This window comes from Jejuia sp. G7-7, assembly GCF_055808955.1.
The window spans coordinates 1787815-1845485 of the sequence record NZ_JBVVSZ010000002.1 but is presented as its reverse complement, the minus strand read 5'-3'; the positions used below and the strand labels follow the sequence as shown (position 1 = coordinate 1845485).

Sequence of the window (57671 nt, the reverse complement as noted above, 5' to 3'; positions counted from 1 at the left end):
CAAAAGTAAAAGTGGTAAAAAGCTAGCTCAAAATATTCATAATTCGTTTAAACGGAAATATGCCAAACACCAACCTAATAGAACATACTCAGGCTCTGTAAGCCCAAGAGGTTTGTATGTGATTAAAAACACGCTACCTGCAATGGTATATATTGAATTGGGTAATATTAAAAATAAAAAAGACCAAAAACGGATTCTTAATTATGAAAATAGAGATGCTTTAGCAAATTGGATTTATAGTGGGTTGTTGATGGATTTTGGGGAGAACTAAGTTTTCTAAAATTTATTTTAATAATATTTTTCAGTCATTAAAAAAGGATATTTATACCGAAGTTGTTGTTTCTCATTTATAAATTCTTCTTTATTTGTGTATCTTAAATTTTCTTTATCAAACTTCAGTTTAACTTTACTGTTTTCTTCTCTTAAAGTATCTATTACAGCTAAATGAGTTGATAAAACAGTTATATAATCTTGGTATTTAGTATTGGAATTGAACTCATATTGAAATATAGTATTCTTATTAATATTACTTTCAAAACTTTCAACTAATTGATGCTTTGAAGTCATAACATCATTAATAAATAAAGTTTTCCCAATTCGCACTTTTAAAGTATCATTGGAGGTATTATTTTTCTCTAGTTTAAAGAAACGCGTTTTTCTGATATGGAAGCCATGTAGAATATCAAATTCTTGATAACCTCTATCTTTCAATTTAATTTTAATTCCATTGTTTGAAAATCGAGTAGCATTTAAATCTTCTTCAAATGTTGCCCAAATCACATAGTTTATTTCAGCTTTCTTTATTTGATCTTCAACCAATTTAATTGTTTCCATTTTGGCATCTCTATTTGCTGATACTCTAATAGCCATTTTTGCTTGATATGGCTCATATAGGTCGCTCTTATCTTCAATAAAATCTAGATAACTATTATTTAAATCGTTTTCATAATAACCAAATGAAAGTTTTAATTTTTCTTCTTCTTTTAAATATACATCGCTGTAATAATAAAAAGAATTGACATTGTTATAATAAGATGTTGGCAATTCAATTAAAGGCTTAAACTTTAATTGATTATTATCTATATGCTTATAATTAATAAGTTCAAAATTAGATAAACCATAAGAAAAAGTTACAAATAGTATAAAATGTACTATCATTATTTTAAACCGCCTCCTTCTAATAACCAAACTAAGCGTTTTCCATATTTCAAGATATAGTACTATTACAAGAATTATCATAAAACAGATAAATTCAGGCAGAAAGTTAAAATCTGTAAAAGACATTGAAAAAATCCCAAAGATGTAGCATATCTTCAAAAACCAAAAGGAGAAAGATGAGTTTAAAAACAATTGATCATTTATTATTCTTCTACTTTTAATCTGTTTTTTTCCAAAGTAATGATTTGTACCTCCGAGAATAATACTTATTGCAATTGAATTTCCAAAAATTAACGACAATGCGGCAAAAAACCAATTATAAATGCTTCTTTCATTTTCACTTAAAATATTAGGCAAGTGTCCAAAACCACTAGACATTAGCCTAATTGACTCTCTAATTAAATAAGCAAATCCATATATTGCTAATGCATATGCCAAACCTATTAAAACACCTAAGATTAATCGCTCAAAAGCTATATCACTTAGATTTATAGATGAATCATAAAAACGTCTCTTTAGCTTCATTAGTTTGGATTACTTACAATTATAAGTATTATTTTTTTCATTGAGTTACAGAAATAGGAAATATTTTCCTGTTTTCTTATTGAAATCTTAAAAATATATTCTTCATTTCATCGCTAATTCCAACTATTTTTAGGAGCTTTACAACTTAACATAGGGTAGTACTCAAAATTTATGATTTCAAAGAAAATCGACAAACATAGTTTAATTCTCAAAAGACGACTTCGTCAACAAAACACATTAAAAGAATTAACTGAAATAGACAACAAAACACTACAACACATAGTTCAGGCTTTTAAAACTGTAAAAAACAGTTCTTATTCAAAAGAAGATATTGATACTTTTTCAAGGTGTGAAACTTACAGAAATTGTCTTCTTAATGATATGAGAGTAATTAGTTATGAAGTTTTTGGATTAAACCAAACTGCTCTAGTTAAAGACATATGTAAAAAAGCTGCCTCTACACCTAAATGGTGTGAGTTTTTGTATATGATTATAAAAGGTTTTGATGCGCCACAAGTTTTAGAAATAGGAACAAACTTAGGGATTTCTGGTTCTTATATTTTGGAAGCTATAAAAAACAAGAATGGTTATTTTGTAACAATGGAAGGCTTGCCTAAACTATGCGAAATAGCTTCGCAACAGTTTAAAACCATAACTCCAACATCTAATTTTGAGGTTGTTGAAGGCTTGTATGATACTACGTTTCCAAAAATTATAAAAAAAGATATTCTTTTTAACGTATTGTTTATTGATGGTAACCATAAAAAAGCACCAACACTAGACTATTTTAATACGCTAAAATCAACTATAAGTTCTCCAACTCTTTTTGTATTTGATGATATTTACTGGAGTAAAGAAATGAAAGAAGCGTGGCAAATTATTATGAATGACAAGGATGTCAATTATTCTATAGACTTATATGAACAAGGTTTAGTAATCATAGATAAAAAAGCGACTTTAGATAAAAAACATTTTAACTTACACCTTTCATACTAATCAGCATCTAACGGATTAAACCTTTAACAGCACCAAAATCCAAACCGCCATAATTACCAGAACTCATTAATAACAAGGCTTTGTTATCAAAATTCTGAGAGAACAGAAAATCTTTAAAATCGTCTGGATTGGTATAAATAATTAAATCTTCACGCTCAAAAGCTTCGGCGATTTGTTCGTGGGTTACTTTATCTAGTTTTTTAATTTCTACAGCATGTGGAGAATAAAAAACTACAGCAACATCGGCTGCATCGAGTGCCCCTTTGTATTCTTTTAAAAATTCGGCGTTTAAACTGCTATAGGTGTGCAATTCTAAACATGCCACTAAAGTTCTGTCTTGGTATTGCTCTTTTACGGCATTTGTTGTGGCTTCAACTTTACTTGGCGAATGTGCAAAATCTTTATAGGCAACACTTGTTGTGCTTTCGGCAATTTTTTCTAAACGTTTGCTTGCGCCTTTAAAAGTTGAAATAGCTTCATAAAAATCGTCTTCGTCTATACCCATGTGTTGGCAAATCCATTTTGCGCCAGCCAAATTATTTAAGTTGTGTTTTCCAAAAACTTCTATTGGTAAATCGCCTTCGGGAGTTTCTAAAAGTGTTTGTCCGTTTTCAACGGTGTATTCTGGAGTTTTATAGGCAATTTTTCTAATGGTATTTTCGCTTGCTTCTACTACCCGCTTTACTTCAGGGTCTTCTTCGTTGTAATTGATATTTCCGCCGTTAACGATTGAATCCACAAAAATGCTAAACTGCTCAACGTAATTTTCATAGGTTGGAAATACATTTATATGATCCCAAGCAATGCCACTTAACAACGCAATATTTGGTTTGTATAAATGAAATTTTGGACGTCTATCTATCGGAGAACTTAAATACTCATCGCCTTCTAGAACTATAAAATCGTTGTCCTCTGTTAGTTTTACCATCACATCAAAACCTTCTAATTGTGCGCCTACCATATAATCTACATCTCTGTCGTGATAATGCATAACATGTAGAATCATAGAAGTAATGGTTGTTTTTCCGTGACTTCCTCCAATTACAACTCTGGTTTTGTGTTTAGATTGTTCGTATAAAAATTCTGGGTAACTGTAAATTTTAAGTCCTAATTCTTGGGCTTTTAATAGCTCTGGATTATCTGCTTTAGCATGCATACCTAAAACGATGGCATCTAAATTTTTAGTGATTTTTTCTGGATACCAACCAAAGGTTTCTGGTAGTAAGCCTTTTGCTTCTAATCTAGATTTTGAAGGATCGAAAATAGTATCGTCGCTACCTGTTACTTTGTATCCTTTATTGTGGAGTGCTAATGCTAAATTGTGCATTGCTGCACCACCAATGGCTATAAAATGTACGTTCATAAAACAAATATCAAATTACATGAGGCAAATTCCAAATTATTTGTGGATTAGTTGTTTCTTCAAGGTTTACTGAAATTGTTTTTGTCGCGCAAAGGGGTTAAGATGCAAAGTTTAAAAATTATTGTTTCACGGAGATGCGCGGAGTATGCGCAGAAAAATACTTAATCACTTTAATAATTTGAATGAACATTACAAATTCTAATCTTTAGTTAAAAACTCTCTGAGCGTCTCCGTGGTTCTCAGCGCAACTCTACGTTATAAACAGAACTAAATCTTCAAAATTCGCTCCTTTTGTACTCGAAACGGTTTGATTTTTGGAAGTTCGGTAATGGCAGTATTGATGTGTTTTAGCGCCATTTTCTTATCGCTTTTGTAAGTGTAAATTTGCGCCAAACGGTAGTGTGCCCATGCCTTTGGAACACCATCCTCGGCAGAATAATTATCTAAATAAATTTGCAGACATTTTTTGCCTTTCTCTAACTCTAAATTGTATTCTGCGGCCACTTTACCTATTTGGTAATGTAATGCATTTCTGTGGTGGTGTTTTTTTGCTTCCTCTAAATTTGCGATAGCTTTTTGAGGTTGCTTTTTATTTTCGTAGAATTTGGTAAGCTTATCAAAACAGGTTAATGAACCGCCTTCTTTAATAGCCATTTTATAATATTTCTCAGCTAATTCGGGTTCGTCGTCATACTCATACACATAGCCTTTTGCAAGGTAACCATCAACCTTAGAAAGCTGTTCCAGTTCCTCAGCATACTTTAACGATTTGCTTTTACTACCGCCAATAATCCCCGGAAGTTGCATATACAATTCCACCAATGCCCAACGTGCATTGATGTGATTTTTATCCAGTTGGGCAGCTTTAATAAATGCATTTTTTACATCGCCTATAAAACCTAGGGCCTTAAATTTATTTTCGAGTGCTTTCATGCCCAAAACTCCGCCATATTTATAATGATAGTTGGCTGTTTCGGGTTTTGCTTCTACTAATTTTTCGTATTCGTCAATGGCATCATTCCATTTTTTTTGATGTCCGTAAGCATCTCCTAAAAGCTCGATTGCTTCTAAATTATCAGGATGTTTTTCTAAATATTTTTTAACTATAGTTTCAGCTTTTTTGAACTGGTTTTGCTTAAAAAGTGATTCTACCTCATCCAAATTACTCTGAGAAAAGCTTAAAATAGGTAGTAAAAAAAGGAGCAACATGTTTTTCATAACATCACAAAAATAACTTTTTTTAGACGAGTTTATTTTCTGATTAAGATAATCTTAAGATTTAGCATTTCATTAATACTTGAGACGACTATTTTACCCACAAAATGATTAACTTCCCTCACTCAACGCCACCATTTACCCATTTATTGTTTTTTGGAATGGCTTTTGAATGTAGTTTGGAGACAATATTAAACCCATACTGAAATGAATTCAGCATATATAAAACAGTCACTTTTATTAGTTATGATACTATTATTTTCAACCTTTTCTAACGCGCAAAACTCTAATTATGAGGATTTATGGAGCGAAGTAGAAAAATTGGAGAATGAGGGTTTACCAAAATCTGCTTTGAAAATTGTAGAGCGTATTGAAACGCAAGCTAATACTGATAAAAACCATCCACAACTTATTAAAACCATGCTATTTAAAAGCAAATATGCTTTGGTTATTGAGGAAGATGCGCAATTAAATATTATCAATGATTTTAAAACTTCGATTAACGACAATGAATTCCCAGTAAAAAATGTTTTAGAAAGTATTTTGGCGAATTTGTATTGGCAATATTTTCAGCAAAACAGATGGAAATTTTATAACCGTACCAAAACTTCTGAAAAAGTAGATACTGATGATTTTAGAACATGGGATTTACAAACGCTTTTTGATGAAATTCATAAGCATTATCAAAAATCTTTAGATAATGGTTTACTCCTGCAATTAGAACCTTTGAATAAATATGATGCGCTTTTAAATACACAAAAAGATTCTAAAATTTACAGACCAACGTTGTTTGATTTTTTAAGTCATACGGCTTTAGAATTTTACAAAACCAATGAAACACATATTACCAAGCCTGCTTATAAGTTTGAAATCGATAATCCTGAGTTTTTAACAGATGCTGAAACATTTTCGGTTTTAAACATTGAATCGAAAGACGAAACTTCGCTGCAATTAAACGCTTTAAAGATTTACAAAAATTTAATTAGGTTTCATTTAAAAGATGCATCGCCTTTTGCTTTAGCTGATGTTAATATTGAGCGTTTGAAGTTTATAAATCAACATGCTACGTTTAATGATAAACAAGACATCTATTTAAAGAGTTTACAAACCGAAAGTAATCGCTTAAAAACGCATGAAGTTTCTGGTTTATATGATTTTGAAATAGCTTCAACTTACTATCAACAAAGCTCTCAATACAATGCAAGAACAAATGAGGTGAACCGTTGGAAAGCTAAAGATGCTATTGAAATCTGTAACAGCGTTATCTCAAAATTCACTAAAAGCAAAGGGGCAGAAAATTGTGTAGTTTTAAAATCTCAAATTGAACAAGAAACCCTTCAAATTACTTCAGAGTCCTTTTTACCAATTCAAAAGCCTGCACGCATATTAGTCAGCTATAAAAATTTAGATTTTATTTCGTTTAAAGCTTATAAATTATCTGAAAAGCAATTTAAGAAATTCAATAAAACGTATAGAAAAGATGAGCAATGGGCGTTCATTCAAAAAATGGATGCTTCTGAAACATGGGATAACACGCTTAAAAACGAAAACGATTTTCAGAGGCATACTACTGAGGTTTTAATGCCAAAATTAAACAATGGTAAGTATTTAATTGTGGCTTCAACCAAAAAGAGCAACGCCAATAATTTTGCATTTGCCCATGTTCAAGTCACAAATTTGGCATTGGTTGAAAATGAAACACCTCAGCATAAAATATTTCAAATTATTAACAGAAATAATGGTACACCAATTGCGAATGCTGATGTTATTATGTCCTATTTCCCCAGAGGTTCAAAGATTAAACAAATTAAAGATTACCGCTCAAATACTTTAGGAGAAATTAAAATTGAAAAAAGTAATAGTTGGTACAGAAACGTAAATTTAAAAGTTAGAAACGGTAATGATGTTGCTTATTTTGGGGATTATTATTTGAATCAATATTTTAAAGACCAAAAACAAAGCATAAGTTATACATCATTTTTATTTACAGACAGAAGTATATACAGGCCAGCACAAACGGTTTATTTTAAAGCCATTGCTATGAAAACTGAAGATGGTAAATCTGAGGTTTTAGAAAATGAAGATATCATTATTAGCCTCTTAAATGTAAATCGTGAAGAAGTTTCTAAATTACAGTTAAAAACTGGCGAGTTTGGTTCGATAGCTGGAAGTTTTATTCTTCCAAATAACACCTTAACTGGTGAATTTAGTATCGAGATAACATCAAAATCTAATAAATTTAGAATGTTTAAATATTTTTCAGTCGAAGAATACAAACGTCCAAAGTTTGAAACCAAATTCACCCCCATTACTGAAACCTTTAAAATTAATGATTCTATTACCATAAAAGGAAATGCTTTGGCATACGCTGGCAGTAACATTACCGACGCTAAAGTGGTGTACCGCGTGCATAGAAAAGTACAATACCCGCGTTGGTATTTTTGGCACAGACCTTATATAAATAGTGAACCTCAAGAAATTACTCATGGCGAAAGCATCACAAATGACAAAGGCGAATTTGAAATTACATTTAAAGCCATTCCAGATCAAAGCGTTGACAAAAGCAGTCTCCCAATTTTTAAATATGAAGTTACTGCCGATATTACCGATTTAAATGGCGAAACCAGAAGCGCAACAACTGTTGTAAATGTTGGTTATCATGCGTTGACTGCTAATTTAAGTATCGATGAGCGTTTAGATAAAACTAAAAAAGACCACAGCATTACCATTGACACCAAAAACTTAAATGGCGAATTTGTACCTGCAAAAGGAACAATTAAAATTTATAAGTTAGAAGCACCCAATTCGGTATTACGACCTCGTCCATGGGTTGCGCCAGATTATCAAGAGATTTCTAAAGAAAACTTTAAAAAATTATTCCCTCATGATGCTTATACTAACGAACATAATAGTAACAATTGGAAAAAAGGCGCATTGGTTTTAGAGGAATCATTTGACACTAAAACCTCTAAAGCTGTTAAACTGGGAAAACTCAAAAAATGGACTTCAGGTCAATACCTTATTACCCTTGAAAGCAAAGATAAGTTTGGGCAATTGGTTAAAGATGAAGTTAAAACAACTCTTTTTAGTACTGCTGACAAAACCTTAGCAGACCATCAACTATTCAGTATTACAACAGATAAATCATCATACAATGCTAGAGATACAGCACACATAACTTTAGCGTCTTGTGCTAACAATTTAGTTGTCACGATTTCAGTAGAAAAGGATAAAAAGATTATTAAAACTGAAATTATCACTTTAAATAATTCTAAAAAAACATTTCAGTTCCAGTTAACACAAATGATCTGGGCGGTTTTGTAATTCATTACAGTTTTGCTTTTGCAAATAGTTTCCAGTCAGGTTCTGAGTTGATAGCTGTGCCTTATCCAAAAACCAATTTAGAGATTGAAACTTTAACGTTTAGAGATAAGTTACAACCTGGAACTGATGAATCCTGGCAATTTAAAATTAAAGGCCCTTATGGCGATAAAGTAAGTGCTGAATTATTGGCTAGCATGTATGATGCCTCTTTAGACCAATTTAAATCGCATGCTTGGAATTTTAATCCCATAAACAATCCAACCTATTACGCTCACAGAAATTCAAGAGCAAATCAAAGTTTTGGGAATAAGAATTTTAGAATTTATCAAGATAGATTTCGTGCCAATTATACTAATCAAACTTATGACCAATTGAATTGGTTAGGGTTGTATTTTGGGAATGAAAGACAAAATAGGTTAGCTAGAGCTGTTTATGGTTTTACATCTGGCTCTCCTGGAGCAGTAGACAACGTAATTGTAACTAGAAAAGCTTCAAGTAAAGAGGCTACGGAAATGTTTAAATCAGATTCTAAATTAGAACAAGTTATTGTTTTAAACGAATCTGATGATAAAGCGATAGTTTATAGTTCTGAAACCGAACAAGGAGAAGGAACAGTTATAGGAAAAATTTTAAAAGAAAAAGAAGAAAAACCAAACTTCGACAACATCAAAATCCGTAAAAACCTTCAAGAAACTGCCTTTTTCTTTCCGCAGTTAAAAACAGATCCTGAAGGCAACATAAGTTTCAGTTTTACAACACCAGAAGCCTTAACCCAATGGAAACTGCAATTATTGGCACATACCAAAACTTTAGAAAGTGCTACTAAAACTTTAACCACAGTTACCCAAAAAGAATTGATGGTAATTCCCAACGCACCACGATTTTTACGAGAAGGAGATAATATTACTATCAGCGCAAAAATTGCAAACCTCACAGAAAACCAACTTTCAGGACACGCAAAATTAATTTTAACCGATGCTATTTCTGGAAAAGACATTACCCAGAATTTGCTAAGTTCTCCCCTTCCGGGGAGATGTCCGAAGGACAGAGGGGGACGGGGGCTTCTTCTTTTTCTGTCGCTCCTTCAGGTAATACTAGCGTATCATGGCAATTGAATATTCCAGATAACGTGCAAGCAGTACAATATAAAGTGATTGCAAAATCAGGCGACTTTAGTGATGGCGAGCAAAATGCATTACCTGTATTATCAAACAGAATGTTGGTTACCGAAACTTTACCGATGTGGATAAGAAGTAACCAAACAAAAATATTCACTTTAGATAAATTAAAAACCAATACCTCAACAACGCTAAAACATCATAAGTTGACTTTGGAAATGACTTCCAATCCTGCGTGGTATGCAGTCCAAGCATTGCCTTATTTAATGGAATATCCTTATGAGTGTAATGAGCAAACATTTTCGAGATATTACGCTAATGCTTTGGCTAGCCATATTGCAAATTCAAATCCAAGAATTCAGGCCGTTTTTAAGCAATGGAGAAATACAGATGCTTTGCTTTCTAATTTAGAAAAGAATGAAGAACTAAAGTCCATTTTAATACAAGAAACACCTTGGTTGCGTGATGCACAAAGTGAAACAGAACAGAAAAAACGAATTGCTTTATTATTCGATTTGAATAAAATGAATAATGAATTGCAATCTGCCATGAACAAACTAAAAAGCAATCAAATGGCTTCTGGTGGCTGGTCTTGGTTTAAAGGCGGTTACGAAAACCGATACATTACCCAACATATTATTGCTGGTTTCGGACACTTAAATAAATTGAATGCCATTTCAACAGAGCAAGGGGCAAACGATGAGAAATCTCATTATCAAATGATTTCAAAAGCCATTAACTATCTTGATACGCAATTCATAAAAGAATACAAAGACATTAGAAAATACGATGCAAAAGTAGACTTAAATAAAGACCATTTAAGCCATACGCAATTACATTATTTATACATGCGAAGCTTTTTTCCAGGGATAAAAAAATCAAAAGAAGTTGAAACAATTATAAATTACTATCAAACGCAAATCCAAAATTATTGGTTATCGCGCTCTTTATATTCAAAAGGTTTAATGGCTTTAATTTCGCATAGGGCTAATGATGCTAAAACTGCTTCTAAAATTTTAAAATCTCTAAAAGAAATAAGCATCACTTCCGAAGAATTAGGCATGTACTGGAAAGCAAACATAAACTCATGGTATTGGTATCAAGCACCTATAGAAACGCAAGCCTTATTAATTGAAGCTTTTGGAGAAATTGAAAACGACACTAAAACTATAGACAACTTAAAAATCTGGTTACTTAAAAACAAACAAACTAACCAATGGAAAACAACCAAAGCCACTACTGAAGCTGTTTATGCTTTATTGCTTCAAGGAAGCGATTGGTTGTCTGTAACAGATATGGTTGATGTAGTTTTAGGCGGACAGCAAATAGAACCTTCAAAACTAGAAGATGTTAAAGTTGAAGCTGGAACTGGCTATTATAAAACATCTTGGAATTCATCTGATATTAAACCTGAAATGGGAGAAGTAAAAATTACTAAAAAAGGAAAAGGTATTGCTTGGGGTGCTTTGTATTGGCAATATTTTGAGGATTTGGATAAAATTACTTCAGCAGAGACACCGCTGAAATTAAATAAAAAATTATTCCTTAAAACCAATACAGATAAAGGCGAAGAAATTTCAGAAATCACTTCTGAAACCGATTTAAAAGTGGGAGATTTGGTAAGAGTTCGTATTGAATTACGTAGCGACAGAAATATGGAATTTTTACATATGAAAGACATGAGAGCTTCTGGATTAGAACCCGTAAACGTGATTTCTAAATACAAATGGCAAGATGGCTTGGGGTATTATGAAAGTACAAAAGATGCTAGCACAAACTTTTTCTTTGATTATTTACCTAAAGGTATTTATGTTTTTGAATACGACTTAAGAGTGAATAATGCAGGTAATATGAGTAATGGTATAACCACCATTCAGAGTATGTATGCACCTGAATTTAGTAGCCATAGTGATGGTATTAGAATTAATATTGAATAATGTATTTGTTAGTTTGAGTGTTTCGGCCCGACAAAGCCCAAGATAGTTTTATTTATAATTAACTATCTTTCAAAGTACTAACTAATACATATAGCATTATGAATTCAAAAGTTTTTATGGTTCTAAGAATACTTCTTGGACTGTTCGTTTTAGTGTTTGGGCTAAACAAATTTTTCCATTTTATTCCTATGGAAGAAATGTCTGCTGATGCAGGAGCTTATTTTGGCGCATTGGTAAATACAAAAACATTAACATTAGTTGCAATTGTAGAAATTGTTGCAGGTTTAGCTCTAATCTTTAACAAATTTGGAGCATTATTAGCGTTAATTTTAATGAGTATTTCTGTTAATGCAGTCTTATTTCACGCCACACTAGCACCAGAGAGTATCCCAGGGGCTTTGGTGTTATTGATTTTAAATATTTTAGTCCTTTACGGATATAAAGATAAGTACAAGGGCTTACTGAGTTAACCCTGATTACAACATTAAAAAAGAGGTATTAAATGCCTCTTTTTTAATTTTCTTAACTTTGCATAGTTCTAATAAAAAGCAACATGTATTACTACCGCCCCAAAATTGGTAATTACATAAAAACTCTAATCCTACTAATATTAGTTTTTAGTACAATTTCTTGTGCTTCAAAAACAACCGTTATAGATGGTATTGATTTAGACAAAAAACCTAGGCTTTTATTTATCAATTATACACTTTCTAAAGCAAAGTCTGAAACAACTAAAGTAGACTACATCAACCACTCTGTTGTTGATGGAAAACTAAAGCATAGAAGTAATAAGTTTATTGCGAAACCATCAATTGGAGATTTAAAATGTACTCAGTTAGATAAAAAATCTTCCCCTCTATATTCAGTATTTATTAAAAACCCTTTTATCAAATTTATTGAAGTTGTTGATGACTCCCTTAACTTTAAAATGAGACAAGTAAGACAAAATAATGTCCCATTGTCTTTGAGATTACAATTACACCCCAACACAAAGTATATTGAAATAAGTAAAGTTTTAGATACTTTAGAGCACACAAAAAAACTCATTAAAACAACTTTAGAATAACATGAAATATTTTATAGTTTTAATATGTATTTTGGCTACAACGTTAGTTAAAGCTCAAGTTTTCCCAACCGAGACACTTCTGTTATCAGGCGAAAAAAGCAAACGTATTAATCTTGTTATTCTGAGTGAAGGTTACCAATCTACTGAATTAGATCAATTTATTATTGATGCTAATAAATTTGTAACTGAAATGTTTGGACAAGCTCCATTTAACGCATACAAAGATTATTTTAATGTCTACGCGGTTAGGGTGCCATCTAGCCAAAGTGGTGCTGACCATCCTGCTAATGCTACTGATGTTGATGAGTCTGGAGCAACTCCCGTTTTTGTAAACACCTATTTTAATGCCACTTATGATTCTTTTGGTAATCATAGAAGATTATATTATGAAATAGATGGTAATAATACCAACAATACAGAACTAATAATAAACTCAGTTTTAGCATCAAATTTGCCAGAATATGACCAAGCAATCATTATTGTAAATTCAAGTGAATACGGAGGTAGTGGAGGCGATTTTCCTATGGCATACAATGGGTATTGGGGAGCGGCTGTAACTATTCATGAAGTTGGTCACTCTATGTTTGATTTAAAAGATGAATATTACCCAGGAGATGTGTTAGCTGGAGAAGCCATTAATATGACTCAAGAGACAAATACTAGTTCTGTAAGGTGGAAAAATTGGATAAACTCAAATAACATTGGTATTTATCAACATGAAGACTTTGATGGTAATTTAAAGGATTGGTATAGGCCACATCAAAATTGTATCATGAGGGATATTACTAAATCATTTTGCCCTGTTTGTACAGAAGGAATTATTGAAAAAATTCATGATTTAATATCTCCAATAGATTCGTATTTACCTAATAATGTTACAGTTGACAACCCTACTTTTCCTTTAAATTTTGAATTGAATCTTATTAAAACCGTTCCTAATACTTTAAAAAGTGAATGGACATTAAATGGCGCTAACGTTGGAACTGATGTAGACGATATATCGATTTTAGAAGCTGATTTAAATGAAGGTGCCAACACATTAACGGCTGTTGTTTATGATGACAGCCCTATGCTGAAAGTTGACAACCACAACACAACCCATGTTTACACAGTTACTTGGACTATTAATTACTCTGCATTAAGTATCGATGATATTAGTGTAAAAGAAAATAATTATAATATTTCGTTGTATCCAAATCCAACTAACGATATTATGAATTTCAAAATAGAAAGTAATAATACTATTGCAGTAAAAGTTGATATTACTAGTTTGGATGGTAAAACAATAAAATCACTAAACATCTCAAATTACGAAAATATAACAGTAGATATTAGCAATTTAAGTTCAGGTATTTATGTAGCAAACTTTTACTCTAATTCTACTTTAATTGCCAGTAAAAGGTTGGTTAAAAATTAATAGATTTCTGCCTTCTCAGGAATAACAAATAGTGCTACGTCTTAATTACTTTTTAGGAGGATATTTCTTGAATATTTTTTCCACAATAGCATTAAGTCGTGCTTCGCGTTTTTCTGGTGTTGCTCTTGGGTTGAAACTAGACTCGCTTACAGCTTGCCAAAACAATCCTTTACCTTTTTCATCTACAAAATCGATGGTAATTTGTCGGTTTATTTCTGCTTGCCCTATGGGTAACCCTATGGAAATTCCACCTCCAACGTTTCCGCCACCGCCTCCTACTCCAACACCAACAGTTTGTCGTTGCGGGCCTTGAAACTCGGTACTTTTTATATCTATCAGGAAATCTGGATTTTCAGAAACAGTAAATCCGTTTGCCTTCATTTTAACATCTATTGCATCTAATAAACGTTTTGTATCCAATTGGCTTAAGCCTGTTTCTAAATCTCCAAAATACTGATACGTTTTATATTTTGAAAAATCTACAGCTTTATCATAATCGTAGTTTACATAAATTGGAGCACAGGACACAAAAAACACCAATAAAGTAATACCTAGAAATCGTTTCATAGTTTTAATTTTTGAATAAATTTAATCAAAAATTATTCCACAATGCTTTACTTAAAACATTTAGTGTAGAAAACTTAATGCTCTTCTATTTTCTTATCCACAGATTTTGTAAGTGCTGAAGAAATAATCCCTGTGGGTATAGCTACAATACCTAAACCAATCATAAGAATAATAAATGTAAAGACCTTCCCGCCTACTGTAATGGGATACACATCGCCGTAACCTACAGTTGTCAAAGTAATTATTGCCCACCATAGACTATCAAATATTGAAGAGAAATGCTCTGGCTGTGCTTCATTTTCAAAATAATAAATACCAACAGCCGAGAAATATATTAAGATTAATGTGATAAATATGAATAAGAAAATTTCTTCTTTTGCTGATTTTATAGCCGATGTAAAATGATTCATGGCTCTATTGTAGCGCACCAATTTTAAAATTCTAAACAGACGCAAAAAACGTAATGCTCTTAGTGAACGTAAGTCCACACCAAAAGACAAGTAAAAAGGTAAAATGGCAAGAAAATCAATTATTCCAAAAAAGCTAAAAATGAATTTTGGTTTACTATCAGCAACATAAATTCTTAACACATATTCTAAAGAAAAAATGATGACACTAAACCATTCAATAGACTGAAGTATAACTTTGGTTTGAGGTTTTAAATCTGGAATAGTCTCAATTGAAAATGTAATGACAGATATTAAAATTAAGCCTTGTATAAAAAAAGCGAAGTATCTACTTTTTTTATTATCATTAATCTCTACAATACTTTTGATATACTGTTTCATATGGAAACCTGATTATACTGTAAAAAAACAAAAAAATAATTGAATACATTTAATCATTCAAAATACTCCAAAGTTTATCCTTCAACTCTGTAATACCTTGTTGCGCAACCGAAGAAATAAATAAGTAAGGAATAGGAAGTTCGTTATCCAACTCTATTTTTAATTCAGCTTTAAGTTCTTCATCCAACATATCACTTTTAGAAATTGCGATAATACGCTCCTTATCAAGCATTTCTGGATTATAACGTTTCAATTCATCTAAAAGAATATCGTATTGTTTTTTAATATCATCAGCATCGGCTGGGATTAAAAATAATAATACCGAGTTACGTTCTATGTGACGTAAAAAATAATGTCCCAAGCCTTTACCTTCTGCAGCACCCTCGATTATCCCCGGAATATCTGCCATCACAAAAGTTTTAAAATCTCGGTATTCTACAATTCCTAAATTGGGCTTTAAGGTTGTAAACTCGTAATCAGCAATTTTAGGTTTCGCTGAAGTTACCACCGAAAGCAATGTAGATTTTCCTGCATTAGGAAAACCTACCAAACCAACATCGGCAAGCACTTTCAATTCCATGGTAATGTACTTCTCTTCAACCGGCATACCAGGTTGAGCGTATCTTGGAGTTTGATTTGTTGAAGATTTAAAATGCCAGTTTCCTAAACCTCCTTTACCACCTTCAACTACAATTTTTTCTTCGCCATCTTTAGTTATTTCGAAGAGAATCTCATTAGTTTCTGTATCTCTAATAACAGTTCCAAGAGGCACATCAACATAAACATCTTCTCCATCGGCTCCTGAACTTCTACTTTTACTCCCATGCTCGCCATGACCTGCACGACTATGTTTTTTAAACTTTAAATGAAGTAATGTCCAAAGGTCTGATTTTCCTCTAACAATAACATGACCACCACGACCACCATCACCACCATCGGGTCCTCCTTTAGTAATATACTTTTCACGATGTAGATGTGCAGACCCTTGTCCTCCTTTTCCAGAAGAGACAAACATTTTTACATAATCGACAAAATTTCCTTCAGTCATGATTCAAGTTAAAAGTTACAAGTTAACAGTTAAGAGTTTTGCTACTCTTACTTTTAAAATATAAAAACTATAACTTCAATTAAAAGTTATAGTTTTTATTGCTAGATTTCTGCTTTAGCAAAAATTTACAAATTATTAATAACAGTACTTAATCGTACCGTTATATCTTTAATACTGCCAACACCATCAACACCAAAATATTTATCTTGAGCTGTATAGTAATCTTTTAAAATGGCAGTTTCATTATAATATACTTTAATTCTGTTTCTAATCACAGATTCATCAGCATCATCAGCACGTCCGCTTGTTTTTCCTCTTTCTAACAAACGTTTTACTAAAACTTCATCATCAACTTCTAAAGCAATCATCGCGTTAATTTGAGAATCTTTGCTGTCCATTAATTTATCTAAAGCATCTGCTTGAGCATTTGTACGTGGAAATCCATCAAAAATAAAACCATTAGCATCAGCATTTTTTTCAACCTCAGCATTCAACATATCTATAGTAACTTGGTCTGGAACTAATGCACCTTTATCAATATATGATTTGGCTAACATACCTAAAGCCGTTTCATTTTTAATATTGAATCTAAAAACATCTCCTGTTGAAATATGCACCAAATTATATTTCTCTTTTAAAAATTCTGCTTGCGTTCCTTTCCCTGCTCCTGGAGGGCCAAATAGCACTAAGTTTGTCATGTGTTGTGTTTCTTTAATTTGATATACTTCAGGTAAATCCCTACCTAAATTATCATAGTCTAATCCGTAACCAACTATGAATTTATTAGGAATTTTTATACCTATATAATGTAATTTAAAATCTTTTTTGTAGGCTTCAGGTTTATAAAAAAGCGTAGCAATTTTAAGCGATTTTACATTTTCATTTTTAAAAATACGATGTACTTCTGCTAAAGTTTTTCCTGTATCAATAATATCTTCTAAAATGATTACTGTACGTCCTGTTAAATCTTGCGTTAATCCAATCAATCTTTGAATATCTTCGCTCGACTTTACACCTTCATATGAAGCTAATTTAACAAATGTAACTTCGCATGGTTTAGGATATTTCTTCACAAAATCGCTGGTTAACATAAACGACCCATTTAAAATACCCACAAAAACTGGAATTTCGTTACCAATATCATTTGCAATTTCGGCAACTAATTTATCAACAGCAGTTTCAATTTCAGCAGCAGAAATAAATGGTTTAAAATATTTGTCGTGAAGTTTTATCACCTAAAGTTAAATTTGAAAGTCGCAAAGATAATCAATAGATTAACTATTACCGATTTTTTATGTTTGTTTTGCCAGAAACGTCAGTCTTCCTAAAATATTGAAAACAAAAAAAAGTCATAACAATTAAGCTATGACTCTTTTCACTTTTTAGTTAGAAACTTATTTTTTTATAAACTTAACAGAATGCTTAGCATCAATACTTAAGAAATAAACACCGTTTTTTAAAAATTTTATATCAATTGAACCTCTTTGATTTAATTTACCAGACATAAGTTCTTTGCCAACGATATTATAAACTTTATATGGCTTATTCAAAAAATCTTTAGAAACCTTTATGTATTCCGATGCTGGATTTGGGTATACTTTAAGTGTATGTGTTTCTAAATCTTTTGATGAAAGGGTGCTACAAACTTCTGCTTGAAAATTTGGACCTAATCCTGAAAATGGCATTCCAGGCATATTAAAATTTAGGGCCAATAATAAACCTATTTCAACGTCAGAAGTAATTACTGGTGGAGATGAAATAAGTTGTTGAATAACTAATTGTACTAAGGGGTTTTTAAAAAGAGCAAATTCACTAATATCAAAACCTCCTGAATTAGCTAAATTACCTTTGATTGTTTCTGGGTTTATACTCCCCATTAAACCATATAATTCAACCAAATTAATTTGAGTTGATATTTCTTCTTCACCATTAATATACAAGGTAATTCTTCCTTTATCACAAACTACAGCTATGTGATGACATCCAGATTCTAATGATGCATTTGAAACGATACTGTAACCTATTGCAGGAATTTCAAATTTTAATTTATAATCATCTGTAATGGTAATGGATGAAAATACTTGTCCACTTTCATTAGACCATGAAAACAACGTTGAACCTTTAACGTTAATTTTGATTTTTGCCATTACCGTAAAATCTGCTGTTAAAGGCAAATTATAAGGTAAATTGGAAACAGTAGTAAACATCGTTGAGTTAGCGTTATACACTTTAGATTCTTTTGTATTACTTCCAAAGCATAAACTAGAGGAGATAACAACGACCAGTAAAACGCTTAGATATTTTAAAAAAGTAGTCTTTATCATAATATTGATTTTTAATCATAATTTAGGTACTGTACAAACCTAATACTTAATGCAAATAATACGTCTAGGTTTTTGATCACATCATCGAAAATTATGTCCTTTTTTTCATTCAATTCACCGAAGAATCAAGTATTAAAAGGGTTTGAAAGCTTTTAGCACTATTCTAAAAACTAACAATCATTTGTAACAATTCATTTCATATTTAAGTGTATTTTTGCAACATTAGGTAATTTATAATTTCAATAAAAAAGGATTAATGAACTACTTTTCTTCAAATTTCAAATTAGGCATACTCGGTGGTGGCCAACTAGGTAAAATGTTACTTTACAACACAAGAAAATTTGATATTTACACTTGTATCTTAGATGCAAGTAATCAAGCTCCAAGTAAAATTGCCTGTGATGAATTTCATCAAGGAGATTTAATGGATTATAATGCAGTTTATAACTTCGGAAAACAAGTAGATGTATTAACTATTGAGATTGAAAACGTAAATGTTGATGCGCTTGAAGCTTTAGAAAAAGAAGGTATTAAAGTATATCCAGCTTCTCAAACATTACGCACCATTCAAAACAAGGCAAAGCAAAAATTGTTTTATCGAGATAATGACATTCCTACTTCTGAATTTACTCGATTTGCTTACCTATCTGAAATTGAAGATGCTATTGATAATGGAGGCTTAGAATTGCCGTTTGTATGGAAGGCAGCTCAGTTTGGTTATGATGGTAATGGTGTAAAAGTAGTTAGAAAATTATCAGATTTAGAAGGCTTACCTAAAGGAGAATGTATTGCTGAAGATTTAATTCCGTTTAAAAACGAATTGGCTGTAATTGTGGCTAGAAGTGCCTCAGGAGAAACAAAAACGTATCCTGTAGTTGAAATGGAATTTCATCCAGAAGCAAACCAAGTGGAGTATGTTATTTGTCCTGCTAGAATTTCAAACGAAGTTGCAAAAAAAGCAGAAGAAGTTGCTATAAAAGTGTCTAAAGCATTTAATCATGTAGGGTTGTTAGCCGTTGAAATGTTTCAAACAGAAAATAACAAAATATTAGTAAACGAAGTCGCTCCTAGACCTCACAACTCTGGACATCAAACTATAGAAGCAAGTTACACTTCTCAATTTGAGCAACACATTCGTGCTATTTTAGATTTACCTTTGGGAAGAACTGATAGTAAAGTTGGAGGAGTAATGGTAAACTTAGTAGGAGCAGAAGGACATACAGGTAATGTTATTTATAAAAATATTGAAAACATCATGAAAATGGATGGTGTAACACCGCATATTTATGGTAAAAAGCAAACACGTCCGTTTCGTAAAATGGGTCATGTTACCATTGTTAATGAAAATTTAAATGAAGCAAGACGAGTTGCTGAAGAAGTTAAAAAATCTATTAAAGTAATAAGCGAATAGTTATGGGTAAAGTAGGTGTAATTATGGGAAGTAAAAGCGACCTCCCAGTAATGCAAGATGCAATAGACATCTTAAAAGGTTTTGATATTGAAGTTGAAGTTGATATCGTTTCGGCTCACAGAACTCCAGAAAAATTATTCGATTACGGTAAAAATGCCCATACTAGAGGGTTTGCTGTTATTGTTGCAGGAGCTGGTGGTGCTGCACATTTACCCGGAATGATTGCATCCTTATCCCCTCTTCCTGTAATTGGTGTTCCTGTAAAAAGCAGTAACTCTATTGATGGTTGGGATTCTATACTATCCATTTTACAAATGCCAGGAGGTGTTCCTGTAGCTACTGTTGCATTGAATGGTGCAAAAAATGCTGGTATATTAGCAGCTCAAATTATTGGTGCAAATGATACTTGTGTTTTGGATAAAATAGTTGCTTATAAAGAGGGATTAAAAATTAAAGTGAATGAATCTGCTAAGGATTTAAAATAGAGAAACCCCAACAAAAATGCTGAGGTTTCATTAGCTATTAACAATAATCCTTAAGAGTTATAAGTTAACTCCTCTGAAAAATCTGCGCAAAAATACATCTATTTTACTGTGCATGCATAATAAATATCAAACTTTAACATTTCTTTATCAAAAATGACTCATAACATACTGACAAACAGCTTTCAAACACCATATAATACAGCGCCTTTTTCTAAAATTAAAAACGAAGATTTTCTTCCAGCTTTTAAAAAAGCTATCGCTGATGCTAAATCTGAAATTGATGAAATTACAAATAATGAAGCTGAACCGACCTTTGAAAATACCATTGAAGCTTTAGATTTTTCAGGAGAACAGTTAGATAGAATCTCTAGTGTTTTTTTCAATTTGAATTCAGCTGAAACCAATGAAACAATTCAAAAGATTGCACAAGAAGTGTCCCCTTTACTTTCAGAATTCAGTAATGATATTACTTTAAATGAAGATTTATTTAAACGTGTTAAAGCAGTTTATGAAACTAAACCTGATTTAAATTTAACTGTAGAACAAACCACATTACTAGATAAAAAATATAAAGGTTTTTCTAGAAACGGTGCTAATTTATCAGAAGATAAAAAAGAAAAACTTCGAGAAATTGATAAAAAATTAAGTCAGTTAAAATTAAAATTCGGCGAGAATATTTTAGCTGAAACTAATAAGTTTGAATTACTAATTACAAATGAATCTGATTTAGCTGGTTTGCCTGATGGCGCTAAAGAGGCTGCTAAACAATTAGCAGAATCTAAAGACAAAAATGGTTGGTTAATCACTTTAGATTATCCAAGCTATATTCCTTTTGTGACTTATGCTGATAATCGCGAACTACGTAAAAAAATGACTTTAGCGGCAGGCAGTAAATCTTTTAAGGGAGATGATTTAGACAATCAAGAAAACGTACTTGAAATTGTTAGACTGAGGCACAAGCGCGCAAATTTATTAGGTTATAAAACCCATGCACATTTTGTTTTAGAAGAGCGAATGGCAGAAACACCTGAAACTGTTTTAAAATTTTCAAATGATTTATTGAAGAAAGCAAAACCAGCTGCAGAAAGCGAATTCAAAAACCTAGAGAATTTTGCGAAAGAACTGGATGGTATTGAGCAACTTCAAAAATGGGATGGTGCTTATTATTCTGAAAAACTAAAACAAAAGCTATTTAGTCTAAATGACGAATTATTAAAACCCTACTTCAAATTAGAAAATGTAATTGATGGTGCTTTTATAATTGCCAATAAATTATTCGATTTACATTTTGAAGAAATTGATACTATTGATAAATATCATGAAGATGTTTTAACCTATAAAGTCACAAATACTAAAGGCGATTTTATTTCCATATTTTATGCTGATTTTTTTCCAAGACCAGGGAAACGCAACGGTGCATGGATGACAGTTTACAAACCACAATTCATTAAGAATGGAAAAAATAGCAGACCTCACATTTCTAATGTTTGCAATTTTACCAAACCCACAAAAACAAAACCCTCTCTATTAACTTTTAATGAAGTTACCACGTTATTTCATGAGTTTGGTCATGCATTACACGGCATGTTGGCAAACACGACCTACCCTAGTTTATCTGGAACAAGCGTATTTTGGGATTTTGTAGAATTACCAAGTCAGGTTATGGAAAACTGGTGTTATGAAAAAGAAGCATTAGAGTTATTTGCAACGCATTATGAAACTGGAGAAGTTATCCCGATGGATTTAGTTGAAAAAATAAAAGCATCAGCTACATTCCATGAAGGTATGCAAACATTACGTCAATTAAGTTTTGGCTTACTAGATATGAATTGGCACGCTGGAGAGTCTCCAGAAACTATAAAAGATGTAAAGGCTTTTGAGAATGATGCGTTTAAAAATACATCTTTATATCCTGAAACAAAAGAAACCTGCATGAGTACAGCATTCGCTCATATTTTTCAAGGTGGCTATTCTTCTGGATATTACAGTTACAAATGGGCTGAAGTTTTAGATGCTGATGCTTTTGAATATTTTAAAGAAGAGGGTATTTTTAATAAAACGGTAGCTAATAAATTTAAAGATAATGTACTTAGTCAAGGTGGTACTGAAAACCCTATGACGCTTTACAAACGTTTTAGAGGACAAGAACCTAAGCCAGAAGCTTTGTTGAGGCGTGCTGGATTAGTGAAATAAGTTTATGTATTTAAACGTTTAGGGGTTAATGAAGTTTTTTAAACTACTAAAACACTTATTCGTTTTTATTTTCCTGACTGTATTAACTCAAGTTGGAGGTGTTATTTGGGTTTTATCGTTGGTGCTTTCTCATAAATTAAAAAGGAGAAAGCGCTATATATTTCCTATACTATACTTGAGTTTCAATCTATTTATCATTCCGCCAATTGCCAAACAATTTAAAAGAGAGAATTTGCCTGTGTTTAGCGCAGAATTAAGACCCAGAAATTGGCTGTATCCTTTGCTGTTCAGAAATTATGTAAATTCAAACCTAAAAACAGAATTGAAAAATTCTGCTCATTCACTCTTTAAATCTGGAATTTCAATAACTTATTTGGATGCTAACTTTCCGTTTATAGATGGTTTTCCTTTACTACCTCACTTAAGCCATAATGATGGCAAAAAGATAGACATTTCATTTATGTATTTAGATAATCATGGAAATTCAACAACTAAAAAACCTTCTGTTTCTGGTTATGGGGTTTATACAAATACAGACCAAAATTACTCTTCAAATTCTTGTATTGAAAAAGGGTATTGGCAGTATAATTTTTCAAAGTACTTGTCTTTCGGTACAAATGATAATTTAAGTTTTGATAAAGAAAATACTACAATTTTGATTCATCAGCTACTATCGATTAAATCAACTCAGAAAATATTTATTGAACCTCATCTTAAAAAATTTTTAGGTTTTCAGAATGAAAACAGAATACGTTTTCATGGGTGCCAAGCAGTTCGTCATGATGATCATCTTCATTTTCAAATGAAATAAATTTCTCTTTCATTTTATATATTTCTATTAAATAATGATGACATTTTTTAATTGACACGATGCATAATAAACTTAACACCTTTATTATGAAAACCACTACCCTTTCACTTCTATGTCTTATATTGTTCACGAACGTAAACTCACAAATTACATCAACACTCCAACATGAAAACTTACCAGAATTACCTTTCGATATGGCTTTTTACAATAATGAGCTGTATTTTATTCTTGTAGAAGCTGGTAAAATTGTTAAAACAGATCCTGAAGTTGTTAATGGACCATTGGTTGATGTATTAACTAGTCTTGTTAATCCAACAACTCTAAAATTCATTGGATCTGAACTTTTCTATATTGAAGCTGCAAATAGTAATTTAGATCCCAATACAGGGAAACTTTCTAAAATTGATTTAGCACAAAGTAGCCCCACTCCAACAGTTATAGCTACAGGACTAAATGCTCCTTTTCAGATGGAAGCAAATACAACTGCTACTAAGTTTTATATATCTGAAGTTACTTTTAACCCTGATTTGACATTAAACCAAGCTGATATTTCAGTCGTAGATGTTTCAGGAAGCAGTCCCACAAAAACTATTTTGTATGACCAATATTTTAATATTGAAGATATAACATTTAAGGATAATACCCTTTTCATTTTTGCTCAAGAAAAACAAGGTTCTGAGGGTGGCCCATGGCAGTTATACACTCTAGATGTTACATCCAATACTCCAGCAACGCCTTCCCTATACTACAATGCAATTAACACCCATGCAGGTACTAACCTTGAAGATTTTATATATTTTACCGATTTTGCTAATACTATTTCAAGAATTAATATTACTGATACAACACCTAGCGCTACAGTTATAACCGATAATATTGAATATAATGGTTTAGATGCTTTTGGTTACGAGTGTATAACTAATGGAACAAACACACTATATACTTACGGAGAGAATAGTGATGCATCCAAATTTCTACTTTTTAAAACCGATTTGAGCACCTTATTAAGTGTAGATGAATTTCAAAATAAAGTTACTGCTACGTTGTTCCCTAATCCTTCAAACGATTTTGTAAAACTTAAAGGTTTAAAGCAGACTTCTGATTATGTTATATACAACGTAACAGGGAAAAAAGTACAAAATGGACAAGTTAGTTCTTCAGATTATATATCTGTTAAAGCGCTTAGAAACGGAATTTACTTTTTAAAACTTGAAGATGGCGGTAATTTTAAATTAATTAAAAATTAAACTATAAAGTATCATTTCAATTTACAGTAGTGGAACGTAAATATCCTATTACTGTAAATTTTTCATTCAAAATAAACTTTTAATAATTATTGAAAGTTTAGAAATTATTTATATATTTGTTTTATAATTAAAAGAAAAGAAGTTTTGGAATACCAAGAAGCAAAAGATAAATTTATAAGTACATGGGGAAGTTTAGGCACATTATGGGGCATAAACAAAGCTATGGCGCAAATACAATCGTTGCTTTTTATTTCAACAAAAGCCCTTTCTATGGAAGAGATTATGGAAGAACTTAAAATTTCTCGTGGCAACACGAGCATGAATTTAAGGCAGTTGATGGATTGGGGCATTGTGACTAAAGAATTAATTCCTGGAGAACGGAAAGAGTTTTTTACTACTGAAAAAGATGTACAAGAATTAGCAAGACACATCGCCAAAGAACGTAGCCGAAGAGAGATTAAGCCAGTAATTAAGGTTCTAAAAGACGTGTCTTCTATTAAAGATGATGGCACAGCCAAAACAAAAGAGCTTATAAAACAAACTAAAGCATTACATGATTTAGCTGAAACGGCAGACACAATGATGAATAAAATTGTAAACCAAGAACAAAACTGGATAACTAAGTCGTTGTTGAAATTGATTAAATAAAAAAATTTAAAATGTACTTTCAGTAATTTCTGAAAGTACAATAATAAATGTAACTATGAAAAAATTATATAAAATAAATAGTTGGTTAGTACTAATTACCATTTTACTCTGCTTTACATTTTGGGGAGGGATTATTGCACTTCCAATTCTGGGTTTGACTCAAATCATAATGAGTTTACAAATTATTAATCATTTTAATAGGCTATCAAAGAAAAATAAAACACTATTTATTACCTACTTTATAACAACTGTATCGTCAATAATAATTTTCAAATTGGCGAAAAGTAATGGTATAAACGAGTTAGAATTAATGTTTGTTTGGATGTTTGTTTCTGTGTTTTTAGCATTATTACATTTATACTTAACCTATAAAATCAAAAACTATGAACTATCAAATTCCTAATTGGCTAATCATCCTTGGTGGATGTGGTCAAATATTTACAGCACTAATTTACCCATACATAAGACATCAAGTATTTGATTGGTACAATGATGTAAAACAACTAAAACCTTTAAATCAAGAAATAGCTAAAACTTATGGGAGATATATTCAAGGTTTAAACTTTTCTTTTGGGTTAATAGCCATTTTAATTCCAAATGATTTAAAAAACCATACCGCTTTAGCAATTGCCATTACTGGATTAATTGCAGCCTATTGGGTTGGAAAAGTAGCGACTCAAATTGCATACTACCCTATGTATGAAATTCCTAAAAAATTAATTTTCAAAATAGGAAGTTATTTTATGAATAGTTTATTTACACTTTTCGCCATTGTTTATACTTGGCTTTTCATATATAACTTGATTTTCTATTTCAATCTTTAAAAACTAAGATTATGAAATCCACAACAATAAATTTACAAGAAAAAGCAGAAAATAACCGAATAGAAATGATTGATTTCTATAATGAAGCTACTGAAGATTACGAATTCTGGAGTAAAGATTTCAATATGCACTTTGGTTACTTTATACTTTTTAAAACCAATCCATTTAAAAGAGATAACATGCTCAACGAAATGAATAATCAAATTCTAAAAAAGCTAAAAATCGTAAACAATAAGAGTACATTAATTGACTTAGGATGCGGTATGGGTGGTAGTATAAGATATGTTTTAAAAAACACAAAAAACTATCTGCTTTCGGTATAACACTGTCTGATTTTCAAATTAAAAAGGGTAACGAATTATTAAAAGGCTATAATGGCACTATTTTAAAAGAAAATTATAACAACACCTCTTTTCCAAATGAAACATTCAATGCTGCTATTGCAATTGAAAGCTTCTGTCATTCTGGTCATAGTAAAAGTTCAATAAAAGAGGTGTATCGCCTTTTAAAGTCAAATGGTAAATTAGTAATTGCCGATGCTTTTCTAAAAAAAGACCCTTCAAAATTTTGTACTGGTAGCTCTTACGCATACAACAAACTATGTAATCATTGGAGTATTGAAAAATTAGAAACTATTGAAAATATGGTTCAAAAAATCAAAGCTCAAGGCTTTAAAACCGTTGGGGTTGAAGATGCATCATTTAGAGTTGCACCTTCTGTATTACATGTACCTTTTGCTATTATAGGATTCGCATTAAAACAACTTTTTCAGTCTAAAACCCTAAAACGAGAAAGTTTACATAATTTAAAAGGTTCATTTTACGCAATCGCTTTCTGGATTGCATATGAAGAGTTTTGGCTACTACATCATAACGTGCACTAAATAACAAAACAATGAAAAAAATAATTATTGCCGGAGGGAGCGGATTTTTAGGGAAATCTTTAGAAACTTATTTTTCAAAAAAAGATTTCACGGTAAAAATTCTAACAAGAAATCCAAAACAACAAAACGATATTCATTGGAATGCTAAAAATTTAGGACCATGGATAAAAGCTCTTGAAGGTGTTGAGGCATTAATTAATCTTACTGGTAAATCTGTGGATTGTCGATACACCAAAAAAACAAAAAACTAATTCATGATTCAAGAATAGATTCTACTCATGTTCTAGGTTTAGCAATTAACCTTTGCGAAAATCCACCAAAAGTATGGCTTAATTCATCTACAGCCACAATTTACAAAGAATCTTATGATAAAGAAATGACTGAAGCTGATGGAGGCATTGGAAATGATTTTTCAATGAATATTGCCAAATCTTGGGAAGCTGCCTTTAATTCAATAACAACTCCTAATACTAGAAAAGTAATTTTAAGAACATCTATTGTTCTGGGTAAAAAAGGTGGTGCTTTAATTCCGCTTAAAAATCTAACTAAGTTTGTATTAGGCGGAAAACAAGGCAGCGGCCAACAAAAAGTAAGTTGGATTCATGAACTAGATTTTTCAAAAGCTGTAGATTTTTTAATACATCGTAATGATTTAAATGGTGCTTTTAACTTATCAGTCCCTAAACCAACCAACAATGTTACTTTGATGAAATCATTAAGGAAAGTTTTAAAAATTCCTTTTGGAATTTCTCACCCAAAACCATTACTCAAACTAGGAGCTAAATTAATTGGTACAGAAACAGAGCTTGTTTTAAAAAGTAGAAATGTAATTCCTAAAAGGCTTTTGGATAATGGTTTTAAATTTCAATATCAAAACATTGAAAATGCTCTTTATAATCTTAACAAATAAAATTATGACATTTCTCAAAGCCCATTGGAAAAACCTCATTCTTGTAAATTATGAAGTAAATCCAGAAGTATTAAAACCATACATTCCTAAAGGAACAGAACTAGATTTGTTTAACAACAAATGCTATGTGAGTTTGGTGGGCTTTAAGTTTATAAACACCAAAGTTCTTGGCATAAAACTAATTAACCATATTAATTTTGAAGAAGTAAATCTTAGATTTTATGTAAAAAGAAATAAAAAAGAGGTGTTGTTTTTATAAAGGAAATAGTTCCTAAACCACTCATAACTTTTATTGCCAATTCTCTTTACAAGGAGCATTATCAAACTCTTAAAATGAAACACTCATGGCTTTACAGAGAAACATTCAATAAGTTTGAATATCAATGGTTTTTAAATAATAAATGGCAATCGATTTCTGTGCAAACCGAAACAGAGCCTTTAGAAATAGTTGAAAATTCTACTGAAGCCTTCATCACCGAACATTATTTTGGATATACAAAACATCACGATAAAACTTTTGAATATGAAGTAATACACCCTACTTGGGAACATTTAAATGTAAAAAATTTTAAAATTGATGTTGATTTTGAAAGTACATATGGAAACGATTTCAAATTTCTTAATCAATTACAACCAGACTCAGTAATTCTTGCTATTGGTTCAGAGATTAGTGTTAAAAATAAAAAAAGACTTCAAAATTAAAACCTCAAAACCAGAGAATTTAATATCATAAAATATCTTTTTATACGCTACTTTCTGGGCTGCATATAAAGAGTTTTGGATATTACATAAAAAATTGTAGCAAATAGTAAAAATGTTAAAGGTAGTATTTAGTTGGCGGATATGCGCGTTAGGGACAGCAGAGGAAAGCCCACAGCGCGACAAAGGAGGTACGAGGACTTGTAACGAATAGCCCGACCCTAGGGGTAACGTCTAAAATAATTATGCTGTACTAAACTTACATTTTAGGAAATTCATTTTTTTAGCTTATTTTTGGGTTTCAAAAGAAAAATTGCTTCATTAATGCCAAAACATCAAATTGATCCTAATAAGTGGATTGACCTTTATTCTGATTATCTTTTTAACTACACCATTACGCGTGTTAGTGATCGTGAGATTGCTCAAGATTTAGTGTCTGAAACGTTTTTGGCAGGTCTGAAATCTATGAAAAACTTTAAGGGAGAAGCTAGTGAGCGCACTTGGCTGATCTCTATTTTGAAGCGAAAAATTATTGATCATTATCGGAAAATTAATTCTAATAAAGGAAAAGCTGAGGTTAGAATTAATTATAAGGATAGTGAAAGTGAAGGAGATTGGTTAGAAGAACGTGTTGCTGACCCGTTTGATAAAACTGCCGAAGATACCCTGCAAAATAACGAACTTGGAGATGCTATTCATAATTGTTTAGAGAAGCTACCCCAGAAACAAGCTGACGTTTTTAAGATGAAAACAATTCTTAATTATGAAACTGAAGTTATTTGTAATGAATTAAATATTACGGCGTCTAACCTCTGGGTAATCATTCATAGAGCTCGAACTGCTATGGCTGATTGCTTAAATGAAAATTGGTTTTGATTATGACTAAAATGATAATTCCTTGTGACGAAGCAAATCATGTTTGTGATAAAACACAATACAAGGAGGCCACTTTGTGGGAAAAAATAAAATTAAATATCCACTTAATTTATTGTAGAGCATGTAGAAAGTACACAAAAAACAATGCTATACTTACAAAAACGATGAAAAAAGCTGATGTTGAATGTTTAGATAAAAAGCTTAAAGATGCTATGAAAAAAGACTTTGATAAAGCCTTGAAAGAAGTTTCTAATTAGCAATTAACAAAAGTATTAGCCATAATATTGGTAACCCCTCTACACAAAACGAACTATAATATCTCCCCTGTTCAACTTTAGAAAAAAGAACAAAAAGCATTGTAATTACTGAAACCACAAGTAAAAGCATAATTCTTTTAATTTCTGTTTCATCTTTAAAAAATTCAAGAAAGAAGAATAAAGTTATTAATACCCCTCCTAAAAATTTAGTACCCTTAACTCCTATTTTTTGAGGTAGTGTTGCTAGTTGCTTATTGTCGTATTTTAAATCTCTAATTTCAAAAGGTAACATTAATACCAAAACATAGAAAAAACGTTGAAAACATAATAACACAACATCTGCATTAATAGAATAATTATCGTTTAAAATGGGAATAAAAACCGAAACTCCAGCCCATACCAAAGCTATAATATACACCTTTAAGCCTCCTATATTTCTTAAGGAAATTTTGCTTTTTGGTAGAAATGGAATAGCATATAAAAACGTTAAAATAGCAAAACCTAAAATCCAAATTATTGTTTTAGTTTCTAATTGATAACCATAATAGCACATCAGTAAAAAACAAAAAAAAGATAATATTTGAATTAATTTTAACCAGTTTGTCAATTGCTTATGATGGAATTTTGCTATTCCAAAATACTTCACAAAATTATATCCTGTAACGGATGCATAGAACACAAAATACAAAACAGTTTCATTATACTCTAAATCGAGTTCTAACAAGGTAATCCAAGTTAACGCATATACCGCTAAAGCTACGTGAACACTACTGTTTATATAAAAATTAAGGAGTTGTCTAAAAATTATCACTTGGTAAAAATAAACAAACTGTTAATAAAGTCACCAATTGGTTAAAAACTTTCCATTTTTCGCAATAAAACCTTCTAATTATTAATTATTTTTGCAAATTACTTAACAAATTTCGCTTGAAATGAATACAAATGCTTTCGCTTTGCGTCATATTGGTCCTCGTCAAGAAGATCAAAAATTAATGTTAGATGCTCTTGGTTTAAACACTTTAGATGAACTAATTTCTGAGACAATTCCTGATGGAATTCGCTTAAAAAAAGGTTTAAATTTAAATGAACCTATGACGGAGTATGAATATTTGTTACATATTCATGATTTATCTAAGAAAAATAAAGCACGTAAAACATATATTGGTTTAGGCTATCATCCTACAATAATGCCTGCGGTAATTCAAAGAAATATTCTAGAAAACCCAGGGTGGTATACTGCCTATACACCATACCAAGCTGAAATTGCACAAGGTAGATTAGAAGCGCTTTTAAATTTCCAAACCATGGTTACAGATTTAACTGGTATGGAAATCGCAAATGCATCGTTGTTAGATGAAAGTACTGCCGCGGCTGAAGCTATGAGTTTGTTATTTGCTGTTAGAAGTCGTACACAGAAAAAAGCAGGTATCAATAAGTTTTTCGTTTCTGAACACATTTTACCTCAAACCTTGTCTCTACTTCAAACAAGATCTACACCAATTGGTATTGAATTAGTAGTTGGTAATGAAGATAATTTTGATTTTTCATCTGATTTCTTTGGAGCCATTTTACAATACCCTGGAAAAGACGGACAAGTTACAGATATTAAAACTTTTATAGAAAAAGCTAATGATACTGAAATAAAAGTTGCTGTTGCTGCAGATATTTTAAGTTTAGTGAAACTTGAAGCTCCAGGAAAATTTGGAGCAGATGTAGTTGTAGGTACAACACAACGTTTTGGAATCCCAATGGGTTATGGAGGCCCACATGCTGCTTATTTTGCTACTAAAGAGGCTTACAAAAGAGATTTACCTGGACGTATTATTGGAGTTACAAAAGACGTAAATGGTAACCGTGCCTTACGTATGGCTCTTCAAACTAGAGAGCAACATATAAAAAGAGATAAAGCAACATCAAACATCTGTACTGCTCAAGTTTTATTGGCTGTTATGGCAAGTATGTATGCTGTTTATCATGGTCCTCAAGGTCTAAAATTCATAGCAAATAAAGTTCATAATAAGGCTTCTAAACTTGCTGAAACCCTAGAGTCTTTGGGTTACAATCAAATTAATACGTCTTTTTTTGACACGCTTCGAATTAAAACAAAAGCTAAAAAGATAAAAAAGTAGCTTCAGATAAAAAAGTAAACCTTTGGTATCCTGATAAGGATACTGTTACTATAGCTATTAATGAAACTACTTCAATAAGAGATATTAATTATTTAATTTCTGTTTTTGCTGAAGCTGTTGAAAAAGAAACTATTGTTATTACTGAAGTTACTCCTGCTGACAACATTAAAAGTTCAGTTAGTAGAACATCAGATTTTTTGACACTAGAAGTCTTTAATAAATACCATTCAGAAACAGAATTGATGCGTTACATCAAATCTTTAGAACGTAAAGATTTGGCATTAAACCATTCTATGATTTCACTAGGGTCTTGTACCATGAAATTAAATGCTGCCTCTGAAATGCTGCCTCTAAGTATTTTTAAATGGGCTAATATCCACCCTTTTGTGCCTTTAAAACAAGCAAAAGGTTATTTAGAGGTTTTAAAAGCTTTGGAAGACCAGTTAACTGAAATTACAGGTTTTGCAGCAACATCTTTACAACCAAATTCAGGAGCGCAAGGAGAGTTTGCTGGGTTAATGGTTATTAAAGCATATCATGAATCTCGTGGAGATTATCATAGAAATATTTGTTTGATACCATCTTCTGCTCATGGCACAAATCCCGCAAGTGCTGTTATGGCTGGTATGAAGGTGGTAGTTACTAAATCTACTGAAGAGGGGAATATTGATGTTGATGATTTACGTGAAAAAGCAGAATTACATAAAGATAACCTTTCAGCATTAATGGTTACTTACCCGTCTACACATGGTGTTTATGAATCTGCTATAAAAGAAATCACTAAAATTGTTCATGATAATGGTGGACAAGTTTATATGGATGGTGCCAATATGAATGCTCAAGTTGGCTTAACAAATCCTGGAAATATTGGTGCAGATGTGTGCCACCTAAATTTACATAAAACTTTTGCTATTCCCCATGGTGGTGGAGGCCCAGGAGTTGGCCCTATTTGTGTTGCAAAACAATTAGTACCTTTTTTACCTGGAAATCCACTAGTTAAAACTGGAGGTAAAGATGCAATTACAGCTATTTCTGCAGCTCCTTTTGGTTCTGCTTTGGCTTGTCTTATTTCTTATGGTTACATAAAAATGCTTGGAGCTAAAGGCTTAACCGAATCTACAAAAATTGCAATACTTAATGCAAACTACATAAAACACAGATTAGAAGGATCTTACGACACTTTATATTCTGGAGAACGTGGTAGAGCTGCACATGAAATGATTATAGATTGTCGCCCTTTTAAAGCTAATGGCATAGAAGTTACTGATATTGCAAAACGCTTAATGGATTATGGATTCCATGCGCCAACAGTATCTTTCCCAGTAGCAGGCACAATGATGATTGAACCTACCGAAAGTGAAAGCAAAGAAGAAATAGATCGTTTTTGTGATGCTATGATTTCTATTAAACATGAAATTGACACCGTAAATAAAGATGAACCAAATAACGTTTTAAAAAATGCGCCGCATACTTTAGAAATGATTACTTCGGATGAATGGTACTTACCTTACTCTCGTGAGAAAGCTGCTTTCCCCTTAGATTACTTGTCTTCTAATAAGTTTTGGCCATCTGTGAGACGTGTTGATGATGCTTATGGTGATAGAAATTTAATTTGTACTTGTGCACCAATTGAGGAATATATGGAGGCTTAAAACTAACTTTGAACATCGTAAAAACTGGAAATTTCAAATTTAAAATTCTATTCAAAAATTTATATTGCTTGTAAGATTATAAATTAAAGCAATTTTTAGATCTATGAACATCAAGATTACTGGCACAGGAAGTTACATCCCCTCGAATATTGAAAAGAATGAAAACTTTCACAATCATCAATTTTTAAATAGTGATGGTTCTACTATCAAAGCTCCTAGTGAAGTTATTGTAAAGAAATTTAAAGCAATAACTGGAATTGACGAACGTAGATATGCAAAACCACATTTAAACACTTCTGATATTGCATCTTTTGCAGCTGAAAAAGCTATTGAAAATGCAAAAATCAATCGTGAAGATTTAGATTATATCATCGTCGCTCACAATTACGGAGATGTTCGACATGATAGTCAGCAAAGCGACACTGCACCTAGCATAGCATCAAGAGTTAAGCATCTATTGCGCATAAAAAACCCTAAATGTGTTGCTTATGATTTGTTGTTTGGTTGTCCAGGTTGGGTAGAAGGTGTTATTCAAACCAATGCTTTTATTAAATCTGGAATTGCTAAAAAGTGTTTGATCATTGGTGCAGAAACATTATCACGTGTTATTGATGATTATGATAGAGATTCGATGATTTATAGTGATGGTGCTGGCGCAGTAGTGATAGAATCTACAGAAGAAGAAGGTGGAATTCTAACACATGAAACTGCTACATTTGCCTTAGATGAAGCACATTTTATTTATTTTGGAGAAACTAACAACCCTAAAATAGATGATAACCGCAGATACATAAAAATGTACGGTAGAAAAATTTACGAATTTGCACTTACAAATGTTCCCCTTGCAATGAAATCGTGTTTAGATAAAAGTGGCATAGACATTTCTGAAGTTAAAAAAATATTGATTCATCAAGCTAATGAAAAAATGGATGAGGCGATTGTAAAACGTTTTTATGAACTTCACGATATGGATATGCCAGAAGGCATAATGCCAATGAGTATTGGTAAATTAGGAAATTCTAGCGTAGCTACTGTACCAACTCTATATGATATGATTTTAAATGGAGCACTAAAAAACCAACATATAAACAAAGGCGATGTTATTATTTTCGCAAGTGTAGGAGCAGGCATGAATATTAATGCTATAGTTTACAAGCAGTAATAATGTACGAGAACACATATCCCAACAAACGATTCAAACATACTATTGAATTTTTGAAAAAACACGTTTCTAAATCCAAATCTATTTTAGATTTAGGCGTTGAAAATCCATTTACCGAAATCATGGTTAATAATGGTTATTCAGTTGAAAACACAAAAGGAGAAGATTTAGATATTGATACAACAACTATTGAAAATTCTGTTGCGGAGGTTGTTACAGCTTTTGAAATTTTTGAGCACCTCTTATCCCCTTTTACAGTTTTAAAGTCTATTAAAACCGATAAATTAGTAGCTAGTGTACCATTAAAATTATGGTTTTCTTCAGCTTATCGAAGTAAAACAGATATGCTTGACAGACACTACCACGAATTTGAAGATTGGCAATTTGACTGGTTATTAGAAAAAGCGGGATGGAAAATTATTGATAGCCAAAAATGGACTAATCCAACAAAAAAAATTGGATTACGCCCTATTCTAAGATGGTTTACACCCAGATACTATATTGTTTATGCTGAAAGAGTTTAAATAATGAATTTCTCTATTATTATACCAGCTCACAACGAAGCAGACTCTGTTGGTTTAACGCTATATTCTTTGGTAAATCAAACCTTAAAACCAAAACAAGTAGTTGTAGTTAATGATAATTCTACAGATAAAACAGAACCTATAGTAGATGGTTATGCTCAAAAGCATGCTTTCATTTCTCTTGTAAATACTAAATCATCTGACAAACATTTACCTGGTTCTAAAATTATTAATGCATTTTATAAAGGTTATAAAACTTTAAATGAAGACTATGATGTGATTTGTAAGTTTGATGCTGATTTAATTTTCCCCAATGACTATTTAGAAAAAATAGCACTTCATTTTGCGAACGATGCCAAATTAGGAATGGCTTCAGGCTTTTGCTACATCGAAAACAATGAGGGTTGGGTTATAGAAAACTTAACAAGAAAAGACCATATTCGTGGTGCTTTAAAAGCTTATAGAAAAGAATGCTTTTACAAATAGGCCAATTAAAACCCTCGATGGGTTGGGATACAGTTGATGAATTATTGGCAAAATATTATGGCTGGAAAATTCTAACTGATGCATCACTTCACGTAAAACATTTAAAACCAACTGGAATTAGCTATAATAAGGCTTCCAAATATTTGCAAGGTGAGGCTATGTATAAAATGCGTTATGGCTTTTTTATCACTTTAATTTCGGCATTAAAACTAGCTTACAAAAAAGGTAAACTAAGTTTATTTAAAGATTATATGGCTGGTTATTTCAAAGCCAAAAAAGAAAATATTGATTATTTAGTTTCTCAAGAAGAGGGTCAATTTATTAGAAATATACGTTGGAAAGGGATGCTTAACAAGCTTAATTAAAACTCCAACCCTTATAGCTACTTGAAGCTTCTAACTTTTTCTCAATCGAATCTTCTAACTCAGGAAAAAAATCAATTCCTGTTAGCGCTTCTATTTCATCAACGGAAACAACAAATTCATATAATGGTTTATTTGAATCTTCATGTGCCATTAAAAAAGCTATCATTTTAGTTTTTCCAGTATTATTATCAATCAATACTTTATAAAATTGATTAGGTACAGAAACATGCTCTGTACCAATGGTTTCCATATTGCCTTTTAGAACACCTCCAGTAACCACAAAAACGCCATCGTATTTTCTTGCCCAATAGCGTACTTTTTGTTCGAGTTTATTCCAAATTCCAGAATTAAATTGATGTTCTTGCGGACTAATATTACTTGTTAAAAAAGTTTCATCATGAGCATCTTTAGAAAAACGTCTGTCTCCAGCTGGACAAAGGTGTCCGCGATCATATCCCGAATTTTTATAATTCCTCCAACTTGCTGCTCCTGTTTTCACAGCCTTATCTATTTCAAAATAAGGTCGTTTATGATTAGTGCTTGAAAGATGCGATTTTTTCAATTCATAAGCTACCCATTCAGCTTGTTCATGTTTTTCATTATACGATAATGAGTAACCTTCGTGATGCACAATTTGGGCTGTAGTGCTTGTAGGCAAAAAGTATTCATTTGTATCAGTCTTAGTTGTTTTTCCTTCAGTTACTATCTCAGCTTTTTCTTCTTCAACTAAAAAATGTTCATATCCATAAACACCCAATATAACAAGTAAAGCTACAATACCGTATAATTTGCGTTTATTCATTTATTCTAAAACAAATTCTAAAGGTTGACCAATTGCGAAGTTTGGAAAACTGATTCCTAAAAGTGCTGAAATTGTTGGAGCTATATCTGTAATTTCAGTTTTTTTGAAGGTGTTACCATGTTTAATTCCTTTTCCAAAAATTAATAATGGCACATGTGTATCGTAATTTAAACCACTACCGTGGGTTGAGCCAGTTTTTCCATAATTAATATATGCAGGGTCATCTAACAAAATAACATCGCCAGAACGCTTTTGGTTATATCCTTTTTGTAATAACGCTTCAATGCCCTCGGTAAAATTTACTGAACCCATTGATGTTGACATATATGCTTTTGAGATATGCTTGTAAGTAATTTGCTCGTTTACAATTGCTTCTTGCACATCGTTTAAATTCAAATCTAGTTCCTTAATTTTTCCTTTATTTAAGAATATTTGGTTGTTACTGATATTCTCAACAATTTCATTGGTACCATATGTTTCTACTAAGAACTTTTGAAATACTTCTTTTCGAGCTTTATTATCTAAATACCCTGAAGGAATTCTAGCAGATTGTAAATACGCAGGTACATCAATAGCACCGTGGTCGGCAGTTAAAAATACAACATACTCCCCTTTCCCTATTTTTTTATCTAAAGCATTAAAAAAGCGTTCTAAATCTTTATCTAATCTAATGTAAGTATCTTCAATTTCCTTTGAATTCACTCCAAAATTATGTCCAACGTAATCAGTACTGGAAAAACTTACAGTTAATACATCTGTAATATAATCTTGACCTAGTGCTTCTCCATCAATAGCTGCCAAAGCAAAATCAGCAGTTAAACTATTTCCATAAGGTGTTGCCTTAAGGATATTGAATCCCCCATTTTTCTTTTTCAACTTTCTTAATTTGTATGGAAAAGTAGCCGTTTCTTTTCCGTTAAAACCTTTTTCAAAATTATTTAAATCTGCTCCGCTTTCCGTGTAAGTTTCAATATCATATAATGTATTCCAATCTTTTAAATATGATTCAGCAGTATTGGAAGCATTAAAATCCTTTACCCATTTTGGTAATGTATCCATATAAAAGGTACTCGAAATCCAAACGCCTTCATTTGCTCCATGAAACCAATAAGCTGCATTAGCAGAGTGTCCCGCGGGCAAAATTGCGCCTCTATCTTTTATCGAGATACCAATAGTCTTTCCTCTCATTTGTGTGAATAATCTATTTTCATCAGAAAATGTAGTTGTTAACATACGATGTGGCGACATTTGGCCAGCTATAGAACTTGTTCCAACAGATTTAACTCCATTGTCCCCTGCACAATACACCATTTTTTTCGATGCTTTATCATACCAATTATTACTAATAACACCGTGATACTTAGGTGTTGTGCCTGTATAAATTGATGAATGTCCTGGGCCTGTGTAGGTAGGAACATAATTAAAATGGTTGTTTTTACAATTAAACCCCTCACGCATCATTCGTTTAAAACCATACTCTCCATATTTCTCATAAAATCTGGTCAAGTAATCATAACGCATTTGGTCAACTACAATGCCGACAACCAGTTTTGGCTTTTCATTTTGAGCTAAAACCGATATAGAAAATACAAGAACAAATAGATAAAAAATAAAACTTCATATTGATATAAATTAATAGCATTCAAAAATACACATATTAATATATCATATTTATAATTAAAGTTAAATACTTGTTGAGCTAATTTAAATTAGCATAACTTTTTTTACTTTAGCACTTACAAATTCTTATATGACATACCTCCATAATATAGGCGCTTACTTTTTAATGATTGTTGAGATGTTTCGTAAACCAACGAAATGGAGCGTTATGAAACAACTGATTCTTAAAGACATTGACGATTTAATTATTGGTTCTTTAGGGATTGTAGCTTTTATATCCTTTTTTGTTGGTGGCGTTGTTACTATTCAAACGGCTCTAAATATTGATAACCCTTTGATTCCAAAATACTTGGTAGGTTTTGCAACCAGACAATCTATTATTTTAGAGTTTGCACCAACGTTTATGTCTATAATTATGGCAGGAAAAGTAGGATCTTTTATCACATCAAGCATAGGAACCATGCGCGTTACAGAGCAAATTGATGCTTTGGAAGTTATGGGAATTAACTCTTTGAATTATTTAGTATTTCCTAAGTTTATTTCAATGTTATTGTATCCATTTATAATTTCCATTGCCATGTTTTTGGGTATTTTAGGAGGTATGGCAGCTTGTGTTTACGGTGGTTTTAGTACACTTGAAGACTATATTGTTGGTATTCAAAATGATTTTGAGACCTTTCATGTGGTATATGCCTTTATAAAAACATTTGTATTTGCCTTTGTTTTAGCCACTATTCCATCATTTCATGGCTATTATATGAAAGGTGGTGCTTTAGAAGTTGGTAAAGCTAGTACTACATCATTTGTGTGGACTAGTGTTGTTATTATTATTTTAAATTATTTCTTAACCCAAATGTTATTAAGCTAATGATTGAAGTTACTGATTTACATAAATCGTTTGGTGAGGTTGAAGTTTTAAAAGGTATTAGCACCACTTTTGATAAAGGGAAAACCAATCTTATTATTGGGCAAAGTGGTTCTGGAAAAACAGTTTTTTTGAAATGCTTATTAGGATTATTTGATTATGAAAAAGGCGCAATATCTTATGATGGGAAGGTGTTTTCTCAACTTTCTGAAGATGAAAAACGTAATATTCGTGCCGATATTGGGATGGTGTTCCAAGGGAGTGCTTTGTTTGATTCTATGACAATTGCTCAAAACGTTATGTTTCCACTTCAAATGTTTACTAAACAAAGTAAGAGTGAAATGGAAGATCGTGTAGACTTTGTTTTAAAACGCGTTAATTTAGATGATGCACATCATAAAATGCCTAGTGAAGCTTCTGGTGGGATGCAGAAACGTGTTGCCATTGCTCGTGCAATTGTAAATAAACCAAAATATTTATTCTGTGATGAGCCAAACTCTGGTTTAGATCCAAAAACAGCTATTGTTATTGATAATTTAATTCAAGAAATTACAGATGAATATCAAATAACTACTGTTATTAATTCTCATGATATGAACTCGGTAATGGAAATTGGCGAAAAAATTGTCTTCTTAAAAAATGGCTTAAAAGCTTGGGAAGGTTCTAATAAAACTATTTTTAGAACTGATAATGAAGTAGTAACAGACTTTGTGTACTCTTCAAATTTATTCAAAAAGGTACGTAAAATGTACTTGGAGGAAAATGAATAATAAAATTATATGGGGTAAAATTTTACTCTAAATGGATAAAACAACACTCTTTTTCTAAATGTAGAGCACATAATTTTGTAATGAATACTTTTATTAAATTGATTATGAAAATTAAATTCAACATTAAGAAATTATTTTGCGCATTAGCATTAATATGCTGTTCCAATTTTTTGATTGTAGGTCAAAATGAGCCAAATATTATTCTAATTTTAACAGATGATATGGGTTATGCTGATATTGGTTATAACAACACAGGTATAAATGATATTGTAACCCCAACTTTAGATAATTTAGCCGCTAATGGCACTAAATTCTCTTCTGCTTATGTTACACATCCTTTTTGTGGACCAAGTCGTGCTGGTTTAATGACTGGTAGATACCCTCATGAATTTGGTTCTCAATTTAATATTGCAGAAAATGATTTTAGTGCAGGTATAGACCTTAACGAAACTTTTTTAGTACTGTTTTAAAAGTGCAGGTTACAAAACTGGGGTTATTGGTAAATGGCACTTGGGGCAATCCACTCAATTTGACCCAATAGCGAGAGGGTTCGATTATTTTTATGGTATGCTGAATGGCGGTCATAATTTTTTCACTAAAACAACAGCTAATGGTGGTTTTGGAGGTGCTTACAATAGGGATTTAGTAGAGCAAAAAACATCGCCTGTTATTACTAGAGGTCCTGCTAACGAACCTACAAATGCTTATGTTACGGACTTATTTACAGATAAAGCCATTGAATTTATTCAAGAGGCAGAAACTGCTGATGACAATCAGCCATTTTTCTTATTCATGTCTTACAATGCACCTCACACTCCAATACAAGCACTTCCTGCTGATAAAAATGTACTAACTAATGCGCCTTATAATATTAATTACAATGGAGATGATGCTCGCCATACCTATGCTGCTATGGTGTATTCTGTTGATAAAAATGTTAAACGAATTGTAGATGAATTAGCTGCAAAAGGTGAAACTAACAATACTTTAATTGTATTTTTAAGTGATAACGGCGGCAAGACTGCTAATGGTGCAAGCGCAAACAATTTCCCGTTGCGTGGTGTAAAAGGAGATACTTATGAAGGTGGATTCAGAGTGCCAATGTTCATGTATTGGCCAGGCACAAATTCAAGTGAAGGCATACCTTCAGGAAAGACTTATGATTTTAATGTATCAGCTCTTGATTTATACCCTACGTTTGTAGCTCTAGCAAATGGTACTATTCCAACAGGAAAGCAACTAGACGGAAAAGATATTTTAAGTAATATTAAAAGTGAGACAGATGCTAGAGCAGGAGAATCTATTTACACTATCAGACATAGAAATATTAATAATATAGGTATAAGACGCGATAAATACAAAGCATACCATAACTCTAACAGTAACACTTGGTACTTATTTGACATGGAGACTAATATAGGTGAAAACAATAGTCAAGCTTTAAACACGAGTATTGAACCTTATAAAACTATATTGGCAGAAATGGCCAATGATGCCTACCAATGGTCGTTAACTCATATTGAACCTTTATTCTTTGATAGTTCTGGTGCTCAAAACACTTGGAGAAATAATCATAGTAACATATATTCTGGTAATTCAGAGACTTGGCAAGAAATAGCTTTTAATGGCTTTACAATACAACTATCTATTGATGATATTAAAGTAAGTGAAAAAGTTTCAGGATATATTTATCCAAATCCTGTAAAGTCTAATTTAAACATCTCATTTAAGAATCCAATTTCGCAAAGTTTAGATATTACAATTTATGATATTCAAGGAAAACCAGTATTAATTTACTCTGATTTAAAAACAAATGGTAAAAATAGTTTAGAGTTACCGATGAATATTTCGTTAAATAAAGGCTCTTATATTTTGAAAGCCACCTCAGAATTTGGGACTTTTAGTAAAATTTTTATTAAGGATTAATAGCAACAAAATCTAAAAAAAGGTATTCATTAATGAATACCTTTTTTTATAAATATTAATTCCAATAACCAGCAACTTACTCTGGTTTTTCTAAAATAATCCCTATTACATTAGAATCATAATTTAGATAATTATGCCAAGGACCATAAAGCCATAACAGTACCTTATAGCCATCTTTTGCAACAACGATAGGCCTTATATTTCTGTGAGGTGAATTTTTAGTAATTGGGTGCCATTTTATAGTTGAAATATCATCATCTAAACCTATTTTTGCGCTGTAAATTTCATGATTTCCACCTAAATCTTCTCCAGTTGACGGATTAACATCTGTAGAAATATAAACATTAGTTGGGTCTTCTGTATCAAAAGCAAGCAGCCCCGTGTAACTGCTTTCTACTTTATATAAATACTTCCCAGCATAAGCAATTTCTCTATCATGCCATTTTTTTCCATCCCAAGATGTTATTCTGTAGCGATGATCGCTATCATTCAAATAAAGCGTGTAACCAATATGAGGATTATTATTTTCATCCTTTGCCATAGCACATGTCCATGCACTATTTGGCACACTTTCGTTTACAATAGGTTTCTTTTTAGTATTACCACCGCTATATAACTTTTCGGCTTGTGATGAACGTAAAGGTCCATCATCTAAACTTTTAATTATAGTACCATCAACATTATAAAATGAATTGTTTGTGTATTCAACATAATATAAATTATTCCCAAAAGCACGAGGATGCGCATCAGTATAAGAAACTCCAATAGTGTTATTATCTACTTGTAAATATCGAGCGTATGGTCTTTGAAACCCATCTACGTCGTTAGTTATAAAATGTGTTCTATTTCCCCAAGTTTCGCCTTCATTTAAAGAAGTAACAAACGTTGGATTATAATTTAACCCGTCTCTAAAAAAATTATACAGTTTACCTTCATTTTGTATATTATATAAATTCATATAAGTTACGCCTTGTTTTGCGTTATACTCATGATTTAAGGTTTTAGTAGTCCCCCATTTTAAATAATCATTAGGTGCAGAAATATTATAATAATGTACTTTTTCGCTACTATGTTTCGCCCACATTGCCAATATACTTCCATCGCGACGATTGTATAAAGCTGGCACATTATGGTCGTCAACTTGAAGTTTTTCATGGAGCACCAAAGTACTATCTATACTTTCAGATGCTAAATCGAAAACACCTAACCTTACATCTCCACTTTGTCCGCTTAATCCAGAAATAATAAGTTTACCATTGCTAATTACAACTCTAGGATCTTGATACCAGCACCAGCCACCATCTTCCATAAAAGTGATATTATTGGTACTTTTATCAATTGGATAGAACTTGGTTATATACTTAAAGAGCTCTGAGCCTGCTGCTAAAAAAGCACCAATACCATAAACTTCGGTATAATCCTTAAAACTTTCTCCTGGAGCTGCGCCGATAGGTTGCACATAACCTAACATACCTTCTTTATTTACAGCTTTTTCAAGAGCATGCCACGCTTTAAGTAAAATAGGTTCATAAGTTGCTTTGTCTAACAAGCCGTTGTTAATCCCCCATGCAATTCCAAAGGTAAAAAATGAAGTTCCGCTGGTTTCCATATTTGGGTAATCTTTAATATCCCCTAATAAACCTGCGGACCATGTTCCATCTTCTCTTTGTGTATTTTTAATGGTTTTAGCCAATTGCTTAAACATGTTTTCGTAAAAAGAGTGTCCTTCCCAGTCTTGAGGTAAATCGGGAATCATAAGTGCTAATCCGCCAAACACCCATCCATTACCACGAGACCAAAATATAGGCTCGTCATTCTTTTCTTTTTTATCAAAATAAGATTTATCACGATAAAACAATTGTTTATCATTATCCCACAACTCATTATATGTCATTTGATATTGTTGGTTCATATACTCAAGATAAGTACTATCTTTAGTGATTTTGGCTAATCTTGACCAAACAGGTGGTGCCATGAATAAAGCATCACACCAATCCCATTGGTATTTTTGCCCTTTCTCACTATTAATTATTAAATCAAACCGAGCTTGTAAGGGTTTAATGGATGCTATATGCCTTAACCGGTTATTTTGATGTAGACTTAAATAAAACTGCCCCACAGTATGATCATCAGCATGATACATTCTTTTATGAAGTTTCCAATTATTTCTATCTCCAAGTTTTACAAGCCAATTGACATATTTCGGATTATGAGATACTTCACTTAGTTGAAACACGCCAGCATATAGTGCTCCATTTGTCCAATCTAACTCATGGTGCTTATTACGATTGTGCCATTTTTTTCTATTTTCTTTTGAAGGTAATGCTCTGTATTTCCCCTGTTCCTCAAAAGTTTCTATTTGCCAGTTAGCCACTTTTTCGGTCAGCTTGAGTACTTCTGAGGCAGAAGGAATGATGGGTGTTTCTTCTTGTTTTTTTTCACAATTGAAACAAAGGGTTGATGCGACAAGGTAAAGTAAAATATTTTTCATTGGTGTTGATTAAGAATTACCATGGAAGTTCTTCTCCTTCTTCTGAAAAGAATTTCCCTGAATCTAAAATTGTTAATTTATTAATTGTGTTTACTAACTTGAAAATAGCTTCATCTACAGTTAAAGTCGCTTCTTCTCCTCCCATATCTGTTTTAACCCAACCTGGACTTAAAGCAATGACACAAATATTTTTAGATTGAAGTTTTACAGCTAATCGGGCAGTAAGAATATTAAGAGCAGCTTTACTCATTGCATATGCATCAGAGCCTGTATCAGGATTAATATTTAGTGCTACAGAACCCATTCCAGAAGACATATTTACTAAACTACCATTTGCTTTAATGAAAGGCGTTATCGCCTGAGAAAAAAGAGCGACTCCAATGGTATTTATTTTAAAAATAGCTTCAAATGTTTTTGAAGTCCAACTACCAAAGTTTTCCTCGATATGAATACCAGCATTATTTATTACAATATCGAATGATAATTGCTGGGGCTTTATAAGGTTAGAAAAGTTATCTATTGAATTTTCGTTTGAAACATCTAACGTTTCAATGTTTAAATGATTTTGATTTGTTTCAGAAAGTGATATTAACTCTAAAGATGAATCCAAATTTCTACATGTAGCCAAAACAAACCACCCTTTTTCCAAATAAGATTTAACAAAACCGAGACCTAAACCTCGGTTAGCACCAGTAATTAAAATAGATCTCAAGGGTTTAACCATTCGGTTTATTTCAAAATTAGAATATTCTTCTGTTTAAGTTCTTTGGCTATCCAAGTTTTTAAAGCTTCTTCTTTTTTAGACTGAATACTATCTGGAAGATTTTTATTCCACTTTAAACGTAGTACTGAAACAGTATCTATATTAATAAAATCTTTAGATTCTAACATTTTAGAATATCCTAAATATTCTAAATCTTTAAACCTCACTTTTGCATCACGAGATAAGCTAGAAAAGTGTACTGCATTAGTTTCGCTTTTAGATTCTATTTGCTCATTTAGGCTTGTAATATTTGATTGTAATTCTTCAATTTGACTTTGAAGCCCATCAATAATGTTATCTTTTTTATCTAAATCTCTAATAGCTCTGTCATAAGCATCAGAGATCTTATCAAAACTTCTGTTTTTATTACCACTAATTTCTAATTCAAAATCACTAATTTTCTCGTAACCTTTGATTTCATTTCTTAAATCTGCCTCTGTAGCTTCTGATATTTCTCCATTAAAATACAGCGTTATCTTTTTATCCTCAGAATTTAATGTTCCATTTTGAAACCAAAGTTCCCTGTTCGATTTAACTTCATCAGTAATAAAATTATCATAATCATTTTCTAAACCACTATTCTCTAGAACCCTTAAAAACGTAATAGTTGGATAAATCATAACTACAATAGCTACTAAAGCAGCAAATCTAGCAGTACGCCTTCTTTTAACAGAATTAGCATATTTTAGCATTGGAAACCTTAAAACCTTCAACACAATAAAAGTTGCCAAAGCAATAAATATGGTATTAATGGTAAATAAATTCATTGCTCCTAAAAAATAAGACCAATTACCATCTGCCAAACCATATCCAGCTGTACATAAAGGCGGCATTAAAGCTGTAGCAATTGCAACACCAAAAATTACTGAAGCTATTGTACCTTTTTTTGTACGTGCAATAATTAAAGCTAAACCTCCAAAAAAGGCAATTAACACATCACGTATATCAGGTTTTACACGACCCAATAATTCCGAAGTCTCTTGATTTCCTAAAGGAAAAAATTCAAAAAACAAATACGCAGTTAATAAACTTAAAACTATCATCGTAGCTAAGTTTATAAGCGACTTCTTTAGAGTATCAATATCATTGATAGCAATAGACAAACCTATACCAAGAATAGGACCCATTAATGGGGAAATTAACATGGCTCCAATTACAACCGCAGTAGAATCTGCATTTAAGCCAACAGAAGCTACAAATATAGAACAAACCAAAATCCAAGCTGTAGCTCCTTTAAAGGGAATATCTCCTTTAATAGCCTGAATAGTAGCATCTCTATCAGTGTCATCTCTAAAATCTAGAAGCTCGCTTAAAAACTTTTTAATACTTGCAAATAAACCTTGAGCATCTTTTTTTACAGCTTGTTTAGACTCCTCTACTGCTTGTTCTTTCTTAACTTCCTCTTCAGAAAAATTAAACTTATTTTCTTCCATATAAATTGTCTTGGCAACACCAATATAAGACAAAAGTTTTTGCTTTAGTTACAACAAACTAAAATTCAAATATTATTTTTCTCCAAATTTCTTAGTAACGCGTTGTAAAACCTGCTTGATATTTTGTTCTTTTCCTTTTGGATATATGAGTAATGTGTCTTCTTTATCTACGATTATATAATCGTTAAGCCCATCAATTACAACAAGTTTGCCTTTATTTGCTCTTATAATATTACCTTCGGAATTTTCTGCTAACGTTTTTGCATTTAGTATGGCATTATTATGTCCATCTTTCGGTAATTTATCATATAAACTACCCCAAGTACCTAAATCGTTCCAATCAAATTCAGCAATTATAACATGAACGTTTTTGGATTTTTCCATTATAGCATAATCTACTGAGATATTCTCCGCCTTAGGATAGTTATCTCTTACGAAATCATCCTCAAAATCGGTGTTATATACTGGAATTCCTTTTTCAAATAAATCATATAATTCAGATTGATTTCTTTTAAAAGCTGCAATCACACTTTTGACACTCCACATAAAAATTCCTGCATTCCAAAGAAAATTTCCTTGTGAAATAAATTCTTTAGCAGTTTCGTAATCTGGTTTTTCTCTAAATTGATTTACCGATTTTATTGCTTCCTCGGAAGACTTATCGTATTCTATGTAACCATAACCTGTATTGGGAAATGTTGGCTTTATACCCAATGTCATTAACGCATCCTTTTTTACACAGAAATGGAAAGCTTTCTGTACATTTTTAGAAAATGTTGCTTCATCTTCAATCCAATGATCACTTGGCGCCACAATCATTACTGCATCTGGGTTTTCCTTCTGAATTTTCAAAGAAGCATATAAAATACATGGAGCCGTATTTCGCATTGCAGGTTCTAAAACCACTTGTCTTTGCTCAACTTCTGGAAGCTGTTCTAAAACTAAATCATTATAGCGCTCGTTAGTTAAAATGAAAATATTTTCCTTTGGAATTAAACGGGATAATCGTTGAAAAGTTTTTTGAATTAATGTATCTCCTGTTCCCAACATGTCGTGAAACTGTTTTGGAAAATCTTGAGTACTTACTGGCCAAAATCTAGAGCCAACACCTCCTGCCATTAATATAGCGTAATAGTTTTTATTCATTGTTTTTAATCATTTATCAATTCTACTTCTGCATTTGGGTTAAACAAATATAACCTTCCTGTTTTAACCTCAACACATTCAAAACGCTTGACACGCTTCTTATTCATTTTAAACACTTTCCCATTATATAATCTAAAAGTGCTCCCCAAAGGTAATTGGAAAATATATATTTTGTCGTTAGGTTCGTCGAATTGCTTTAATGCAAAGGCCAATAACGTATCTGTATCGCTAGAAGCTTTAGGATTTTTAAAATGTTTTGCTAATAAAGGCAATAAATCATTTGGAAAAATTTCTGGATTTATAAAAGGTAACATTAAATGCTGAAATGTACGCTTCCATTCTAAACCATGTGGTTTAATAAATCTCCCATAACTCTTGTAAGCCTCAAAATGAGCAATTTCATGAATTAATGTGATTAGAAAACGATAGGGATTTAAGTTTGAATTTATCGTGATTTGATGCTTTCCGTTTGGAAGGGATTTATAATCTCCATGCCTCGTTTTACGTTCGTTTTTAATTTTAACGATGAGATTATCATGCTCTAAAAGTTTTAAAACTTGGTATAACGCAGCGTCTGGAATACAACTTGATATCGAATTTATCATCACCAAAACCTCAAAGTAAACTATTTATTAATCACAACTACATTAGTTGCCTTATTAACTTGTAAGATGTAAATCCCAGTAGATATATTTGAGTTTAATTTTAATACTGTAACTCTAGAAAACTCATCGTAATTTTTTTGATTAATCTCAATAACTCTTCCTGTCATATCATACATAATAATAATTTCATTTCCATTGGTATTACTAATATTAATTTCACCTTCAATTACTGGATTTGGATAAATTACGGTTTCTATACTGCTTTCTTCTGGTAGACCTCCTTTGAAATAAGGTAAAGCATAGTTAAAAGCATCTACACCAATTTCTTTACCAATTAATCTCCCAGGAATGTCATCGACAGGAGGGTGAATTCCTCCCCAAACCCTACTTAAACTTGTTTGATCTGAGGCATCTCTATACGTTGCCCATTGTAATTTAACATCAACAGAAGGTCCTTTTTCAAAAACTAAAAATTCATCTTTTTTAGCAACAAACTCTCCCAAACCTCCGGGGAAGAATTCGTCACCAGTAATGAGAGTCATCACCTCTGCTGCAGCTCTAGAAAATGTTGAATGACCAGACACATATCCTGCAAAAGGAGGAGTTACAAAAGAAGGACGTTGGTAGGGCCACCAATTTTTTGCTAGTATCCAACCTACACCAGCCACATCAGTTAGTGGGTTACTTATATAATCGTGTCCTCTCCAAGCTAACACCTTAATTTTACCAATATTCTCATTATTATTACCACTTAAAGGGTCATCCTCTTCAATTTGTTCAATAAATCCTGGAGTTAAAGGAATACCTGCAATATGGTAATTTGTAAGGTTTTCATCTGTACTTTGTCCTAATTCAGACATATATCTTATTGCTGAAATTGGTCTTATATAATCATACCATCCTTTAATACTCCATGCAGCTATTGCAGAATCGTGCATTGCTCCACCAAGTATAAAATAGGATTTCACATCCCATTCCAACTCACTTAAAGTTTCTCCTTCTCCATTAAATTTACGTTCAAATAATGGGTGATCTGTTACATAATTTAATATTGTAAACCAATGTCCAGGAGGTGTTTCAGAATCTGGGCCATCTGCCCAAAATTCTGCTAAAACCCTTGCATAATCTGCTCTTGGCACCATTTGTATATCATAAGGGGTGTTAGTTTTAGGATTAACTTGATGTCCTTTACTTATATCCCCACCATCAAAAAGGTTGTAAAAATCTTTGTGGCCTTCAAAATCTGTTGGCATTTCTTCAATATCAATATTACCAATGGTTCTAGGAGATATATCCCACATTACACCATCAGTTGGATCTAAGTGAGAACTCCACAATGAAACTAAGGAGAAATTCCATTTGTACAACTCACTTTCAGAAGTGTTAGCATCTAAACTAAGATTTGGAGGGGCACTAGGATCATGATATACTTGATATGTATCTCCATCACGCTGATAAGTTAGTTTTTTATCTTCTGAAAGAGAAAAAGGATATACATTTCCCCATTCAGGACTTAAAAATGGAGGCACGGATCCTGCTATTTCATTTCCACTTTGATCAATAAATGTTCTAAAACTTAAAGGCTGCCATCTATTCGGGTTAGCAATACCAGTAAGATCTTCAACCTCTGTTAATTTCAAAGGAGGGTTTACGGGTATATAGTATGAGTTTGTATAAAAAAAGTTTTCATTTGAATCATCCTCTAATCCATAGGCAATTATCCTACTTGCTATATAATTCCCTAAAGCAGCAGCATCTCCATTTTCATAATCTACTGAGGTAAAATCTTTCTCATAACCCAGTTGCTCCATCACAACATCAAACCTGTTTCTAGTTTCTTCGTTTCGTTGCCCAATAAACCTATGGTTTAACAATCTATAAACGGCATAACTAATTGCTTTTTTTGGGAGTCTTCAGAAGACTCATTAGGTATAAAATCGTTTAATTGATTTGAAAATCCATTTAAAGTATTTCCAATTAAATAAGGTTCTGCATTTTTGTCTAAAATAGCCCACGAATCGTAAATAGCAACAGCTGTATGAAATAAGTTCCTGGCATGAACTGTAGGCCTAGCAAAATCGTTCCGAATGGCTTCTAAGAGTACTTCATTCCATATTCTAGCTACAGAATAATTTGAATTGGCATTTTGAATATTTAAAGCAATTTCAAGAGACTGCTGTTCACTACTACAACTTGTATTATTTACAATAAGTTTAACAACACCTTTATCTTCTATCCCCCATTTTACCGATATTTGGTTAGTACCTTGTCCATCAATTATTTTACCTCCTTCAACGGACCACATAGCTGTATCTTCACTTGATAAATTACAAGTATATATTTCTAAATTATTGAACCCTGAATTTATTGGGCCTTCTATAGCATTTACCATTAAATATTCACAACTTTCAGGATTTGAAATAGTTGCATTTGGGTTGTAAGTACAAGCACTAGGATCAATACATCCTGGGATTTTGGCACTCGGAGTTATATTTAAAATTTCAAAACCCTGCCCTTCAATTGCTTTAATAGTTTGATTACTATTTAAGTTTTGGTAGGTTTCTATTAACCCAGAAGGCCATTCAATTTTAAGCTCAATTATTTCTGTATTTTCATTTAATCCAAAATGAACTGGTTGTAAACTTTGAGATAAAAACCCTAATCCTGAGTAATATTTTTTAAAAACACCTGCATTGGTTGTAATTATAACTTTACTTCCTAAAGCATCTCTATTAGAGGTTGTTCCCTGTAACCAAATTTTAAACCAATTTAAAGATGAAGTTTCATTTGCATTAATCAACTTATTCTCATAAAAATATGATTCCCTATCTGTATTTGTAATAAAAACATCCAGATCTCCATCATTATCATAATCAAAGTCAGTTGACTCTGTACTCATAGTAACATCAGCTAAACCAACTATGCTCGTGCTTTTTTGAAATACTATTTGACCTCCCTCAATAGTTAAGTTCTTATAATAAAAATTCTCCCGTTCAACATCACTTTCATATCCATTAACAATTATAAGGTCTTCATCTCCATCTAAATCAAAATCAGCAAAATTACTACCCCATGCCCAAAATGTTTGTAATACTCCTAACTCTTGGGCTACATCACTAAATAAGTTATTTCCATTGTTCCTAAACAAAGCATTATCATCTATCCCTGTTGTAAAAAAATCAAAATCCCCATCAAGATCAAAATCACTAACAGAGATGCACATGTCGTTAGCATTTTCCTCACTTTCAAGATTATATGTAGCTGCTGCTTCTAAAAAACCGGTTCCAGATTGATTTATAAAAAGCAAGTTATCTTGAGCAAAGTCATTAGAGATATACATGTCAAGCCAACCATCTTCATTAAAATCAAACGGCATTACCATATAACTTTGAGATACATTGGATATATTAAGACCTAACTGCAAAGACATTTCAGTAAACGTTTCATTACTGTTATTATGATAGAAGTAACTCTCGCTGCACCCAGACCAATCAACTACAAAAATATCTAGATAACCATCATTATTATAATCAAACCAAGTTGCTCCTGTGTTTATACAACCATTATTTTGAAGTATGCCCGCTAATGCTGTAACTTCAGAAAAAGTACCATCGCCTAAATTCTTAAATAACTGTACTTTTCCAGCATGTGTAAAAAAGATATCTGGAAAACCGTCATTATTATAATCCCCCCAAGACACACCATATTTCCATCCATCTAGTGCCTCTGCAGTTTCTCTCAAATCAACACCTAAAACAAATAAATCGGTTAACCCAGATAAATCAGTAACGTCTGTAAAAGAACCATCATTATTATTTCTGAATAATCTACTTTTCGCTATTTCATTTCCTGCAGACTCTCTTCCCTTTGCTACAACAAAAATATCTAAATCTAAATCTCCATCATAATCGGCAACTGCAACACCATTATTTTCTTCTAAAACATCTAAATTGGTGTAAGAATTTGCCTTAACAAAACTTTGAGCCTTAATAAAACATGGGAAGCTGATTAAAATACTCAGAAAAATAAAGCGTATAACTGTACTAAACATTTAAAAAAATTAACATCATAAAAGTAATAAATATTCATGCTTTATTTAGTTCTTATTTAAGAAGTTCTTGCAGTTTACGCATATCTTTAAATATTTTGTTAGCTAAGCCTTCTAATTCATTTTTATAATCGTGCTCGGTATAGCCAAAAACATCAAAACCGCCAGATTTTGCAGCTTTGACTCCAGAAACGCTATCTTCAATTACCAAACACTCACTAGGCTCAAAACCCATGGTTTTGGCTGCCCATAAAAATATATCAGGTTCTGGTTTCCATTTTTGAATTGCATAACAACTGAAAATATTACCTTCAAAAAAAGGTAATAATCCTGTAACTTCTAGATTTAATCTAATTTTATTTTCAGGACCACTAGATGCTACACAAAATGGAATATCTAAACTTTCAACTACATCTTTAATACCATTAATAGGTTGAATTTTCTCTCGAAAAGCTTCAAATGTATTGATACGATAATCTGATTCAAAATTAACAGGTAATGGTTTACCTATTCGTTCTGAAATTAGACTCATGCATAAGTTAAGCGACTTTCCTTTTAAAGAAATTAATGATTCTTTGAACTCCATATTGGCTCCTAAATCATTTGCCATATCAACTAAAACGCCTATTGCAATAGATTCACTATCTATTAATACGCCATCGCAATCAAAAATGATGCATTTATATTTTTTACTCATTTTTATCGTTTTAATGTAAAATGTCCAACTATTTCTCGTTCATTATTCAATTTAGCCACGAACCAATAATCAGAAGTCAATAATCTATTGCCATTAAACGTCCCATCCCATCCTGGATTTTTATCAGAAATCTGTTTAATCAGTTTTCCATATCTATCATAAATAAATGTAAGTGCTCCAGGAAACTTTCCCAATCCTTTAATTTGCCAAGTATCGTTTATACCATCTCCATTTGGTGTAAAATATTTAGGATAGTCCAATAATATAACATTTGTTTGACCTTCTCCACAACCATTTTTATCTCGATAAAACACAGTGTATTCTCCACCTGCCAAATTATTAAATATGTTTAAATTTTGATAATTCATACCATCTAGGAGTATTCTAAAGCATTAGGTTGAGATGGAATTATTTCTATCGAATTAGCATCGGATAATTCGTTAATCTTAACTTCAGATATCTCAGGTGGTTGAGAACGATCTAATCTAAACTCAAAAGTACTACTGCAAACTAAACCTCCAAAATCACTTGTAACGATAACAGAGTAATTCCCGATTTCTGAAACTGAAGCTTCAAATGTATTCGATACAATTGTACCATCGTCATAAACCCATTCCCAAGACAGAAATGTTGGGTCTAATGAAAGTAAGATTGATGGTTCAGAATCACAGAATAAATAAACATCTTGTAACGGAATTTCTGGTTTTCTTATATTAATATCAATAAGGTTACTCTCTGTACAGTTTTCTGTAGATTGTAATTTCAACTTATACAATTCGCTACTCTCAATATCTTCTGGTATTACAACTTCAATAGTGCCACTAGTATTGGACGTAACTGTTGATAATAGTGTAGCATCATCAAAGCTACCATCAGCATCACTTAAGTAAACAGAAAAAGTGGTATTTGAAACAAACTGTCCTAAAAGCGAATAGGACACATCAAAAGAACTTCCTGCACATAAAGGTTGCATTATTTGACTATCTATTGTGATACCCTTTAGAATATTATCATAAACTGAAGCAAAAATTTGTCCTCCTTTGGAATATACCACTACCACATCATTATAAGCGTTATTAATTTCCAAATTATGGCTAGTACCTTGTGCTACCAATATAGGTGGTCCAAAATTTTCTGCCTGATCATAACTCACATTAAACAATAATTCTCCGTTACTATTTTTATAACCGTCTATTAAAGTACCTCTATCATCAGCCACTAAAGTTCTTCCTGTATCCCTTCCATCATTAACACCTAAAGACACTAAGAAATTTTCACCAGTATTAACATCAATCTTATAACCAACATTATTAGTATCTCCACCGCCTCCTACAAAAATAAAATCGCCACAAGGGCCTTGACTTAATGTATAACTAGAGAAAAATCCTTGGAACATTTTGAAAACGGACAGGTTCGTATGTAACCCCAGAATCTAAACTTTTAAAAAGATACAACGTTGGGTCATCAGCTGGAACATAAACCACACCGTTTTTATCAGTTCTCACATCAGCATAAACATAACCCGAAAAATTACGTGATCTAAAAATACCATCGCCATAATTATCATTAGCATAAACTACTGAACCAAATCTATCGATAATGTAAACCATATTTTTAAAGGTAGCCATGTGTAGAGCATCACCACCTGCTCCATTACCAATAGTTACAGGTGGGCTAAATGTAGTTCCGCCATCTATACTTTTAGAAAAACGAATGGAAATTCCTTGTGACCAAGCCACAAAAACATCACCTCTCTCATTTACTGCTATTTCGGTTTCTACAATGCCATTATCTACTAAAACACTAGTGAGGAAACTCTGCCCTCTATCAGAACTTTTTGCTACTCTAATTCCTGAAGAACCACTATACACAATATAAATTTCGCCAGCTTCATTAATGGCAATACTTCTACTAGTATTTGCTTCACCAATGGAGTTAGCAGTATTATTACTATCGCTTACTAAAACATCAGAATATAAAGGTGTTTGAGCTAAGCTGAAAGTTTGCCAAATTAGGGTAAAAGCAAAGAGACCAAACCAACAATTAAAATTCAGGGCTATATATTTTTTTAAATTTTGAATACGACTTTTTTAGGTAATTTAATTGATAATTCTATAACGTAAAATTAAAAAATGGATCATCTACAATATATTATTATCGTTAAACATCCCCATTACTAGTTGAATTTACCAAATTATATATAAAACTATCTAGGGAGTAGAATTTGATACCTGTAGGAGTTTCCCATTGTAGTATTTGTTTCCCTTAAGAGAAAAATCAAAGATATATTCTGCCATTTCTAATGCTGTTATAGGCGCTTGATATCCAGGAAACGCTTCTTCTAGCATTTCGGTTTGTACGGCTCCTAATGCTAAAACGTTAAATGAAGTACCGGAATCTTTATATTCTTCTGCCAATAATTCTGTTAATGTGATTACTGCGGCTTTACTAGAGCTGTATGCTGCTAAACCCGGAAATTTCATACTACCTTGTACACCGCCCATAGAGCTTATGGCAACCACATGACTATTGGTTTTCATAAATGGCAAAACAACTCTTGTAAGTTCAGCAACGCCGTAAACATTGGTTTTATAAACATTTTCGAAATCTGAAATAGATGTTTTAGCGAAGGGTTTGTTTAAAAGTGACCCTGCGTTATTAATTAAAATATCTACCTGATTCCATTCCTCTTTTATAAAATCTTCAACTTTTTTATAAGCTCCATTATCATTCAAATCAAAAGAAAAACAAGTAACCTTTTCTAAGTTTAATTTTTGAATTGGCTTTTCATTCCGTGAAAGCGCTAAAACATTATGTCCAGTTTTAGCAAATAATTGCACTAGTTCAAACCCAATACCCCTACTTGTTCCAGTAATAATTATGTTTTTACTCATTGTTCATTTTAATTTCTTTAGTAGCTGTATTTGCCATTGTCTCTATAGCAGGAATCACTTTATTTATCAAACTAGCCATAAAGTTATAATCTAACTTATCTACCTCATCATCTACATGATGATAATAATCAAAATTAGACATATCACATGAGGAAATAGTCTGACAAGGCACATTAAATTCTTGATAAAACGGGTAATTATCCGAACGTTTGAACAAACTATATTTTATAGCCACTTCAGACTTTCCTATTATATTTGATTTGGTATATAAATTTATCTTTTCAGCCATATTAGACATATCATAACCTGTTACAAATGCTTCGTAATCTCTATCTTTAAAAGGCACTCCTACCATTTCAAAATTAACCATAGCATAAAGATTTAAGTTTTCTTCTTTTAAACGCTTTGCTAAATGTTTTGAACCTAACAATCCCTTTTCCTCAGCTGAAAATAATGCAAAAATAATACTGCGTTTATTATTCTTTTTATTGGCAAAATATTTTGCCATTTCTATAACTGTACTTGTTCCTGCAGCATTATCATTAGCCCCATTGGCAATTGAATCTCCTTCAACCGTTTTGCCATAACCAATATGGTCATAGTGCGCACCTAAAATGATATATTCCTTTTTTAATGTATCATCATTCCCTTCTAAATAGCCAACTACATTAAAAGCGTTTAAACTATCTACTTTAAAATTATCTCTATAAGAATCAAAATAGGGTTTAACACCCAAATAATTAAATTGGTTTTCAATATAACTAGCGCTTTTTTCTATACCTTCTGTACCAGTATCTCTTCCTTTTAATTCATCTGAAGCTAAGTAACTAACTATTTGTTGAACATCCTCTGAAGTAATAGTAATAGATTCTGATTTCACTTCACTTCTACAACTGCATATAAGCAACAATATCAACACTCTAAATAATCCTTTCATTTTTTTGAATTTAAAAATTTAAAGATAAAAAAACCTGTTTCAATCAAATGAAACAGGTTTAAGTTTTATAAACGTCTACTTCTCTCTGTAATTGGTTATACCAACATAGTCACAGGATTCTCAATATATCCTTTTAACGTTTGAAGGAATTGAGCTCCAGTAGCACCATCAACTGTTCTGTGATCACAAGCTAGTGATAATTTCATGGTATGACCAACAACAATTTGACCGTTTTTAACAACTGGTTTTTCAACAATATTTCCAAC

General features: G+C 31.9%; 54 protein-coding genes and 3 pseudogenes (2 of these 57 only partly in view). 32 read left to right on the top strand and 25 right to left on the bottom strand.

From position 1 onward, the window contains the following. Positions 1–271, top strand: the 3' end of a protein-coding gene (locus tag AC0L5U_RS18705) for an N-acetylmuramoyl-L-alanine amidase family protein (protein WP_473417946.1). The gene continues 917 nt to the left of window position 1, outside the view; only the last 271 of its 1188 coding nucleotides appear in the window; its start codon lies beyond the left edge, outside the window; it ends in the stop codon at positions 269–271. A gap of 17 nt (positions 272–288) precedes the next feature. Here the strand turns inward: AC0L5U_RS18705 and AC0L5U_RS18700 are convergent, their stop codons facing one another. After that, on the bottom strand, positions 289–1683 hold the full coding sequence (locus AC0L5U_RS18700; RefSeq protein ID WP_473417944.1) for a hypothetical protein: 1395 nt from the start codon (positions 1681–1683) through the stop codon (positions 289–291). Between the two features lie 171 nt (positions 1684–1854). Here AC0L5U_RS18700 and AC0L5U_RS18695 point away from each other — a divergent pair, with 171 nt between their 5' ends. Then, positions 1855–2679 carry an O-methyltransferase gene (locus AC0L5U_RS18695; RefSeq protein ID WP_473417943.1) on the top strand — a complete coding sequence of 275 codons (825 nt, stop codon included), beginning with the start codon at positions 1855–1857 and terminating at the stop codon, positions 2677–2679. A gap of 7 nt (positions 2680–2686) precedes the next feature. On the opposite strand, the gene AC0L5U_RS18690 is transcribed toward AC0L5U_RS18695, so the two are convergent. Then, a complete protein-coding gene (locus AC0L5U_RS18690) occupies positions 2687–4042 on the bottom strand; it encodes a UDP-N-acetylmuramate--L-alanine ligase (protein WP_473417942.1) in 1356 nt (451 codons plus the stop codon). A gap of 267 nt (positions 4043–4309) precedes the next feature. After that, positions 4310–5251 (bottom strand): tetratricopeptide repeat protein, encoded by a 942-nt coding sequence (locus tag AC0L5U_RS18685; protein ID WP_473417941.1) that lies wholly within the window; start codon positions 5249–5251, stop codon positions 4310–4312. A gap of 213 nt (positions 5252–5464) precedes the next feature. Between AC0L5U_RS18685 and AC0L5U_RS18680 the strand changes: the two genes are divergently transcribed. The 6 genes from AC0L5U_RS18680 to AC0L5U_RS18655 all read left to right on the top strand — a co-directional run bounded on the left by AC0L5U_RS18680 (position 5465) and on the right by AC0L5U_RS18655 (position 14119). Next, positions 5465–8581, top strand: coding sequence for an MG2 domain-containing protein (locus tag AC0L5U_RS18680; RefSeq protein ID WP_473417940.1), 3117 nt, complete (start codon positions 5465–5467; stop codon positions 8579–8581). 56 nt (positions 8582–8637) lie between these two features. Beyond that, positions 8638–9696, top strand: coding sequence for an alpha-2-macroglobulin family protein (locus AC0L5U_RS18675; RefSeq protein ID WP_473417939.1), 1059 nt, complete (start codon positions 8638–8640; stop codon positions 9694–9696). Then, positions 9615–11636, top strand: a complete 2022-nt coding sequence (locus AC0L5U_RS18670) for an alpha-2-macroglobulin family protein (RefSeq protein ID WP_473417938.1) — start codon at positions 9615–9617, stop codon at positions 11634–11636. The genes AC0L5U_RS18675 and AC0L5U_RS18670 overlap by 82 nt, the downstream gene beginning before the upstream one ends. Before the next feature lie 98 nt (positions 11637–11734). Beyond that, the gene (locus AC0L5U_RS18665) at positions 11735–12106 is read left to right on the top strand and encodes a DoxX family protein (RefSeq protein WP_473417937.1); all 372 of its coding nucleotides are present in this window, start codon (positions 11735–11737) and stop codon (positions 12104–12106) included. 83 nt (positions 12107–12189) lie between these two features. After that, the gene (locus tag AC0L5U_RS18660) at positions 12190–12702 is read left to right on the top strand and encodes a hypothetical protein (RefSeq protein WP_473417936.1); all 513 of its coding nucleotides are present in this window, start codon (positions 12190–12192) and stop codon (positions 12700–12702) included. Between the two features lies 1 nt (position 12703). Beyond that, a complete protein-coding gene (locus AC0L5U_RS18655) occupies positions 12704–14119 on the top strand; it encodes a T9SS type A sorting domain-containing protein (protein WP_473417935.1) in 1416 nt (471 codons plus the stop codon). Positions 14120–14164: 45 nt separating this feature from the next. Here AC0L5U_RS18655 and AC0L5U_RS18650 read toward each other — a convergent pair whose 3' ends face one another. From AC0L5U_RS18650 to AC0L5U_RS18630, 5 genes are all read right to left on the bottom strand, one after another. Further along, the gene (locus AC0L5U_RS18650; protein WP_473417934.1) at positions 14165–14686 is read right to left on the bottom strand and encodes a DUF4136 domain-containing protein; all 522 of its coding nucleotides are present in this window, start codon (positions 14684–14686) and stop codon (positions 14165–14167) included. Between the two features lie 74 nt (positions 14687–14760). After that, positions 14761–15474: an ion transporter gene (locus tag AC0L5U_RS18645; RefSeq protein ID WP_473417933.1), complete on the bottom strand. Its 714-nt coding sequence runs from the start codon at positions 15472–15474 to the stop codon at positions 14761–14763. Between the two features lie 49 nt (positions 15475–15523). Further along, complete coding sequence (gene obgE / locus AC0L5U_RS18640) at positions 15524–16522, bottom strand: GTPase ObgE (RefSeq protein ID WP_473417932.1); 999 nt, start codon at positions 16520–16522, stop codon at positions 15524–15526. Between the two features lie 125 nt (positions 16523–16647). Beyond that, the gene (locus AC0L5U_RS18635) at positions 16648–17757 is read right to left on the bottom strand and encodes an adenylate kinase (RefSeq protein WP_473417931.1); all 1110 of its coding nucleotides are present in this window, start codon (positions 17755–17757) and stop codon (positions 16648–16650) included. 159 nt (positions 17758–17916) lie between these two features. Then, positions 17917–18846: a T9SS type A sorting domain-containing protein gene (locus tag AC0L5U_RS18630; protein ID WP_473417930.1), complete on the bottom strand. Its 930-nt coding sequence runs from the start codon at positions 18844–18846 to the stop codon at positions 17917–17919. Between the two features lie 256 nt (positions 18847–19102). Between AC0L5U_RS18630 and AC0L5U_RS18625 the strand changes: the two genes are divergently transcribed. From AC0L5U_RS18625 to AC0L5U_RS18550, 16 genes and pseudogenes are all read left to right on the top strand, one after another. Next, complete coding sequence (locus AC0L5U_RS18625; RefSeq protein ID WP_473417929.1) at positions 19103–20257, top strand: 5-(carboxyamino)imidazole ribonucleotide synthase; 1155 nt, start codon at positions 19103–19105, stop codon at positions 20255–20257. A 2-nt stretch (positions 20258–20259) separates the two neighbouring features. Beyond that, the gene (gene purE, locus AC0L5U_RS18620; RefSeq protein WP_473417928.1) at positions 20260–20742 is read left to right on the top strand and encodes a 5-(carboxyamino)imidazole ribonucleotide mutase; all 483 of its coding nucleotides are present in this window, start codon (positions 20260–20262) and stop codon (positions 20740–20742) included. Between the two features lie 153 nt (positions 20743–20895). Continuing rightward, entirely contained in the window at positions 20896–22935 is a 2040-nt protein-coding gene (locus AC0L5U_RS18615; protein WP_473417927.1) for a M3 family metallopeptidase, read from the top strand. A gap of 28 nt (positions 22936–22963) precedes the next feature. Beyond that, a complete protein-coding gene (locus AC0L5U_RS18610) occupies positions 22964–23746 on the top strand; it encodes a hypothetical protein (protein ID WP_473417926.1) in 783 nt (260 codons plus the stop codon). Positions 23747–23832: 86 nt separating this feature from the next. Then, the gene (locus tag AC0L5U_RS18605; protein WP_473417925.1) at positions 23833–24993 is read left to right on the top strand and encodes a T9SS type A sorting domain-containing protein; all 1161 of its coding nucleotides are present in this window, start codon (positions 23833–23835) and stop codon (positions 24991–24993) included. Positions 24994–25137: 144 nt separating this feature from the next. Further along, on the top strand, positions 25138–25641 hold the full coding sequence (locus AC0L5U_RS18600; RefSeq protein ID WP_473417924.1) for a GbsR/MarR family transcriptional regulator: 504 nt from the start codon (positions 25138–25140) through the stop codon (positions 25639–25641). Between the two features lie 383 nt (positions 25642–26024). Next, the gene (locus tag AC0L5U_RS18595; protein ID WP_473417923.1) at positions 26025–26465 is read left to right on the top strand and encodes a hypothetical protein; all 441 of its coding nucleotides are present in this window, start codon (positions 26025–26027) and stop codon (positions 26463–26465) included. Between the two features lie 11 nt (positions 26466–26476). Next, entirely contained in the window at positions 26477–26788 is a 312-nt protein-coding gene (locus AC0L5U_RS18590; RefSeq protein ID WP_473417922.1) for a class I SAM-dependent methyltransferase, read from the top strand. Further along, a pseudogene (locus AC0L5U_RS18585) lies at positions 26746–26937 on the top strand (class I SAM-dependent methyltransferase); the annotation flags it as partial. The gene AC0L5U_RS18590 and the pseudogene AC0L5U_RS18585, both read left to right, overlap by 43 nt. Positions 26938–26958: 21 nt before the next feature. Next, positions 26959–27348 carry a hypothetical protein gene (locus AC0L5U_RS18580; RefSeq protein ID WP_473417921.1) on the top strand — a complete coding sequence of 130 codons (390 nt, stop codon included), beginning with the start codon at positions 26959–26961 and terminating at the stop codon, positions 27346–27348. Positions 27349–27359: 11 nt separating this feature from the next. After that, complete coding sequence (locus AC0L5U_RS18575) at positions 27360–27599, top strand: hypothetical protein (RefSeq protein WP_473417920.1); 240 nt, start codon at positions 27360–27362, stop codon at positions 27597–27599. Further along, positions 27569–28258 (top strand): TIGR01777 family oxidoreductase, encoded by a 690-nt coding sequence (locus AC0L5U_RS18570; protein WP_473417919.1) that lies wholly within the window; start codon positions 27569–27571, stop codon positions 28256–28258. Before AC0L5U_RS18575 ends, AC0L5U_RS18570 begins: the two co-directional genes overlap by 31 nt. Positions 28259–28262: 4 nt before the next feature. Further along, positions 28263–28517, top strand: a complete 255-nt coding sequence (locus AC0L5U_RS18565) for a DUF2071 domain-containing protein (RefSeq protein WP_473417918.1) — start codon at positions 28263–28265, stop codon at positions 28515–28517. Further along, a complete protein-coding gene (locus tag AC0L5U_RS18560; RefSeq protein WP_473418333.1) occupies positions 28514–28960 on the top strand; it encodes a DUF2071 domain-containing protein in 447 nt (148 codons plus the stop codon). The genes AC0L5U_RS18565 and AC0L5U_RS18560 overlap by 4 nt, the downstream gene beginning before the upstream one ends. A gap of 321 nt (positions 28961–29281) precedes the next feature. Then, entirely contained in the window at positions 29282–29833 is a 552-nt protein-coding gene (locus AC0L5U_RS18555) for a sigma-70 family RNA polymerase sigma factor (RefSeq protein WP_473417917.1), read from the top strand. Positions 29834–29835: 2 nt separating this feature from the next. Continuing rightward, positions 29836–30090 carry a hypothetical protein gene (locus tag AC0L5U_RS18550; protein WP_473417916.1) on the top strand — a complete coding sequence of 85 codons (255 nt, stop codon included), beginning with the start codon at positions 29836–29838 and terminating at the stop codon, positions 30088–30090. Here the strand turns inward: AC0L5U_RS18550 and AC0L5U_RS18545 are convergent. Continuing rightward, positions 30083–30901 (bottom strand): UbiA prenyltransferase family protein, encoded by an 819-nt coding sequence (locus AC0L5U_RS18545; protein WP_473417915.1) that lies wholly within the window; start codon positions 30899–30901, stop codon positions 30083–30085. The genes AC0L5U_RS18550 and AC0L5U_RS18545 overlap by 8 nt on opposite strands. 121 nt (positions 30902–31022) lie before the next feature. On the opposite strand from AC0L5U_RS18545, the pseudogene gcvP reads away from it, so the two are divergent. The 4 genes and pseudogenes from gcvP to AC0L5U_RS18525 all read left to right on the top strand — a co-directional run bounded on the left by gcvP (position 31023) and on the right by AC0L5U_RS18525 (position 36408). Then, positions 31023–33871, top strand: a pseudogene (gcvP, locus tag AC0L5U_RS18540) (aminomethyl-transferring glycine dehydrogenase). Positions 33872–33974: 103 nt separating this feature from the next. Further along, positions 33975–35033 carry a 3-oxoacyl-ACP synthase III family protein gene (locus AC0L5U_RS18535; RefSeq protein ID WP_473417914.1) on the top strand — a complete coding sequence of 353 codons (1059 nt, stop codon included), beginning with the start codon at positions 33975–33977 and terminating at the stop codon, positions 35031–35033. Positions 35034–35035: 2 nt separating this feature from the next. Beyond that, positions 35036–35557: a methyltransferase gene (locus tag AC0L5U_RS18530; RefSeq protein ID WP_473417913.1), complete on the top strand. Its 522-nt coding sequence runs from the start codon at positions 35036–35038 to the stop codon at positions 35555–35557. A 3-nt stretch (positions 35558–35560) separates the two neighbouring features. Further along, positions 35561–36408: pseudogene (locus AC0L5U_RS18525) on the top strand (glycosyltransferase family 2 protein). On the opposite strand, the gene AC0L5U_RS18520 reads toward AC0L5U_RS18525, so the two are convergent. Together AC0L5U_RS18520 and pafA are read right to left on the bottom strand one after the other, a co-directional pair. After that, positions 36401–37210: a DNA/RNA non-specific endonuclease gene (locus AC0L5U_RS18520; protein WP_473417912.1), complete on the bottom strand. Its 810-nt coding sequence runs from the start codon at positions 37208–37210 to the stop codon at positions 36401–36403. The pseudogene AC0L5U_RS18525 and the gene AC0L5U_RS18520 overlap by 8 nt on opposite strands. Next, entirely contained in the window at positions 37211–38821 is a 1611-nt protein-coding gene (gene pafA / locus AC0L5U_RS18515) for an alkaline phosphatase PafA (protein WP_473418332.1), read from the bottom strand. Positions 38822–38960: 139 nt separating this feature from the next. Between pafA and AC0L5U_RS18510 the strand changes: the two genes are divergently transcribed. The 4 genes from AC0L5U_RS18510 (at position 38961) to AC0L5U_RS18495 (ending at position 42391) form a co-directional block, all read left to right on the top strand. Further along, positions 38961–39698 (top strand): MlaE family ABC transporter permease, encoded by a 738-nt coding sequence (locus AC0L5U_RS18510; RefSeq protein ID WP_473417911.1) that lies wholly within the window; start codon positions 38961–38963, stop codon positions 39696–39698. Beyond that, a complete protein-coding gene (locus tag AC0L5U_RS18505) occupies positions 39698–40465 on the top strand; it encodes an ABC transporter ATP-binding protein (protein WP_473417910.1) in 768 nt (255 codons plus the stop codon). The genes AC0L5U_RS18510 and AC0L5U_RS18505 overlap by 1 nt, the downstream gene beginning before the upstream one ends. Positions 40466–40569: 104 nt before the next feature. Beyond that, the gene (locus tag AC0L5U_RS18500; protein WP_473417909.1) at positions 40570–40935 is read left to right on the top strand and encodes a sulfatase-like hydrolase/transferase; all 366 of its coding nucleotides are present in this window, start codon (positions 40570–40572) and stop codon (positions 40933–40935) included. Positions 40936–40975: 40 nt separating this feature from the next. Continuing rightward, entirely contained in the window at positions 40976–42391 is a 1416-nt protein-coding gene (locus AC0L5U_RS18495) for a sulfatase-like hydrolase/transferase (protein WP_473417908.1), read from the top strand. Positions 42392–42467: 76 nt separating this feature from the next. Here AC0L5U_RS18495 and AC0L5U_RS18490 read toward each other — a convergent pair whose 3' ends face one another. From AC0L5U_RS18490 to AC0L5U_RS18425, 14 genes are all read right to left on the bottom strand, one after another. Continuing rightward, the gene (locus AC0L5U_RS18490; protein WP_473417905.1) at positions 42468–44882 is read right to left on the bottom strand and encodes a glycoside hydrolase family 88 protein; all 2415 of its coding nucleotides are present in this window, start codon (positions 44880–44882) and stop codon (positions 42468–42470) included. A gap of 16 nt (positions 44883–44898) precedes the next feature. Then, a complete protein-coding gene (locus AC0L5U_RS18485) occupies positions 44899–45594 on the bottom strand; it encodes an SDR family oxidoreductase (protein ID WP_473417903.1) in 696 nt (231 codons plus the stop codon). A 17-nt stretch (positions 45595–45611) separates the two neighbouring features. After that, positions 45612–47078 (bottom strand): DUF389 domain-containing protein, encoded by a 1467-nt coding sequence (locus tag AC0L5U_RS18480; RefSeq protein ID WP_473418331.1) that lies wholly within the window; start codon positions 47076–47078, stop codon positions 45612–45614. 72 nt (positions 47079–47150) lie between these two features. After that, positions 47151–48224, bottom strand: coding sequence for a mannose-1-phosphate guanylyltransferase (locus AC0L5U_RS18475; RefSeq protein ID WP_473417902.1), 1074 nt, complete (start codon positions 48222–48224; stop codon positions 47151–47153). A 5-nt stretch (positions 48225–48229) separates the two neighbouring features. Then, a complete protein-coding gene (locus AC0L5U_RS18470; RefSeq protein WP_473417901.1) occupies positions 48230–48829 on the bottom strand; it encodes an ImmA/IrrE family metallo-endopeptidase in 600 nt (199 codons plus the stop codon). Between the two features lie 20 nt (positions 48830–48849). Continuing rightward, positions 48850–50703: a T9SS type A sorting domain-containing protein gene (locus AC0L5U_RS18465; RefSeq protein ID WP_473417900.1), complete on the bottom strand. Its 1854-nt coding sequence runs from the start codon at positions 50701–50703 to the stop codon at positions 48850–48852. Next, positions 50697–52880: a CRTAC1 family protein gene (locus tag AC0L5U_RS18460; RefSeq protein WP_473417899.1), complete on the bottom strand. Its 2184-nt coding sequence runs from the start codon at positions 52878–52880 to the stop codon at positions 50697–50699. Before AC0L5U_RS18460 ends, AC0L5U_RS18465 begins: the two co-directional genes overlap by 7 nt. Before the next feature lie 52 nt (positions 52881–52932). Continuing rightward, entirely contained in the window at positions 52933–53574 is a 642-nt protein-coding gene (locus AC0L5U_RS18455; protein ID WP_473417898.1) for an HAD family hydrolase, read from the bottom strand. Positions 53575–53576: 2 nt separating this feature from the next. Next, positions 53577–53942: a T9SS type B sorting domain-containing protein gene (locus AC0L5U_RS18450; RefSeq protein WP_473417897.1), complete on the bottom strand. Its 366-nt coding sequence runs from the start codon at positions 53940–53942 to the stop codon at positions 53577–53579. A 5-nt stretch (positions 53943–53947) separates the two neighbouring features. Continuing rightward, a complete protein-coding gene (locus AC0L5U_RS18445; RefSeq protein WP_473417896.1) occupies positions 53948–54970 on the bottom strand; it encodes a hypothetical protein in 1023 nt (340 codons plus the stop codon). Further along, positions 54948–55445, bottom strand: coding sequence for a hypothetical protein (locus AC0L5U_RS18440; protein ID WP_473417895.1), 498 nt, complete (start codon positions 55443–55445; stop codon positions 54948–54950). Before AC0L5U_RS18440 ends, AC0L5U_RS18445 begins: the two co-directional genes overlap by 23 nt. 339 nt (positions 55446–55784) lie before the next feature. Then, the gene (locus tag AC0L5U_RS18435; RefSeq protein WP_473417894.1) at positions 55785–56468 is read right to left on the bottom strand and encodes an SDR family NAD(P)-dependent oxidoreductase; all 684 of its coding nucleotides are present in this window, start codon (positions 56466–56468) and stop codon (positions 55785–55787) included. Continuing rightward, positions 56461–57405 carry a M28 family metallopeptidase gene (locus AC0L5U_RS18430; RefSeq protein ID WP_473417893.1) on the bottom strand — a complete coding sequence of 315 codons (945 nt, stop codon included), beginning with the start codon at positions 57403–57405 and terminating at the stop codon, positions 56461–56463. Before AC0L5U_RS18430 ends, AC0L5U_RS18435 begins: the two co-directional genes overlap by 8 nt. 95 nt (positions 57406–57500) lie before the next feature. Then, positions 57501–57671: the 3' end of a pyruvate dehydrogenase complex dihydrolipoamide acetyltransferase gene (locus AC0L5U_RS18425; RefSeq protein WP_473417892.1), read on the bottom strand. Its footprint extends 1473 nt past the window's final position; the window shows 171 of its 1644 coding nt (coding positions 1474–1644); its start codon lies beyond the right edge, outside the window; the stop codon is at positions 57501–57503.

Bases quoted from the DNA above. Each gene is read 5' to 3' on its own strand.
- AC0L5U_RS18610 (WP_473417926.1), top strand. From the start codon at position 22,964: ATGAAGTTTTTTAAACTACTAAAACACTTATTCGTTTTTATTTTCCTG.
- AC0L5U_RS18565 (WP_473417918.1), top strand. From the start codon at position 28,263: ATGACATTTCTCAAAGCCCATTGGAAAAACCTCATTCTTGTAAATTAT.
- AC0L5U_RS18665 (WP_473417937.1), top strand. From the start codon at position 11,735: ATGAATTCAAAAGTTTTTATGGTTCTAAGAATACTTCTTGGACTGTTC.
- AC0L5U_RS18435 (WP_473417894.1), bottom strand. From the start codon at position 56,468: ATGAGTAAAAACATAATTATTACTGGAACAAGTAGGGGTATTGGGTTT.
- purE (WP_473417928.1), top strand. From the start codon at position 20,260: ATGGGTAAAGTAGGTGTAATTATGGGAAGTAAAAGCGACCTCCCAGTA.
- AC0L5U_RS18535 (WP_473417914.1), top strand. From the start codon at position 33,975: ATGAACATCAAGATTACTGGCACAGGAAGTTACATCCCCTCGAATATT.
- AC0L5U_RS18650 (WP_473417934.1), bottom strand. From the start codon at position 14,686: ATGAAACGATTTCTAGGTATTACTTTATTGGTGTTTTTTGTGTCCTGT.
- AC0L5U_RS18505 (WP_473417910.1), top strand. From the start codon at position 39,698: ATGATTGAAGTTACTGATTTACATAAATCGTTTGGTGAGGTTGAAGTT.
- AC0L5U_RS18655 (WP_473417935.1), top strand. From the start codon at position 12,704: ATGAAATATTTTATAGTTTTAATATGTATTTTGGCTACAACGTTAGTT.
- AC0L5U_RS18475 (WP_473417902.1), bottom strand. From the start codon at position 48,224: ATGAATAAAAACTATTACGCTATATTAATGGCAGGAGGTGTTGGCTCT.
- AC0L5U_RS18645 (WP_473417933.1), bottom strand. From the start codon at position 15,474: ATGAAACAGTATATCAAAAGTATTGTAGAGATTAATGATAATAAAAAA.
- AC0L5U_RS18530 (WP_473417913.1), top strand. From the start codon at position 35,036: ATGTACGAGAACACATATCCCAACAAACGATTCAAACATACTATTGAA.
- AC0L5U_RS18490 (WP_473417905.1), bottom strand. From the start codon at position 44,882: ATGAAAAATATTTTACTTTACCTTGTCGCATCAACCCTTTGTTTCAAT.
- AC0L5U_RS18595 (WP_473417923.1), top strand. From the start codon at position 26,025: ATGAACTATCAAATTCCTAATTGGCTAATCATCCTTGGTGGATGTGGT.
- AC0L5U_RS18700 (WP_473417944.1), bottom strand. From the start codon at position 1,683: ATGAAGCTAAAGAGACGTTTTTATGATTCATCTATAAATCTAAGTGAT.
- AC0L5U_RS18660 (WP_473417936.1), top strand. From the start codon at position 12,190: ATGTATTACTACCGCCCCAAAATTGGTAATTACATAAAAACTCTAATC.
- AC0L5U_RS18500 (WP_473417909.1), top strand. From the start codon at position 40,570: ATGAAAATTAAATTCAACATTAAGAAATTATTTTGCGCATTAGCATTA.
- AC0L5U_RS18450 (WP_473417897.1), bottom strand. From the start codon at position 53,942: ATGAATTATCAAAATTTAAACATATTTAATAATTTGGCAGGTGGAGAA.
- AC0L5U_RS18630 (WP_473417930.1), bottom strand. From the start codon at position 18,846: ATGATAAAGACTACTTTTTTAAAATATCTAAGCGTTTTACTGGTCGTT.
- AC0L5U_RS18690 (WP_473417942.1), bottom strand. From the start codon at position 4,042: ATGAACGTACATTTTATAGCCATTGGTGGTGCAGCAATGCACAATTTA.
- AC0L5U_RS18555 (WP_473417917.1), top strand. From the start codon at position 29,282: ATGCCAAAACATCAAATTGATCCTAATAAGTGGATTGACCTTTATTCT.
- AC0L5U_RS18695 (WP_473417943.1), top strand. From the start codon at position 1,855: ATGATTTCAAAGAAAATCGACAAACATAGTTTAATTCTCAAAAGACGA.
- obgE (WP_473417932.1), bottom strand. From the start codon at position 16,522: ATGACTGAAGGAAATTTTGTCGATTATGTAAAAATGTTTGTCTCTTCT.
- AC0L5U_RS18480 (WP_473418331.1), bottom strand. From the start codon at position 47,078: ATGGAAGAAAATAAGTTTAATTTTTCTGAAGAGGAAGTTAAGAAAGAA.
- AC0L5U_RS18625 (WP_473417929.1), top strand. From the start codon at position 19,103: ATGAACTACTTTTCTTCAAATTTCAAATTAGGCATACTCGGTGGTGGC.
- AC0L5U_RS18680 (WP_473417940.1), top strand. From the start codon at position 5,465: ATGAATTCAGCATATATAAAACAGTCACTTTTATTAGTTATGATACTA.
- AC0L5U_RS18590 (WP_473417922.1), top strand. From the start codon at position 26,477: ATGAAATCCACAACAATAAATTTACAAGAAAAAGCAGAAAATAACCGA.
- AC0L5U_RS18460 (WP_473417899.1), bottom strand. From the start codon at position 52,880: ATGTTTAGTACAGTTATACGCTTTATTTTTCTGAGTATTTTAATCAGC.
- AC0L5U_RS18510 (WP_473417911.1), top strand. From the start codon at position 38,961: ATGACATACCTCCATAATATAGGCGCTTACTTTTTAATGATTGTTGAG.
- AC0L5U_RS18520 (WP_473417912.1), bottom strand. From the start codon at position 37,210: ATGAATAAACGCAAATTATACGGTATTGTAGCTTTACTTGTTATATTG.
- AC0L5U_RS18550 (WP_473417916.1), top strand. From the start codon at position 29,836: ATGACTAAAATGATAATTCCTTGTGACGAAGCAAATCATGTTTGTGAT.
- AC0L5U_RS18455 (WP_473417898.1), bottom strand. From the start codon at position 53,574: ATGAGTAAAAAATATAAATGCATCATTTTTGATTGCGATGGCGTATTA.
- AC0L5U_RS18430 (WP_473417893.1), bottom strand. From the start codon at position 57,405: ATGAAAGGATTATTTAGAGTGTTGATATTGTTGCTTATATGCAGTTGT.
- AC0L5U_RS18445 (WP_473417896.1), bottom strand. From the start codon at position 54,970: ATGTTCCAAGGATTTTTCTCTAGTTATACATTAAGTCAAGGCCCTTGT.
- AC0L5U_RS18605 (WP_473417925.1), top strand. From the start codon at position 23,833: ATGAAAACCACTACCCTTTCACTTCTATGTCTTATATTGTTCACGAAC.
- AC0L5U_RS18685 (WP_473417941.1), bottom strand. From the start codon at position 5,251: ATGTTGCTCCTTTTTTTACTACCTATTTTAAGCTTTTCTCAGAGTAAT.
- AC0L5U_RS18470 (WP_473417901.1), bottom strand. From the start codon at position 48,829: ATGATAAATTCGATATCAAGTTGTATTCCAGACGCTGCGTTATACCAA.
- AC0L5U_RS18615 (WP_473417927.1), top strand. From the start codon at position 20,896: ATGACTCATAACATACTGACAAACAGCTTTCAAACACCATATAATACA.
- AC0L5U_RS18575 (WP_473417920.1), top strand. From the start codon at position 27,360: ATGAAAAAAATAATTATTGCCGGAGGGAGCGGATTTTTAGGGAAATCT.
- AC0L5U_RS18670 (WP_473417938.1), top strand. From the start codon at position 9,615: ATGTCCGAAGGACAGAGGGGGACGGGGGCTTCTTCTTTTTCTGTCGCT.